The 56864-nt window shown below is 71.9% G+C and carries 52 protein-coding genes and 2 pseudogenes (2 of these 54 running past the window's edge); 34 read left to right on the top strand and 20 right to left on the bottom strand.

Features of this window, described 5'->3' with window-relative positions; translation table 11 throughout:
* The 4 genes and pseudogenes from Acy02nite_RS19175 to Acy02nite_RS19160 form a co-directional block, all read left to right on the top strand.
* Nucleotides 1-1165, top strand: partial view of a Na+/H+ antiporter gene (locus Acy02nite_RS19175; protein ID WP_203742379.1) — the 3' portion only. The gene continues 413 nt to the left of window position 1, outside the view; the window shows 1165 of its 1578 coding nt (coding positions 414-1578); its start codon lies off the left edge, out of view; the stop codon is at nt 1163-1165.
* Nucleotides 1162-1425 (top strand): UBP-type zinc finger domain-containing protein, encoded by a 264-nt coding sequence (locus Acy02nite_RS19170; protein ID WP_203742377.1) that lies wholly within the window; start codon nt 1162-1164, stop codon nt 1423-1425. Before Acy02nite_RS19175 ends, Acy02nite_RS19170 begins: the two co-directional genes overlap by 4 nt.
* Nucleotides 1422-2333, top strand: coding sequence for a ketopantoate reductase family protein (locus tag Acy02nite_RS19165; RefSeq protein WP_203742375.1), 912 nt, complete (start codon nt 1422-1424; stop codon nt 2331-2333). Before Acy02nite_RS19170 ends, Acy02nite_RS19165 begins: the two co-directional genes overlap by 4 nt.
* A 30-nt stretch (nt 2334-2363) precedes the next feature.
* A pseudogene (locus Acy02nite_RS19160) lies at nt 2364-3354 on the top strand (ADP-ribosylglycohydrolase family protein).
* Nucleotides 3355-3379: 25 nt separating this feature from the next.
* Here the strand turns inward: Acy02nite_RS19160 and Acy02nite_RS19155 are convergent.
* On the bottom strand, nt 3380-4600 hold the full coding sequence (locus Acy02nite_RS19155; RefSeq protein WP_425548146.1) for a glycosyltransferase family 4 protein: 1221 nt from the start codon (nt 4598-4600) through the stop codon (nt 3380-3382).
* A 58-nt stretch (nt 4601-4658) separates the two neighbouring features.
* Complete coding sequence (locus Acy02nite_RS19150; protein WP_203742373.1) at nt 4659-6497, bottom strand: glycogen debranching enzyme N-terminal domain-containing protein; 1839 nt, start codon at nt 6495-6497, stop codon at nt 4659-4661.
* 178 nt (nt 6498-6675) lie between these two features.
* Here Acy02nite_RS19150 and glgX point away from each other — a divergent pair, with 178 nt between their 5' ends.
* The 8 genes from glgX (at nt 6676) to Acy02nite_RS47210 (ending at nt 19454) form a co-directional block, all read left to right on the top strand.
* A complete protein-coding gene (glgX, locus tag Acy02nite_RS19145; RefSeq protein WP_203742371.1) occupies nt 6676-8787 on the top strand; it encodes a glycogen debranching protein GlgX in 2112 nt (703 codons plus the stop codon).
* The gene (gene treY / locus Acy02nite_RS19140; protein ID WP_203742369.1) at nt 8787-11054 is read left to right on the top strand and encodes a malto-oligosyltrehalose synthase; all 2268 of its coding nucleotides are present in this window, start codon (nt 8787-8789) and stop codon (nt 11052-11054) included. The genes glgX and treY overlap by 1 nt, the downstream gene beginning before the upstream one ends.
* Nucleotides 11051-12784, top strand: coding sequence for a malto-oligosyltrehalose trehalohydrolase (treZ, locus tag Acy02nite_RS19135; RefSeq protein ID WP_203742367.1), 1734 nt, complete (start codon nt 11051-11053; stop codon nt 12782-12784). The genes treY and treZ overlap by 4 nt, the downstream gene beginning before the upstream one ends.
* A 303-nt stretch (nt 12785-13087) precedes the next feature.
* Nucleotides 13088-13495 carry a membrane protein insertion efficiency factor YidD gene (gene yidD / locus Acy02nite_RS19130; protein ID WP_239174998.1) on the top strand — a complete coding sequence of 136 codons (408 nt, stop codon included), beginning with the start codon at nt 13088-13090 and terminating at the stop codon, nt 13493-13495.
* Nucleotides 13496-13827: 332 nt separating this feature from the next.
* On the top strand, nt 13828-14889 hold the full coding sequence (locus tag Acy02nite_RS19125; RefSeq protein WP_239174997.1) for a transporter substrate-binding domain-containing protein: 1062 nt from the start codon (nt 13828-13830) through the stop codon (nt 14887-14889).
* Between the two features lie 64 nt (nt 14890-14953).
* A complete protein-coding gene (locus tag Acy02nite_RS19120; protein WP_203742363.1) occupies nt 14954-15982 on the top strand; it encodes a hypothetical protein in 1029 nt (342 codons plus the stop codon).
* A gap of 81 nt (nt 15983-16063) precedes the next feature.
* Entirely contained in the window at nt 16064-16786 is a 723-nt protein-coding gene (locus Acy02nite_RS19115; RefSeq protein WP_203742361.1) for a PP2C family protein-serine/threonine phosphatase, read from the top strand.
* A 97-nt stretch (nt 16787-16883) separates the two neighbouring features.
* Nucleotides 16884-19454, top strand: a complete 2571-nt coding sequence (locus Acy02nite_RS47210; protein WP_275407298.1) for a putative bifunctional diguanylate cyclase/phosphodiesterase — start codon at nt 16884-16886, stop codon at nt 19452-19454.
* Between the two features lie 332 nt (nt 19455-19786).
* Here Acy02nite_RS47210 and hrpB read toward each other — a convergent pair whose 3' ends face one another.
* Nucleotides 19787-22369 (bottom strand): ATP-dependent helicase HrpB, encoded by a 2583-nt coding sequence (gene hrpB, locus Acy02nite_RS19105; RefSeq protein WP_203742566.1) that lies wholly within the window; start codon nt 22367-22369, stop codon nt 19787-19789.
* A 254-nt stretch (nt 22370-22623) separates the two neighbouring features.
* Here hrpB and uraD point away from each other — a divergent pair, with 254 nt between their 5' ends.
* From uraD to Acy02nite_RS19070, 7 genes and pseudogenes are all read left to right on the top strand, one after another.
* Nucleotides 22624-23130: a 2-oxo-4-hydroxy-4-carboxy-5-ureidoimidazoline decarboxylase gene (gene uraD, locus Acy02nite_RS19100; RefSeq protein WP_203742359.1), complete on the top strand. Its 507-nt coding sequence runs from the start codon at nt 22624-22626 to the stop codon at nt 23128-23130.
* Nucleotides 23120-23479 carry a hydroxyisourate hydrolase gene (gene uraH / locus Acy02nite_RS19095; RefSeq protein WP_203742357.1) on the top strand — a complete coding sequence of 120 codons (360 nt, stop codon included), beginning with the start codon at nt 23120-23122 and terminating at the stop codon, nt 23477-23479. The genes uraD and uraH overlap by 11 nt, the downstream gene beginning before the upstream one ends.
* Before the next feature lie 15 nt (nt 23480-23494).
* Nucleotides 23495-24346 carry a factor-independent urate hydroxylase gene (gene pucL, locus Acy02nite_RS19090; RefSeq protein WP_239175015.1) on the top strand — a complete coding sequence of 284 codons (852 nt, stop codon included), beginning with the start codon at nt 23495-23497 and terminating at the stop codon, nt 24344-24346.
* Nucleotides 24343-25695 carry an 8-oxoguanine deaminase gene (locus Acy02nite_RS19085; protein WP_203742352.1) on the top strand — a complete coding sequence of 451 codons (1353 nt, stop codon included), beginning with the start codon at nt 24343-24345 and terminating at the stop codon, nt 25693-25695. The genes pucL and Acy02nite_RS19085 overlap by 4 nt, the downstream gene beginning before the upstream one ends.
* Nucleotides 25696-25778: 83 nt before the next feature.
* Nucleotides 25779-27317: pseudogene (aceB, locus tag Acy02nite_RS19080) on the top strand (malate synthase A); the annotation flags it as partial.
* A gap of 9 nt (nt 27318-27326) precedes the next feature.
* Nucleotides 27327-28457, top strand: a complete 1131-nt coding sequence (locus Acy02nite_RS19075) for a DUF6986 family protein (RefSeq protein WP_203742348.1) — start codon at nt 27327-27329, stop codon at nt 28455-28457.
* Between the two features lie 281 nt (nt 28458-28738).
* Nucleotides 28739-29059, top strand: coding sequence for a hypothetical protein (locus tag Acy02nite_RS19070; protein WP_307872286.1), 321 nt, complete (start codon nt 28739-28741; stop codon nt 29057-29059).
* On the opposite strand, the gene Acy02nite_RS19065 is transcribed toward Acy02nite_RS19070, so the two are convergent.
* A complete protein-coding gene (locus Acy02nite_RS19065; RefSeq protein ID WP_203742346.1) occupies nt 29056-29478 on the bottom strand; it encodes a glutaredoxin family protein in 423 nt (140 codons plus the stop codon). The genes Acy02nite_RS19070 and Acy02nite_RS19065 overlap by 4 nt on opposite strands.
* Before the next feature lie 79 nt (nt 29479-29557).
* On the opposite strand from Acy02nite_RS19065, the gene allB reads away from it, so the two are divergent.
* The 4 genes from allB (at nt 29558) to Acy02nite_RS19045 (ending at nt 34157) form a co-directional block, all read left to right on the top strand.
* Nucleotides 29558-30868 (top strand): allantoinase AllB, encoded by a 1311-nt coding sequence (gene allB, locus Acy02nite_RS19060; RefSeq protein ID WP_203742344.1) that lies wholly within the window; start codon nt 29558-29560, stop codon nt 30866-30868.
* A complete protein-coding gene (gene alc, locus Acy02nite_RS19055) occupies nt 30868-31854 on the top strand; it encodes an allantoicase (protein WP_203742342.1) in 987 nt (328 codons plus the stop codon). Before allB ends, alc begins: the two co-directional genes overlap by 1 nt.
* Nucleotides 31839-32993: an aminoglycoside phosphotransferase family protein gene (locus Acy02nite_RS19050; RefSeq protein WP_203742340.1), complete on the top strand. Its 1155-nt coding sequence runs from the start codon at nt 31839-31841 to the stop codon at nt 32991-32993. Before alc ends, Acy02nite_RS19050 begins: the two co-directional genes overlap by 16 nt.
* A 63-nt stretch (nt 32994-33056) precedes the next feature.
* Nucleotides 33057-34157 carry a protein-L-isoaspartate O-methyltransferase family protein gene (locus tag Acy02nite_RS19045; protein ID WP_203742338.1) on the top strand — a complete coding sequence of 367 codons (1101 nt, stop codon included), beginning with the start codon at nt 33057-33059 and terminating at the stop codon, nt 34155-34157.
* A 117-nt stretch (nt 34158-34274) separates the two neighbouring features.
* Here the strand turns inward: Acy02nite_RS19045 and Acy02nite_RS19040 are convergent, their stop codons facing one another.
* The 3 genes from Acy02nite_RS19040 to Acy02nite_RS19030 all read right to left on the bottom strand — a co-directional run bounded on the left by Acy02nite_RS19040 (nt 34275) and on the right by Acy02nite_RS19030 (nt 37979).
* Nucleotides 34275-34937: a response regulator gene (locus tag Acy02nite_RS19040; RefSeq protein ID WP_203742337.1), complete on the bottom strand. Its 663-nt coding sequence runs from the start codon at nt 34935-34937 to the stop codon at nt 34275-34277.
* Nucleotides 34938-35047: 110 nt separating this feature from the next.
* A complete protein-coding gene (locus Acy02nite_RS19035) occupies nt 35048-36325 on the bottom strand; it encodes a sensor histidine kinase (protein WP_203742336.1) in 1278 nt (425 codons plus the stop codon).
* Nucleotides 36326-36401: 76 nt separating this feature from the next.
* Entirely contained in the window at nt 36402-37979 is a 1578-nt protein-coding gene (locus Acy02nite_RS19030; RefSeq protein ID WP_203742335.1) for a phospholipase D family protein, read from the bottom strand.
* A gap of 133 nt (nt 37980-38112) precedes the next feature.
* Between Acy02nite_RS19030 and Acy02nite_RS47205 the strand changes: the two genes are divergently transcribed.
* Nucleotides 38113-38238 (top strand): hypothetical protein, encoded by a 126-nt coding sequence (locus tag Acy02nite_RS47205; RefSeq protein WP_264653291.1) that lies wholly within the window; start codon nt 38113-38115, stop codon nt 38236-38238.
* Nucleotides 38239-38335: 97 nt separating this feature from the next.
* On the opposite strand, the gene Acy02nite_RS19025 is transcribed toward Acy02nite_RS47205, so the two are convergent.
* Nucleotides 38336-39535, bottom strand: coding sequence for an aminopeptidase (locus Acy02nite_RS19025; RefSeq protein ID WP_203742334.1), 1200 nt, complete (start codon nt 39533-39535; stop codon nt 38336-38338).
* A gap of 71 nt (nt 39536-39606) precedes the next feature.
* On the opposite strand from Acy02nite_RS19025, the gene Acy02nite_RS19020 reads away from it, so the two are divergent.
* The gene (locus Acy02nite_RS19020) at nt 39607-39843 is read left to right on the top strand and encodes a helix-turn-helix domain-containing protein (protein WP_203742333.1); all 237 of its coding nucleotides are present in this window, start codon (nt 39607-39609) and stop codon (nt 39841-39843) included.
* 1 nt (nt 39844) lies between these two features.
* The gene (locus tag Acy02nite_RS19015; RefSeq protein ID WP_203742332.1) at nt 39845-40459 is read left to right on the top strand and encodes a Clp protease N-terminal domain-containing protein; all 615 of its coding nucleotides are present in this window, start codon (nt 39845-39847) and stop codon (nt 40457-40459) included.
* On the opposite strand, the gene Acy02nite_RS19010 is transcribed toward Acy02nite_RS19015, so the two are convergent.
* The 4 genes from Acy02nite_RS19010 to Acy02nite_RS47610 all read right to left on the bottom strand — a co-directional run bounded on the left by Acy02nite_RS19010 (nt 40452) and on the right by Acy02nite_RS47610 (nt 43286).
* Nucleotides 40452-40916: a GNAT family N-acetyltransferase gene (locus Acy02nite_RS19010; RefSeq protein ID WP_203742562.1), complete on the bottom strand. Its 465-nt coding sequence runs from the start codon at nt 40914-40916 to the stop codon at nt 40452-40454. The genes Acy02nite_RS19015 and Acy02nite_RS19010 overlap by 8 nt on opposite strands.
* A 173-nt stretch (nt 40917-41089) precedes the next feature.
* Nucleotides 41090-42040: a pirin family protein gene (locus Acy02nite_RS19005; protein ID WP_203742330.1), complete on the bottom strand. Its 951-nt coding sequence runs from the start codon at nt 42038-42040 to the stop codon at nt 41090-41092.
* Nucleotides 42041-42159: 119 nt separating this feature from the next.
* Nucleotides 42160-42972, bottom strand: a complete 813-nt coding sequence (locus tag Acy02nite_RS19000) for an inositol monophosphatase family protein (protein WP_239174996.1) — start codon at nt 42970-42972, stop codon at nt 42160-42162.
* Complete coding sequence (locus Acy02nite_RS47610; protein ID WP_369009913.1) at nt 42948-43286, bottom strand: DUF5919 domain-containing protein; 339 nt, start codon at nt 43284-43286, stop codon at nt 42948-42950. Before Acy02nite_RS47610 ends, Acy02nite_RS19000 begins: the two co-directional genes overlap by 25 nt.
* 21 nt (nt 43287-43307) lie before the next feature.
* Here Acy02nite_RS47610 and Acy02nite_RS18995 point away from each other — a divergent pair, with 21 nt between their 5' ends.
* The 3 genes from Acy02nite_RS18995 to Acy02nite_RS18985 all read left to right on the top strand — a co-directional run bounded on the left by Acy02nite_RS18995 (nt 43308) and on the right by Acy02nite_RS18985 (nt 44964).
* Nucleotides 43308-43883, top strand: coding sequence for a hypothetical protein (locus tag Acy02nite_RS18995; protein WP_369009912.1), 576 nt, complete (start codon nt 43308-43310; stop codon nt 43881-43883).
* The gene (locus Acy02nite_RS18990; protein ID WP_203742326.1) at nt 43880-44050 is read left to right on the top strand and encodes a hypothetical protein; all 171 of its coding nucleotides are present in this window, start codon (nt 43880-43882) and stop codon (nt 44048-44050) included. Before Acy02nite_RS18995 ends, Acy02nite_RS18990 begins: the two co-directional genes overlap by 4 nt.
* A gap of 89 nt (nt 44051-44139) precedes the next feature.
* Nucleotides 44140-44964 carry a protein kinase family protein gene (locus Acy02nite_RS18985; RefSeq protein WP_203742324.1) on the top strand — a complete coding sequence of 275 codons (825 nt, stop codon included), beginning with the start codon at nt 44140-44142 and terminating at the stop codon, nt 44962-44964.
* Here the strand turns inward: Acy02nite_RS18985 and Acy02nite_RS18980 are convergent.
* The 3 genes from Acy02nite_RS18980 to Acy02nite_RS18970 form a co-directional block, all read right to left on the bottom strand.
* Nucleotides 44951-45391, bottom strand: a complete 441-nt coding sequence (locus tag Acy02nite_RS18980; protein WP_203742322.1) for a MarR family winged helix-turn-helix transcriptional regulator — start codon at nt 45389-45391, stop codon at nt 44951-44953. The genes Acy02nite_RS18985 and Acy02nite_RS18980 overlap by 14 nt on opposite strands.
* A 462-nt stretch (nt 45392-45853) precedes the next feature.
* Nucleotides 45854-46624, bottom strand: coding sequence for a VOC family protein (locus Acy02nite_RS18975; RefSeq protein WP_239174995.1), 771 nt, complete (start codon nt 46622-46624; stop codon nt 45854-45856).
* Nucleotides 46625-46843: 219 nt separating this feature from the next.
* A complete protein-coding gene (locus tag Acy02nite_RS18970) occupies nt 46844-48967 on the bottom strand; it encodes an ATP-binding SpoIIE family protein phosphatase (protein ID WP_203742318.1) in 2124 nt (707 codons plus the stop codon).
* Nucleotides 48968-49122: 155 nt separating this feature from the next.
* Here Acy02nite_RS18970 and Acy02nite_RS18965 point away from each other — a divergent pair, with 155 nt between their 5' ends.
* Together Acy02nite_RS18965 and Acy02nite_RS18960 are read left to right on the top strand one after the other, a co-directional pair.
* The gene (locus Acy02nite_RS18965; protein ID WP_203742316.1) at nt 49123-50061 is read left to right on the top strand and encodes a cellulose binding domain-containing protein; all 939 of its coding nucleotides are present in this window, start codon (nt 49123-49125) and stop codon (nt 50059-50061) included.
* 262 nt (nt 50062-50323) lie between these two features.
* On the top strand, nt 50324-51922 hold the full coding sequence (locus Acy02nite_RS18960; protein ID WP_239174993.1) for a mechanosensitive ion channel family protein: 1599 nt from the start codon (nt 50324-50326) through the stop codon (nt 51920-51922).
* 216 nt (nt 51923-52138) lie between these two features.
* Here the strand turns inward: Acy02nite_RS18960 and Acy02nite_RS18955 are convergent, their stop codons facing one another.
* Nucleotides 52139-52495 (bottom strand): DUF6401 family natural product biosynthesis protein, encoded by a 357-nt coding sequence (locus Acy02nite_RS18955; RefSeq protein WP_203742312.1) that lies wholly within the window; start codon nt 52493-52495, stop codon nt 52139-52141.
* A 273-nt stretch (nt 52496-52768) separates the two neighbouring features.
* Here Acy02nite_RS18955 and Acy02nite_RS18950 point away from each other — a divergent pair, with 273 nt between their 5' ends.
* Nucleotides 52769-53227: a hypothetical protein gene (locus Acy02nite_RS18950; RefSeq protein WP_203742558.1), complete on the top strand. Its 459-nt coding sequence runs from the start codon at nt 52769-52771 to the stop codon at nt 53225-53227.
* A 154-nt stretch (nt 53228-53381) separates the two neighbouring features.
* On the opposite strand, the gene Acy02nite_RS46555 is transcribed toward Acy02nite_RS18950, so the two are convergent.
* Entirely contained in the window at nt 53382-53729 is a 348-nt protein-coding gene (locus tag Acy02nite_RS46555; protein WP_239174992.1) for a hypothetical protein, read from the bottom strand.
* 52 nt (nt 53730-53781) lie between these two features.
* Between Acy02nite_RS46555 and Acy02nite_RS18940 the strand changes: the two genes are divergently transcribed.
* The gene (locus Acy02nite_RS18940) at nt 53782-54459 is read left to right on the top strand and encodes a hypothetical protein (RefSeq protein ID WP_239174991.1); all 678 of its coding nucleotides are present in this window, start codon (nt 53782-53784) and stop codon (nt 54457-54459) included.
* Here the strand turns inward: Acy02nite_RS18940 and Acy02nite_RS18935 are convergent, their stop codons facing one another.
* The 3 genes from Acy02nite_RS18935 to Acy02nite_RS18925 all read right to left on the bottom strand — a co-directional run bounded on the left by Acy02nite_RS18935 (nt 54460) and on the right by Acy02nite_RS18925 (nt 55650).
* Nucleotides 54460-54639, bottom strand: a complete 180-nt coding sequence (locus Acy02nite_RS18935; protein WP_203742310.1) for a hypothetical protein — start codon at nt 54637-54639, stop codon at nt 54460-54462. It abuts the gene before it with no gap.
* Between the two features lie 148 nt (nt 54640-54787).
* Nucleotides 54788-55252 carry an SRPBCC family protein gene (locus tag Acy02nite_RS18930; RefSeq protein ID WP_203742308.1) on the bottom strand — a complete coding sequence of 155 codons (465 nt, stop codon included), beginning with the start codon at nt 55250-55252 and terminating at the stop codon, nt 54788-54790.
* Complete coding sequence (locus tag Acy02nite_RS18925) at nt 55249-55650, bottom strand: DUF2795 domain-containing protein (protein ID WP_203742306.1); 402 nt, start codon at nt 55648-55650, stop codon at nt 55249-55251. The genes Acy02nite_RS18930 and Acy02nite_RS18925 overlap by 4 nt, the downstream gene beginning before the upstream one ends.
* A 51-nt stretch (nt 55651-55701) precedes the next feature.
* Here Acy02nite_RS18925 and Acy02nite_RS18920 point away from each other — a divergent pair, with 51 nt between their 5' ends.
* Nucleotides 55702-56864 carry the 5' portion of a phytoene desaturase family protein gene (locus Acy02nite_RS18920; RefSeq protein ID WP_203742304.1) on the top strand. Its footprint extends 427 nt past the window's final position, so the window shows 1163 of its 1590 coding nt (coding positions 1-1163); it begins with the start codon at nt 55702-55704; the stop codon falls past the right edge of the window.

The following is a 56864-nucleotide window of genomic DNA, read 5'->3' as shown; positions in this document are numbered from 1 at the left end:
CCTGCCGCGTCACGTGGTGACGATCCTGGAGGGCGAGAGCCTGCTCAACGACGCCACCGCGCTGGTGCTGGTGCGGGTGGCGACGGGGGCTCTGGCCGGGGCCGCGGTCGGCTTCTGGGAGATCACCGGCCAGGTCGCGCTGAAGGCGGGCGGCGGCATCGTGATCGGCATGATCGCCGCGGTGGTCGCCGCCAAACTGCACAAATGGGTCGATGATCCGCTGCTCGACGACGCTGTGTCGCTTCTCACCCCGTTCGTCGTGGTGATCATCGCCGAGGAGCTGGGCGCCTCCAGCGTGGTGGCCGTCGTGATCACCGGGCTGTACCTGGGGCACCGGATCCCGTACCTGCTCTCGGCCACCTCCCGCCTGCAGATGGACGCGGTGTGGAGGCTCACCACGTTCCTCCTGGAGGGTGTGGTGTTCCTGCTGGTCGGCCTGCAGTTGCGCACGGTCGTGGAGCACATCGAGACCAGCATGGCGACCACGATCAGCGTCACCTCACTGGTCTTCGGTCTGCTGATCGCGGTCCGTTTCGTCTGGATGTACCCCTCCACCTACCTGGGCCGGCTCTTCCCGCGCGTCCGTGCGAAGGGCCCGCGCGTGCCGATCAGCGTGCCGACAGTGGTCGCCTGGGCCGGGATGCGCGGCGTGGTCACGCTGGCCGCCGCGCAGACCCTGCCGGCCCCCGGCGAGAACGGCGTCCCGGACTACCCGCGGGACCTGTTCGTCTTCATCGCCTTCGCGATCATCGTGCTCACCCTCCTGCTGCAGGGCACGACGCTGCCCATGCTGGCGCGCCGGCTCGGGGTGCGCGAGGACACCAGCACCCAGGACGCGCTCGCCGAGGCCGGTATTCAGCACGCGGCGAGCCGGGCCGCCCTCGAAGCGCTGGAGAAGAGTGCCGACGGCGCGCCCGCCTCGGTGGTCGACCGGCTGCGCGGTCTGGTGGAGAGCCGCTCCAACAACGCGTGGGAACGTTTGGGCAGCCAGCAGCAGGAAACCCCCTCGGCGGCGTACGGACGTCTGCGACGCGAGATGATCAGAGCCGAGCGGCACGTCTTCAAGATCGCCCGGAACGAGGGGCGGATCCCCGAGGAGGTGCTCGTCCGCGCCCAACGCGAGCTCGACCTGGAAGAGTCCCAGCTGCACCGGAGTGAAGAGTGATCTGCCAGCATCTCAAGGAATCGGGCGACCCGGCGCCGCTGTCCGCCTACGAGGACGGCTGCCCGCAGTGCGTCGCGGGCGGCTTCGACGACTGGGTCCACCTGCGCACCTGCCTCACCTGCGGCCTGACCGCCTGCTGCGACTCGTCGCCACGCCGGCACATGTCGGCACACCACGCGGAGTCCGGCCACCCGGTCATGCGCTCGTTCGAGCCGGGTGAGACGTGGCGCTGGTGCTTCGACGACGAGCTGCTCGGGTGAGGGTTCTCGTCGCCGGCGCCGGGGCGACCGGGGGTTACTTCGGCGGCCGGCTCGCCCAGGCCGGGCGCGACGTGACGTTCCTGGTCCGCGAGCGCCGCGCCGCCCGACTCGCCTCGCGCGGCCTGCGGATCAGGACACCGGTCGGCGAGACCCGGCTGACGCCGCAGACGATCCAGAGCCCTGCCGGGGCGTACGACGTCGTGCTCGTCGCCGTGAAGAGCCACGCGCTCGACACCGTGACCGCCTCGCTCGGCCCGGCGATCGGCGGGCGGACGGTGATCATTCCGCTGCTCAACGGCATGCGTCACCTCGGCACGCTGACCAGCGCCTTCGGGCCGGAGCACGTCTGGGGCGGCCTCTGCATGATCCACGGAACGCTGGACGAGCACGGCGACGTGGTCCAGATGACCGGCCTGCACCGGCTGGTGTTCGGCCCGCTCGACGGCGGCCCCGACGACCGGCTGGACGCGGTCACCACGGCCCTGACCGGCGCCGGTTTCGACTCCCGCGCGTCCCGGCACATCGTCGCGGAGATGTGGGAGAAATGGGTCCTGCTCGCCACGCTGGGCGCGGCGACGACACTGATGCGCGGCGCGATCGGCGCGATCAACGCGGCCCCCGGCGGGCCGGAGTTCCTTCGCGCGCTGACCGCTGAGGTGATCGCGGTCGCCACCGCGGCGGGTCATCCGCCCCGTCCCCCGGCCCGCGAGCTGCTCGACGCGACGATCGCCAGCACCGAGCCGACCACGTCGTCGATGTACCGCGACCTGGTCGCGGGCCTGCCGGTCGAAGCCGACGCCATCGTCGGTGACCTGGTCACCGAGGCCGGTCGGCACGGGGTCCCGGTGCCGTTGCTGGCCGCCGCCCGCGCGAACCTGGCGGTCTACACCGACAGCCGGGCCACCTGAGGGTTGTCGATGCGTCTCTAGAGTGTCGGCATGCGTACCGCCTCGGGATCGTTGTTCGGGTTGGCCTACGGGGACGCCCTGGGCAGACCGACCGAGTTTCAGGACTACGGCTCGATCGTCGCCACCTACGGTGTGGCGGGCCCGCGGGAGCTGACCGGCCACCCGGCCCGGGTCACCGACGATACCCAGATGGCGCTGGCGGTCGGCGAGGCGCTGCTGGAGGTTCCGGCGTACACCCCGGAAAGCCTGGAACCGGTGCTGACCCGCCGGTTCGTCGAGTGGCTCAAGAGCCCCGACAACACCCGTTCCCCGGGGATGAGCTGCCTGCATGCCTGTGTGGGCCTGGCCGGCGGGCTGCCGTGGCGAGAGGCTACTCAGACCGGTTCCAAGGGATGCGGGGCGAACATGCGGGTCGCTCCGGTGGGCCTGGTGCCGGGCTTGAGCGACAACCAGCGGGCCGGGGTGGCGCAACTGCAGGCTGCGGTGACACATGGTCATCCCACGGCGCTCGCGGCGAGCGAGCTCACCGCGTACGCCGTCTTCTTCCTGCGCGGCGGCCTGGCGCCGGCCGACGTGCTCGCGGCCCTCCGTGAGCGTTGCGCGCTACAGCGCACCACCTACCACCGGCAGTGGCTCGGCGAGCTCTGGCGGCAGCCCGGCGTCTCCCGGCCGGAAACCTTCATGGCGCACGGATGGGACGAGTGCGCCGATGCCCTCGACCGGGTCGGCCGGGCACTCGCAACCGGGCGGCACGAGGGTGACCCGTGCCGGGCCACCGGCGCCGGGTGGGTTGCCGAGGAGGCGCTCGCCACCGCGCTCTACTGCTATCTGATCTCCCCCTGACGAACCGGTCGCCGTCGTCGGCCGCGCTGCCGCCACGTCCGGCGATTCCGACTCCATCGCCTGCCTGGCGGGTGCGTTCGCGGGGGCGTCTCTCGGGCTGGACGCCTGGCCCGCCGGATGGCAGACCCGGATCGAGTACGCGGAACGCCTGTCCCGCATCGGCCGGGCCTGGGACTGAACGACGGTTTGCCGTGGCCCGGCGGTCAGCCGACGGGGACCCGTGGGGACGCGATCACCAGGTCCGGCGGCGCTGCCGCGAGCCGCGCGCTGTCGTAGACCGCGACCGTCTGCTCCGCGATCGCCGGCCAGTTGTAGTCGTCGATCACCCGGGCCCGCGCCTCCAGGGCCAGCGCCCGGGCGTACCCGCGGTCGCCCAGCACCCCGGTCACCGCACCGGCCAGCGCGACCGGGTCGCCCGGCGGGAAGTGCACGCCGGTCACCCCGTGCTCGACGATCTCGGCCAGCCCGCCGGTCGCCGCGACCGCGACCGGGGTCCCGGCGGCGGCCGCTTCCAGGGCGACCATGCCGAACGGCTCGTAGATGCTCGGCACCACGTAGCAGTCGGAGGCCGCCATCAGCGCGGTCAGGTCGTGGCCGGTGAGGAATCCGGCGAAGGTCACCCACGGTTCGGCGAGAAGTTGCAGTTCCCGCCGGTACGGGCCGTCGCCCGCGATCACCACGCGCAGCCCGGGGAAGCGGTCACGCAGCGCGGGCGCGGCGGCGAGCAGATGTTGCACGCCTTTCTCGTAGACGAGCCGGCCCGCGAAGCTGACCAGTGGGCCGTCGTCGCCGGCGTAGGTGAGCCGGGCTGCCGCGACCGCCCGTGGCCGGGCCCGCCACCGCAGCCCGTCGACCCCGTTGCGGACCACCTCGGTACGGTCGGCGGGCACGTCGAAGTGCCGGGTCACCTCGCCGCGCATGTATTCCGAGCAGACGATCACCCGGTCCGCCTCGGCGCAGAGCCAGCGTTCGATGTCGTCGATCGTGCGGTTGTGCGCGGCCGGCAGCCAGCCCTGGTGACGGCCGGATTCGGTGGCGTGGACGGTGGCGACGAGCGGCACACCCAGGTGGTCGCGGAGCGTCATCGCGGCGTGCGCGGCGAGCCAGTCGTGCGCGTGGACGACATCGAACCGCTTTCCGCGTACGGCTCGGAGCGCGGCCCTGGTCAACGCGTGGTTGAACGCGGTCGCCCAGGCGAGCATGTCCCCGCCGGCGACCTCGTAACGCGGGGTGTCCTCGGGGGCGCGGATCACCCGTACGCCCTCGGACTGCTCTTCCAGCAGCGCGCCGGGGGCGTGCCGGGTCACCACTGTCACGTCGTGCCCGGCGCGGGCCAGGGCGCCGGCGAGCGCGTGCACGTGCCGGCCCAGCCCGCCGACCAGCAGCGGCGGATACTCCCAGGAGAGCATGAGAATCCTGCTCACAGCGTTGTGCCCTTCGTCGCCGGATCCCTGCGGTCCCCGTCCGTGAGGCCGTGCCCGGTCATGGCGCGTACCGCGTCTGCACGCGCAGCGTCTCGGCCACGGCCAGGGCGTCGAAGGGCCGGCCGATCGCGGGGTGCGGCGCGTCGCCGTGCGCGGCTTCACCGACCGAGCCGACCCCCCATTCGGCGAGGTGCGCCGCGAGTCCGTCGAGCAGGCCGTCGACCGGGTGCCCGGTGGCGGCGCAGGCGTCCGCGTACGCGCCGATCAGCCACGGCCGGACGAGCCCCTGATCGGGGTTCGCGCCGTCGTATCCGTATTCGTCGGGCGCGAGGGTCCGCAGCCCGAGCGGGGTGAGCAGGGCCTGGCCGCAGGCCCGGACCGCGGTTCCGGCGGCGCCGCGCATCGGCCCGTGCGGCAGTGACCAGGCGAGCAGCTGGCACGGCCGCAGGGTCGGGTCGTCGTGCTGCGTCCCCGCGCCCAGCGGGTACGGCGCGGCGGGCCCCTCGACGACGTCGTGCAGCCAGCCCTCGGGCGCCGGGAAGCGCCGCAGGAACGACTCCCGTGCCCGCGCGTGCCGCTCGCGGGCCTCGGCGTCGTCCTTCCCGCCCTCGGCCAGCAGGTCGCCGAGCGCGGCGAGCGCGTTCACCCAGAGCGCGTTGACCTCCACGAGCTTCCCGGTCCGTCCCGATCCAGGGCAGTCCGCGGCCGAGAGGGTGAGCAGGCCGTCGGCCGGGTCCATCGACAGCGGGCGACTGTCGTCGAGGGACCGGCGCAGGAGGCGGCTGAGCGGGACGGCGAGGTCGCGGGCGAGGTCGCTGTCGCCGGTGCGGGTGACGTGCCGGTCGACGGCGTGGACCAGCCAGAGCGGGCCGCCGGCGTCGGTGGCTGGGCGTTCGGCGAGGGCGCGCAGCAGCTCACGGCCCTCGTCGGCGCGGCCGGTGTCGAGCAGCAGACCCTCGTAGGCGGCGACCGGCGCGGCCCGGCCGGTCCACGGGTAGCCGTCGGCGAGCGCGGGGCCGTCCGGGCCCTGGATCACGAACGTGTCGGCGGCGAGCGCGAGCGTGGCGGCGTACCCCTCGGCCTTGGCGGCGGTGACCAGGCGATGAGCGCGTTCGCGCGCGGCGGCCAGGACCACCGGCGGCGCCGGCGGCCGTTGCGCGAGGTCGCCGGTCCAGGCCGAGATCTCGCAAGTGTCGCCCGGCCCGGCCTGGGTGCTGAAGCTTCCGGCGTGCCACAGGTCCTCGACCTGCTCGCCGGCGCGGGCGCCGAGGTGCCACTGCCCGGCGGGCTGCCAGCCGGGGCCGGTCAGCCGGTACGCGCCCTCGACGACCACCCCGTCGGCGACCCGCTCGATCCGCAGCCCGGGCCCGTCGGCGCGCCGTGTGCCGGTGGCCTCGCGCCAGGTGCACATCGCCGCGACGGTCAGCCCGACCGGGCCGGGAGCGCTGAGCACCCGGTGGACGACCGCGAGCGTGCTCGTCCCGGCGCCGAGGGCCAGCTCGCGCTCGATCACCACGTCGCCGATCCGCCAGCGCCAGCGCGGCAGGCCGCTGTCGAGCGTGAACGTCTCCAGGAGGCGGTGGCCCTGCGGGTCGAGGCTGCCGGACTCCCACGCGTGGGTGTAGAGCGGAACTTTGGTCCCTGTGTGAAGCGTCACGGTGAGATCGAGCGCGGCCAGGGCCACATGCGGGGTCCGGCCGGGCCCGGCGACGGCCAGCAGGGCATGTTCGCGGCGGGTCCGCAGACCGCTCACGGTGCCCGAAGCCCACCCACCCAGACCATCCGTGAGCAGCCATTCCCGGCCCGCGCCGGCGTCACGCGAGGGAACGCCGCAGATTTGCGGGCCGAGAATCAGAGGATCAATTCGCGGCACGTCCCCCCTATGCTCGGTTTTCATCGCGCTAAACCCCCGTATGGGGATAAATCAGCGCCTAATCGGACAGTCGGGCCGACCGTATCAGCCCCTCCCGGGAGAATGTTCGAAGACGCGGCCGAGCAGGATTAACCCACCCCGTGGGAGGGCATGAACCCGCGGGCCGGTCGTGATGACCGAAGGCCGAGGGGAGTGCAACACAATGCAGGTCTGGCCTGGTCACCGGTACCCGCTGGGAGCTACCTACGACGGGACGGGGACCAACTTCGCGATCTTCTCCGAGGTGGCCGAGGCTGTCGAGCTCTGCCTCTTCGACGCCTCCGGGAACGAGCGCAAGGTCCTGCTGCACGAGCAGGACGCATTCGTCTGGCACGCGTACCTGCCCGGCGTCGAGCCCGGCCAGCGGTACGGCTACCGGGTCTACGGGCCGTACGAGCCGCACCGCGGGTTGCGCTGCAACCCGCACAAGCTGCTGCTCGACCCGTACGCGCGGGCGGTCGACTCGGACATCGACTGGCACCCGTCGCTGTACGCCTACGACTTCGACAACCCGGATCAGATGTCGGATCTGGACTCGGCGGCGTACATGCCCAAGGGCGTGGTGGTCAACCCGTACTTCGACTGGGGCAACGACCGGCGGCCGGACATCCCGTACCACCACTCGGTGATCTACGAGACGCACGTCAAGGGCCTCACCCAGCGGCACCCCGAGATTCCCCGGGAGATGCGCGGGACGTACGCGGCGATCGGCCACCCCTCGATCATCGAGCACCTCAAGGGCCTCGGCGTGACCGCTGTCGAGCTGATGCCGGTGCACCAGTTCGTCCACGACAACCGGCTGGACGACCTGGGCCTGCGCAACTACTGGGGCTACAACACGCTGGGCTTCTTCGCGCCGTACCACGGCTATTCCGGCACCGGCACGCTCGGCCAGCAGACCCAGGAGTTCCGGGGCATGGTCAAGGCGCTGCACGCGGCCGGGATGGAGGTCATCCTCGACGTGGTCTACAACCACACCGCGGAGGGCAACCACCTGGGGCCGACGCTCTCGCTCAAGGGCATCGACAACCGGACGTACTACCGGCTGGTCGACGACCAGCCGCAGTTCTACATGGACTACACCGGCACCGGGAACAGCCTGAACGTGCGGTCCCCGCAGAGCCTGCAGCTGATCATGGACTCGCTGCGGTACTGGGTGACCGAGATGCACGTCGACGGCTTCCGCTTCGACCTGGCCTCGACGCTGGCCCGTGAGTTCTACGACGTCGACCGGCTCTCCACGTTCTTCGAGGTGGTCCAGCAGGACCCGGTCGTCGGCCAGGTCAAGCTGATCGCCGAGCCGTGGGACGTCGGCCCGGGCGGTTACCAGGTCGGCAACTTCCCGCCGAACTGGACCGAGTGGAACGGGAAGTACCGGGACACGGTCCGCGACTTCTGGCGCGGCGAGCCCGCCACGCTCGCCGAGTTCGCCTCCCGGATCACCGGGTCGGCCGACCTCTACCAGGACGACGGGCGCAAGCCGTTCCACTCGATCAACTTCGTGACCGCGCACGACGGGTTCACGCTCAACGACCTGGTCTCGTACAACGACAAGCACAACGAGGCCAACGGCGAGGAGAACCGGGACGGCGAGAGCCACAACCGCTCCTGGAACTGCGGCACCGAGGGCCCGACCGACGACCCGGCCGTGCTGGAGCTGCGGGCCAAGCAGCGCCGCAACTTCCTGGCCACGCTGATGCTCAGCCAGGGCGTGCCGATGATCTCGCACGGCGACGAGCTCGGCCGGACCCAGCAGGGCAACAACAACGCGTACTGCCAGGACGACGAGATCAGCTGGATCGACTGGGAGAACGCCGACGAGCAGCTGCTCGACTTCGCCCGCAAGCTGACCGCGTTCCGCCACCGCCACCAGGTGTTCCAGCGCCGCCGCTTCTTCACCGGGCTGCCGGTGACCGCGCGCGGCGGCGGCGACCCGCTGCCCGACCTGGAGTGGTTCACCCCGGACGGGCGGCAGATGGCCGGCGACGACTGGGGCAACGACTTCGGCCGGGCCGTGGCGCTCTTCGTCAACGGCGAGGGCATCCGGGAACGCGGGCAGTACGGCCAGCGCCACGTCGACAGCTCGTTCCTGCTCTGCTTCAACGCGCACGACGCGCCCATCGAGTTCGCCACGCCTCCCGCGGAGTACGGGGAGAAGTGGGAGAAGGTCATCGAAACCGCCGAGCCGTCCCCAGATAGCCCGTCGGTCGTCGAGGCCGGCCACAAGCTCTGGGTGCCGGACCGTTCCATCATCGTGCTCGACAGGACGGTGTAATGCGCCCGACCAGTACCTACCGAGTCCAGGTCCGCCCCGATTTCCCCTTGAAGGCCACCGCCGAGCTCGCCGACTACCTGGCCGACCTCGGCGTGAGCCACCTCTACTCGGCACCCCTGCTGACCGCGACGCCGGGCTCCGAGCACGGTTACGACGTGGTCGACCACAGCCAGGTCAGCCCGGAGCTGGGCGGGCCGGACGGCCTGCGCGCGCTGTCGGCGTCCCTCAAGAACGCCGGGCTCGGCCTGGTCGTCGACATCGTCCCGAACCACGCGGGCGTCGCCGTCGCGAAGGCGAACCCCACCTGGTGGGACGTGCTGAAGAACGGCGAGCAGTCGGCCTACGCGAAGTTCTACGACATCGACTGGTCGCGCGGGCGGCTGCTGATCCCGGTGCTGGCCGACGAGCCGGACGCGCTGGACCAGCTGACCGTCGACGGCGACGAGCTCGTCTACTACGACAAGCGGTACCCGATCGCGGACGGGACCGGCGGCGGCAGCGCCCGCGAGGTGCACGACCGGCAGCACTACGAGCTGGTCAACTGGACCCGCGGGGACAGTGAGGTCAACTACCGGCGGTTCTTCGCGATCGTCGACCTGGCCGCGCTGCGCGTCGAGGACCCGGAGGTCTTCGACGCCACCCACGCCGAGATCCTGCGCTGGGTGCGGGAGGGCATCGTCGACGGCATCCGGGTCGACCACCCGGACGGGCTGCGCGACCCGGGGGCGTACTTCGAGCGGCTGCGTGCCGCCGCCCCCGACTCCTGGCTCGTCGTCGAGAAGATCCTGGAGCCGGGGGAGCAGCTGCCGCGCTGGCCGGTCGCCGGCACCACCGGCTACGACGCGATGGCCGAGGTCGGCGGCGTCTTCGTGGACGGCAACACCGAGGCGTTCTTCGACACTCTCGAACGGCACCTGACCGGCCGCGAGATCTCCTGGCAGGACCTGGTCCACGAGACCAAGCACGACGTCGCCAGCCGGATGCTCGCCGCCGAGCTGGGGCGCCTGTCCCGGCTGGTCCCCGAGATCGAGGCCGCTCCGCAGGGGCTCGCCGAGCTCGCCGCGTGCTTCCCGGTCTACCGTTCCTACCTGCCGGCCGGGTCACGGCACCTCGCGCAGGCCCGTTCCGAGGCGGGCCGCCGGCGTCCGCAACTGATCAGCGTGCTGGACCAGCTGACGAACCGGCTGCGTCACCCGGACGACGAGCTGGCGATCCGCTTCCAGCAGTACACCGGCGCGGTGATGGCCAAGGGCGTCGAGGACACCGCGTTCTACCGCTGGACCAGGTTCGTCGCCCGCAACGAGGTCGGCAACGACCCGGCCCACTTCAGCGTCATCCCGGACTACTTCCACGACTGCGCGCAGACCCGGCAGCAGGACTGGCCGGACACGATGACGTCGCTGAGCACCCACGACACCAAGCGCGGCGAGGACGTCCGGGCCCGCCTGGCGGTGCTCTCCGAGGTGCCCGGGGACTGGACCGAGGTGGTGCGCCGCTGGGTCCGGGCCGCCCCGCTGCCGGACCCGTCACTGGCGCACCTGATCTGGCAGGTCGCCGTCGGCGCATGGCCCATTTCCAAGGAGCGATTGCTGGCGTACGCCGTGAAGGCGGCCCGCGAGTCCGGCGCCTCCACCACGTGGCAGCACCCGGACGAGTCCTTCGAGAACGCGTTGCGCGCGATGATCGACAAGATCTACGACGACCCCGCCCTGCATCGGGAGGTGTCCGATTTCGCCGCGTCGATCACGCCGCCCGGCTGGTCGAACTCGCTCGGGCAGAAACTGGTGCAGCTCGCCATGCCCGGCGTGCCCGACGTCTACCAGGGCACCGAGCTGTGGGACTGGTCGCTGGTCGACCCGGACAACCGGCGGCCGGTCGACTTCGCCACCCGCCGTGAGCTGCTGACCCGCCTCGACGACGGCTGGCTGCCCCCGGTCGACGACACCGGCGCGGCGAAGCTGCTGGTGGTCAGCCGGACGCTGCGGCTGCTCCGCCAGCGGCCCGAGCTGTTCACGTCGTACCGGCCGGTCTTCGCCGAAGGCCGCGTCGGCGAGCACGTCCTGGCGTTCGACCGGGGCGGTGTGGTGGTGGTCGTCACCCGGCTCCCGGTCGGATTGTCACGCCACGGCGGATGGCACGACACCACGCTGTCACTCGACGGACACAGTTGGACGGAAGTGTTCACGAATGCCAGCTACGGTGGCAATCGTCTGGCCGTCGCCGATCTCCTGCAGACCTATCCCGTCGCTCTCCTGGTGAAAGAATGACTACTTTCGATGTGTGGGCGCCGGAGAAGTCGCCCAAGCTGCGCCTGGGGGACTCCGAGCACGAGATGGAGCCCGGTGACGGCGGGTGGTGGCACCTCGACGTGCCCGACGCCGGCCCCGGCACCGACTACGCGTTCGTCCTGAAGGACGTCGAGAACCCGGTTCCCGACCCGCGCTCGGCCTGGCAGCCGCAGGGCGTGCACGGGCCCAGCCGGGTCTACGACCACGACGCGTTCACCTGGACCGACCAGTCGTGGACCGGCCGGCAGGTGCCCGGGTCGGTGCTCTACGAGATGCACATCGGCACGTTCACCCCGGCCGGGACGTTCGACGCCGCCATCGAGCGGCTCGACCACCTCGTCGAGCTCGGCGTCGACCTGGTCGAGCTGCTGCCGGTGAACGCGTTCAACGGCGTCTACAACTGGGGTTACGACGGGGTGTGCTGGTTCGCGCCCCACGAGGCGTACGGCGGGCCGGACGGGCTGAAACGCTTCGTCGACGCGGCGCACGACAAGGGCCTCGGTGTGGTGCTCGACGTGGTCTACAACCACTTCGGGCCGTCCGGGGCGTATGCGCCGATGTTCGCGCCCTACCTGAGCACCGGCTCGAACACCTGGGGCAGCTCGCTCAACCTGGACGGCCCCGGCTCCGGCGAGGTGCGGCGCTACATCGCCGACAGCGTGCTGATGTGGCTGCGCGACTACCACGTCGACGGGCTGCGGCTGGACGCCGTGCACGCGCTGCACGACGAGGGCGCCGTGCACCTGCTCGAGCAGCTCGCGGTCGAGGTGGAGTCGCTCTCCACGGCGCTGCGGCGGCCGCTGTCGCTGATCGCCGAGTCCGACCTCAACGATCCCAAGCTGATCACCCCGCGCGAGGCCGGGGGGTACGGGCTGCACGCCCAGTGGGACGACGACGTGCACCACGCCCTGCACACGCTGCTGACCGGGGAGCGCCAGGGCTACTACGAGGACTTCGGGTCGCTGGACGTGCTGCGGACGGTTCTGGAGGGCGCGTTCTTCCACGCCGGCACCTGGTCGTCGTTCCGCGGCCGCCGTCACGGCCGGCCCGTCGACCGGCAGCGCACGGCCGGTCACCGGTTCGTCGCCTTCCTGCAGAACCACGACCAGATCGGCAACCGGGCGATCGGTGACCGGCTCACCGCGACGCTCTCGCCGGGGCTGCTCCAGGTCGGCGCGACGCTGCTGCTCACGTCGCCGTTCACGCCGATGCTGTTCATGGGCGAGGAATGGGCGGCCACCAGCCCGTGGCAGTTCTTCACCAGCCACCCCGAGCCGGAGCTGGCCGCCGCGGTGCAGAACGGCCGCCGGCGGGAGTTCTCCCGGCACGGCTGGGCCGAGGCCGACGTGCCCGACCCGCAGGACCCGGCGACCTTCGAGCGCTCCAAGCTGGACTGGTCGGAGCTGGGCAAACCCGGCCACTCGGAGATGTTCGCGCTCTACAAGAAGCTGATCCGGCTGCGTCACGAGGTGCCCGACCTGACCGATCCGTGGCTGTCGGACGTGGAGGTCTGGCACGGGGACCAGTTCGTGGTGATCCGTCGTGGCCGGCACGCCGTCGCGGCCAATCTCGCCGGGACGCCGCAGACGGTGAGCCTGCGCGCGGTGCCGTCGGCCGTGCTGCTGGCGACCGCGGAAGGCGTGGTTCTGGAGCGCGACCGGGTCGTCCTGCCGCCGGAGAGCGCCGTGGTGGTCCGCACGTCTCGCTGACCGGGGTTCAGCACTCCGGCTTCAGTACCGCGGCTTCAGTACCCCGGCTTCACTACCGCGGCGAGGTCCACCGCACGGATCGTCCGGCTTCCGCCGAGCCGGCACGGGTTCTCGAAACCGTGCCCCGCCACGGAGGCCGCCCTTCCGGGCCGAGCGTTCTGGGCGCCCCGCGCCCTGCTCGGACCGGAAGGGTCCCCGCGGGAGCGGCGGACCTCGGCCACAGCGGAGATGGGACCTGAGGATCCTGATTTCGATCTATATGGGTGACGTCCCGGGTTGAACGTGTCCGGCACCATGTGCGGCGTGGAGAACGTGCCTGGGGACCTGCTGGGGCAGTCGGAGGAGCCGGAGCCGAAGAAGGGACGCTGGTACGACAACTGCGACTGCGATCCCGGATGTTGTGATCTGCCGTCCTGCGATGTTCCCGGGTGTGATCTCTTCCGGTTGAGCACGCTGCTGACGATTGTCGCGCTGCTCGGGCACCGATCCACGGCGCGGCCCGCGGAACGGGCGGTCCTGGCCGCCATCCGCGGCTATCGGAAGGTGTCCCCACGGCTTCCGACGCGCTGCCGATTCCGGCCCACGTGCAGTGCCTACGCGGTGGAGGCGATTCAGCGGTACGGCCTCGGCCGGGGCCTCCGGATGGCCGCCGCGCGACTCCGCAGGTGTGGTCCTCGCGTCCCGCTGGGCACCGGGGATCCCGTTCCGTGACGTGATGGTGCACGATGGCCCGATCGGAACAGTGGGGAGGGCCGATGGGGGAACCTGTGGACGGGACCTCGCGCGATCCGGCGCCGGCGCGGGGTGCTTCGCCGACTTCGGGCGAATCGCCGGTTTCGCCGTCGCAGCCGTCGCCTGGCGCTTCGCCGGCGCCGCAGCCGCGGTCGTCGCCTGGCTCTTCGTCAGCACCGCAATCGCGGTCGTCGGGCGCTTCGCCGTCGGCACAATCGCGGTCGGGCGGCGGGGCCACGCCGTTCTTCGGTGACCTCGCGGCCGGCCTTCCGCCGCAGTTGCGCCGGGTCTGGAAGCTGCGGAAACGCACGGTGGAGGACATCGCGGCGCGCGACATCGCCGTGCACGAGGCCGTCGACGAGGGGCGGCTGCCGCTGCCACCCGAGCCGGAGACCCTGGCCGAGCCGCAGGTGCTGCCGGAACGGCCGGAACGGTTCAACATGGCGGCGTTGCGGCTGGCCGGGCTCGGGCTGGCGCTGGTGCTGGCGGTCGGGCTGACGCTGGTGCGGCTCCTCGTGGGCGGCCCACCGTCGCTCGCGGACCTGCGAGCGCAGTCCGGAGTCGACTCCTGGCCGGTGCTGGACATCGGCGTGAAGGACGATCAGTACGGGACGGCCTACTACGACGAGGGCACGAAGATCTGGTCCGGATTCGACATCGACATCGCCTACATGATCGCGGAGGATCTCGGTTTCCGGCGGGACCAGGTGAGGTTCTACGGGATGGAGTCCGAGGACCGGGCGCGGATGCAGGCGGCCGAGGTGGACGGCAAGCGGGTGCCGGTGAAGATGGTGATCGCCAGTTACAGCATCACCGATGCCCGGAAATCGGCCGGAGTGAATTTCTCCCAGGAATACCTGGACACCGAGCAGTCCGTGATAACGCTGAAGAATCACCCCTCCGTCTCGGCCCTCCAAGACCTCAAGGGCCAGAGTGTCTGCACGCTGTCCACGGCCACCAGCGAGAGCGCCCTGGACCGGGCGGGTGCCACGATCTTCCGGAAGAACAGGGTCAAGGAATGCTTCGAGATGCTGGATCGTCGCCAGATCGACGCGGTCAGCACGGACGCCGCGATTCTTGCCGGCTGGAAAGCAAAATTCCCCGACAGGTACGACCATTGGGACCTCGGTCTCGACACGATCGAGCGATGGGGCGTCAACGTCGGGAACAATCCCGCGCTGAAAGAGCTGGTCGATATCACGCTTTACCGGTCCTATGCCGACCCGCATGACAATCGATGGGAAAAGGCGTTCGAAACCAACCTCCAGGTGGAGACCGAGGCGAACGGGGACACCCCGATCGCCGTCGCGGAGCAACCGCGGGTCACGCGGCCGGAGGTGCGTGAGCTTCCGTGGGAAAGCCTGCTGGAATGACCGGCCGCACCGCGCCGCGACCTGCCGCGCAAGCGCCGGGAGGGCATGACCGAGGAGGATCGGCGTGAGCAGCGACATCTTCCTGAAAGGACCGGTGATCGCGCCGCGGCGGCGGCGGTCGCAGCTGAACTGGCTGTTCACCGTGCTGCCGGCGTTCCCGCTGATGCTGCTCGTGCTGCGACTGTGGTACCTGAGCCGGCAGGACCTGCCGACCATGCTGCTGCTGGTGCAGTACATCAACCCGCTCGGCATGATCAGCGCGCTCTTCATCTCGCTGAGCTGGGCGATCCCGGCGGTGATCCTGACCCTGCGGGTGCTCGGCGGCATCCTGCTGGTGAGCAAGCCGGGCGACGCGGGGCGCTCGCCGATCGCGGTCGCCGCGCTGCGGATGCCGGACTGGGTGGTGCTGATCGCGATCCTGATCGCCGGCTTCACCTGGCAGTTGCGTCTGCTGCCGACGCTGCAGATGCTGGCCGTCGCGGTGCTCGGCCTGACCGCGGTGCAGCGGCTGCGCGCCGGGCCCTGGGTGATGCTCTGGATCACGCTCGGCGTGCCGATTCTCACCGGCGTGCTCACCTGGATCTTCGTGTGGCCGGGAGTGGTCGCGGCGGTGCGCGGCGGTGAGTACGGCACCGCGATCCTGCTCGGTGTGCCGCCGCTGCTCGGCCCGCTGCTCACCGGGCCCGTCCCGGCCGGCTGGGCGCGGCTGGTGACGCACTGGCCGGCGACCGCCGCCGCGATGGCGTTGCCGGTCGTGGTCGGCGTCGTGTTCCTGCGCGCGCCGGTGCTGCCCAGCAGCGCGATCGAGGTGGGCCCGGAGGGCGGGCCGGTCGAGAAGGTGATCGTCGGCCAGCTGATCGCGGTCGACGACACCTCGACGACGATGTTGCAGGCCACCGGCGAGGTGGAGTTCGTGCCGAACGGGGACGTGCGGTCGAAGACGCTCTGCCCGGAGCCGGTGCGGCCGCCGGAGAGCGCCGTGGCGGTCCGCGGCTGGCCGGTGGAGGAGACCGTGCTGGAGTGGATCGCGCCGACACGGAAGGTGACCGAAATCGACTCGAGGTGCCTCGGGAGGCCAGATGGCCCGGAGTGAGTGTATTTTCGACGACGACATGTGCGACATGCCGCCCACCACGTGCAGACAGCCAGCCATCGACCTGGCAGGCTGCACGCCATGACCTTGCACCTGCGGTGGGCGGCCGTCACCGACCAAGGACACGTCCGGACCAACAACGAGGACGGTCACTACGCCGGTGACCGGCTCCTCCTCGTTGCCGACGGCATGGGCGGCATGGCCGCCGGCGACCTGGCCAGTCGGATCACCGTCGAGTCCATGGTCTCGCTCGACACGCACATCGACACCGAGCACCAGATGGACGCGCTGCACCGGGGCCTGGAGCTGGCCAACCGGCGGATCGCCGAGACGGTCGCCGCCGACCCCTCGCTGCAGGGGATGGGCACCACACTGACGGCGGTGCTCTTCAACGGCGAGCGGGCGGCCATGGCGCACGTCGGTGACTCCCGGGCGTACCTGTTGCGCGACGGCCGCCTGAACCAGTTGACCAAGGACGACACGTACGTGCAGATGCTGGTCGACCAGGGACTGATCAAGCCCGAGGAGGCGGCCGGTCATCCGCGCCGCGCCGTGGTGACACGGGTGCTGCAGGGTGAGCCGGTCAGCCCGGCGTACGTGATCGTCGAGCCCCAGGCCGGTGACCGCTGGCTGCTCTGCAGCGACGGGCTGACGGGCGTCGTGAACGATGCGACCATCGAAGAAGAGATGCGGATCGTTCCCGACCCCAAGGCCTGCGCGGAGAGGCTCGTCGATCTCGCGCTGCGCGGCGGGGGCCCGGACAACGTCACAGTGGTCATCGCCGACGTGACCGCAGGGGACTGAGCCGGTATTTTCATCCGGCCGCGGATGATCACGCGGCTACGTCATCCGGCCGGAAGGTCCGCCGGCCCGGACACTGGTGGTGATCACGACGGCGCGCTTGATCGGGACCTTGGCGCTCGCCCTCGCGGTGGTCGCGGTCGGTGAGCTCGTGGGCGCGCCCCGGCTCTACGCCGACACCGCGCAACTCGCCGCGGGCGCGATCGCGGCCTGGGCCTGCCTGGTCGCGGCACGCCGCCGGGCCGGCATCCCGCGGAACTGGCGGCTGCTCGCCGCCGGTGGACTCGTCGCCTGGTCCGCGGTCCGCCTCTGGTGGGTCGTGCAGGACCTGGCCGGCCACGACCGGCTCGACCGGCCGTCGGTCTTCGACATCGGCTTCGTGGTGCTGCCGGCCTGCATGCTGATCGGCCTGCTCGGGGCGACCCGGACCAGGCCGCGGCCGGTGCCGACCTCCCCGCGGCGCGACCAGATCGCGCTGCTCATCGACAGCGTGCTGATCACCGGCTCGGTGCTGGCGCTGTGCTGGACGTCGTCGTGCCTGAACGCCGTCGCGGACTGGGAGTCGCTGTCCTGGTGGGTGGCCGCCTACCCGGTCGCCGACCTGATCCTGTTCACCATGGTGGTGCTCCTGCTCACCACCCGGCCCGACTCGCCGGCCGGGCGGCGGCCGCTGGTCCTGGTCGGGGCGGCGCTGCTGGCGTTCGGGACCGCGGACAGCGTCCGGCTCCTCGGGGTCGGACCCGCCTGGCTGCAGGTCACCGGGCACCTGCTCGGGCCGGCGCTGATCGCGCTCGCCGCGCTCAGCCCGGCACGGCCGGCGTCGCTGCCACCGGACCTGACGGCGTTGCCCCGGGACTGGTTCCACCTGCTTCTGCCGTATGTGCCGGTGCTGGTGACCGGGGTGGTGCTGCTCGCCCGCACGGTGGCCGGGGCCGCGCTGACCCCGTTCCAGGCCTACCTCGGGTGGCTCGGGCTCGGGCTCGTCGTGACCCGGCAGATGATCACGATCCTGGACAACACCGTGCTGCTGGACCGGGTCGCGGAAACCCAGCGGCGGCTGCACCACCAGGCCTACCACGACCCGCTGACCGGGCTGGCCAACCGCGCGCTCTTCCGCGAACGGCTCGTGCTGGCACTCGACGCCAACCATCATCGCGGTACGCCCGTGGCCGTGCTCTTCGCCGACCTGGACGACTTCAAACTGATCAACGACACGTACGGGCATGCGCTGGGCGACCGGGTGCTGCACGCCATCGGGGAACGGCTGCGGGCCTCCGTGCGACCGCAGGACCTGGTGGCGCGGCTCGGCGGGGACGAGTTCGCCGTGGTCCTGGACCAGAGCGACGTCGTGGCGCCGGAGCCCGCCCCGCCGGAGTCACGGCTGCGGCGGGCGATGGGACGGCAACGGCGGTACGTGCTGTCGGCGGCCGGGATCAGGGTGTCCGGCGGCTCCGGCGGAGGGCGGACCGCGGCGCCGGCCCGGCGCCGCACCGACGTGGTGACCCCGGCCCCTCCCGATGACGTGGTGACCCCGGCTCTTCCCGACGGCGTGCTGATCAACGGCCGCTCCGCGGGTCTCGTGCCGTCGCCCCGAACCGGATCCGCAGCCGCGTCCGCCCCGGTCGCGCCGGAGATCTCGGCGGACCGGCTCTGGGAGGCGGAGGCGGAAGGGATCGGGGAGCGGGTGCTGGCCGCGCTCCGCGAGCCGTACCTGATCGACGGCCGCGCGGTCAGCGTCGGCGCCAGCATCGGCCTCGTCGTCGCCGAACCGGCCGACCGGCTCTCCGCCGACCTGCTGCTGCGCCGCGCCGACGCCGCCATGTACGCCGTCAAGCGCCGCGGCAAGGGCGCGCTGATCCGTTACACCGGGCCGGTCCACGGCCCGAACGCCGACCTGCCGCAGCTGCTGGCCGGCGCGCTCAGCGGTGGCAGCCCCGCCGCGGCCGGCTTCGAGGTCTTCTACCAGCCGATCGTGCGCCTCAGCGACCGGGCGACGGTGGCCGTCGAGGCACTGGCCCGCTGGACCGACCCGGTCGCCGGCCCCGTCCACCCCGACGTCTTCGTCACCATGGCCGAACGCACCGGGCTGGTCTCCGCGATCGACGACTTCGTGCTGAACCAGGCGTGCGCCGACGCGCAGGCCCTCGCCGAACGGTTCGGCCGCCCGATCGCCGTGCACGTCAACGTCTCCGCCGGCCGCCTCGGGCAGCAGGGGCTGGAGGACGCCGTCGACGCCGCCCTGACCCGGCACGCGATGCCACCCGCCCGGCTGGTCGTCGAGATCACCGAGACCCTGCGCATTCCGGACCTGCCGCGCGCCGCCGCGATGGTCGAACGCCTCCGCGCCCGGGGGGTCCGCGTCGCGCTGGACGACTTCGGGAGCGGGTACAACGCGCTCGCCCAGCTGCACGGCATGCCGGTGGACACGGTGAAGCTCGACTCCACGCTGACCGACGTCGACACCGCGCCGGACCGGGCCGGGGCGCTCTGCCGCTCGGTGCTGGCGATCTGCGCGGAGCTGGGCATCACGGTCGTCGCCGAGGGCATCGAGACCGACGAGCGGGCGGCGGCGTTGTCCGGCCTGGGGTGCCCGCTCGGCCAGGGCTACCTCTTCGGGCCGCCGGCCCGGCTGGCCGACCTCGGCCAGACCGCTTCCCAGCCGGGCTCCTGACCGGATTCCGTCGGCGTCGCGGCGCGACCTGGCCCAACCCGGACCCGCACCCGGTAGGCCCGCACCCGGTCGGCCCGCACCCGGTCGGCCCGCACCGCACCGCACCGCACCGCAGTACACCGCACCGGCCGCACTGCACTGCACCGGCCGCACTGCACTGCACCGGCCGCACTGCACTGCACCGCACCCGGCCGCACCCGGCCGCACCCGGCCGCACCGGCCGCACCGCACCCGGCCCGGCCCGGCCGCGGCGGGCGGCGGATCGGGGATCCGACGGTCTCGGCGGTGACTTCGGGGGATTTGAGCGCGGGGAACCAGGAGCGGCTCGGACGTCAGCGGGAACGCGGGTTGAGCCGGCGGGTCGGCGGCGCGGTCAGCGGGTCCTCCGGCCAGGGATGACGGGGGTAGCGCCCCCGCATCTCGGCACGGACCTGCGGATAGCCCTGCGCCCAGAACGACGCCAGATCCCGGGTGACGGCGACCGGCCGCCCCGCGGGGGAGAGCAGGTGCAGCAGGACCGGGACCCGCCCACCGGCCAGCCGTGGCGCGTCCCGCCATCCGAAGGCCTCCTGCACCTTCACCGCGAGCACTGGCGCGGCGGGATCGGAGTAGTCGACCCGGATCTGCGAGCCGCTGGGCACCGGCAGCCGTTCCGGGGCGACCTCGTCGAGACGGCCGGCCACCGACCACGGCACGAGCCGTCGCAGCGCGGACGCCACGTCGATCCTGGCCAGGTCGGCTCGGCGGCGGGCGGCCCCGAGCTCCAGCCAGTCGCCGGCATGCTCCAGCAGGGCGGTGTCCGACACGTCCGGCCACGGCTCCCCGAGGGCGGCGTGCGCGAAGGCCAGCCGGGCGCGCAGCTCCTCGGCCGAGCGGCTCCAGGTCAACAGACTCAGGCCGGTGCTGCGCAGGCCGGTCAGCAGCGCCTCGCGCAGCGCCGCGGGAGCCGGATCGGTCAGCCGGACGCTGGTCAGCGTGATCGCGCCGAGCCGCTGGACCCGCCGGGCGACCACCTCCCCGTCGGCCCAGCCGATCTCGGTCTCCTCGCGGAACAGCGTGCTCGCGACCTCGCGCGCGGTCGTCTCGTCGAGCGGCGCGGCGCTGCGGATCCGTGCCGTGCGGGCGCCGGCTGTCCGGTCCGCGGCGGCGACGGCCAGCCATGGCGTGCCTGCCAGCGAACTCCCGGAGGGCAGATCGCCCGCGGTGCCGCCGGCCATCAGGTAGGCCCGGCCGCCGGTCTCGCGGGCCAGCGCCACCCGCTCGGGATAGGCCAGCCCGATCACCAGCCCGGTCGCCAGGTCATCAGGGATCCGGGCCGCTCCCGGCCGTCGGCCGGTGGTGGACCGGGGCGCCGTGCCGGAGGCCGGCGCGGACCGGGCGCCTGCCGTGGCGTCCGCGGGCGACCCGGCCGCGCCGGGCTCGGCGAGGGCGTCGCCCGGCGCGGACGGGGAAGCGGCCGCGGTCAGCCGACGGACCTCGGCATGGAAAGCGGAATCACCGGCGGCCCGAGCCCGCCGGACGGCCGCGACCAGGTCGTCGGTCGCGTTCCCGGAGTCGTCCAGAACCGCGATGATCTCCGCGGCCCGCCGGGCGCCGACCAGCTCCGCGCCGTCGAGCAGCGCACGGGCCAGGCGTGGGTGCAGACCGGCGCCCGCCAGGGCCCGGCCCCGCTCGGTCACCCGGCCCGAGTCGTCGACCGCGCCGAGGTCGTGCAGGGTGGAGGCGGCGGCGCGCAACGCGCCCGCCGGTGGCTGATCGGGCAGGGCCAAACCGCCGCCGGACGGGTCGCCCCAGAGCGCCAGGTCGAGGGCGAAACCGGTCAGGTCGGCCGCCGCGATCTCCGGCTCGGGCTGGGCCGGCAACCGGTCGTGCTGTGCCTGCGACCAGCACCGATAGACCCGCCCGGGGGCTTCACGGCCGGCCCGGCCGGCGCGCTGGACGGCCGACGACCGCGACACCGGAACGGTCACCAGGGCGCCCAGGCCACGCGAATGATCCATCCGCGGCACCCGGCTCAGACCGCAGTCGACCACCGCCCGGACCCCGGGCACGGTCAGGCTGCTCTCGGCGACCGCGGTGGCCAGCACGACCCGGCGGCGCGGGCCGGGGCGCAGCGCGGCATCCTGCGCCGTGCCGGACTGGCGGCCGTGCAGCGGCAGCACGTCGGCCTCCAGACCGCGCAGGTGGCCCGCGACCGTCTCGATCTCGCGGGCGCCGGGCAGAAAGACCAGCACGTCACCGTCGCCCTCGGCGAGCGCGCGACGGGTGGTCGCGGCGACGTGGCCGAGCAGTTTCGGATCGACGCGCAGGCCGAGCGGCGGGGCGATCGGCCCGGGCGGTGGCGACCAGATCACCTCGACCGGGTGCGTGCGGGCGTGCGCCGTGAGGATCGGCCCGCCGAGCACCTGGGCCAGCCGGTCGGCGTCGGCCGTCGCGGACGTCGCCAGCAGCCGCAACTCGGGCCGGAGCACGCTGCGCACGTCGACCAGGAAGGCGAGCGCCAGGTCGGAGTCGAGGTGCCGCTCGTGGCACTCGTCGAGGATCACCGCGGTGGTGCCGGCCAGCTCCGGATCGCGCTGCAGGCGGCGGACCAGCAGGCCGGTGGTGACCACCTCGATCACGGTGCGCCGGGAGACCCGGCGGTCGCCGCGCACCGCATAACCCACCCGCTCGCCGACCGTCTCGCCGAGCAGGGTGGCCATCCGCCGGGCGGCGGCCCGGGCGGCGACCCGGCGCGGCTCGGCGACCAGCACCCGGCCGTCCCCGGTGGAGGCGGCCAGGGCCAGCGGGACCAGCGTGGTCTTCCCGGTGCCGGGCGGCGCGACCAGGACCGCCGCGCCGGACTCGGACAGCGTGGCGGCGACCTCCGGCAGCAGGTCGCGGACCGGAAGATCGGGCAGGGCTTCGGCGGGGATCAGCACGCGCCAAGTCTTGCCCATCCCACCGACAACTTCTCCGGGCCTGTGGACAACCGCCGCGTTGTCCACAGGCCCGTGTTTCGGCTTGCGGATCGTGGCAGGGTGGCCGTGTTAATTCTTCGCTCCGGCGGTGCCCGCGGCGGAGCGGGCCTGCTTGACTGATCAACACGGAAGTGGGGTGAGGCGATGTGCGAGTCCATGGGGGCGGCTCCCGGCTCGTTGCGACGCCGCAACGCGAGGAGAGGGACGCGATGACCGCGGTCGAGACGTTCAACGCGTTGCCGGCCGAGCGCCTGAGGGAGCAGCTGCTGGCCTGCCTCGCCGCGCCGTCCTGGGGCGCCGGGATCCTCGCCGGGCGGCCGTTCGCCGACCGGGCCGCGATCGTCGCCGCGGCGGATGCCGCCGCACGTGCGCTGACCTGGGAAGAGATCGTCCAGGGCCTGTCCGCGCACCCGCGCATCGGCGAGCGCGCGGCGGGCGAGTCGCGCGAGGCCGCCTGGTCCCGTGCCGAGCAGTCGGCGGCGGCCCGCAGCGCTGACGACGGGACGAGGCAGGCGCTGGTCGCGGCGAACCGGGAGTACGAGGAGCGCTTCGGCCACGTCTTCCTGATCTTCGCGAGCGGCCGCAGCCAGGCCGAGATCCTGGATGCGGCCCGTGAGCGGCTGGGCAACGACGAGGCGGCCGAGCGGGCCGTCGTCGCCGAGGAGCTTCGCAAGATCGCCGGTTTGCGGCTGGAGCGGGTGCTCGATGCCCTCTGACGGGACCATCGCCGATTTCCACGCCCGGATCTCCACGCACATCCTGGACACCAGCACCGGTGATCCGGCAGCGGACGTCTACGTGCGGCTGGAGCGCCGCGACGCGAACGGCTGGCAGACCATCGACGAGGGCCGCACCGACAAGGACGGCCGGCTGCGCTATCGCGTGCCGGTGCGGGACTGGCAGGCCGGCGGCTACCGGTTGCTCTTCTACGTCGAGCCGTACCTGGGCAAGGAGTGCTTCTTCCCGGAGATCATGGTCGCCTTCCACATCCACGACCCGGAACGTCACTACCACGTGCCGTTGCTGCTCAGCCGGTACGGCTACACCACCTACCGAGGGAGCTGAAACGCGTTGGCGATCGTGCTCGGCCACAATCGTTACGGCAAGGCGGAGACCCGTCTGGTCCGCGTGCACCGCGACGGTGACACGCACGGCCTGGTGGACCTCAACGTCAGCATCGCGCTCGCCGGTGACCTGACCGCGACCCATCTGACGGGCGACAACTCCGGCGTGCTTCCCACCGACACGATGAAGAACACGGTGTACGCGTTCGCCAAGCAGCACGGCGTCGGTGAGCCGGAGGCGTTCGCGCTGCTCCTGGCCCGCCACTTCGTGAGGACGCAGGGCCAGGTCGAGTCCGCGCGGGTGAGTGTCGAGTCGTTCGCGTGGGATCGGCTCGGCCCGCACTCGTTCCGGCGGCGCGGCGACCACACGCGCACCGCCACGGTCACCGTGACCAGGGAGTCGACGCAGGTCGTCTCGGGCATCACCGGCCTGGTGCTGATGAACACGACAGCGTCGGAGTTCCACGGTTTCGTCAGGGATCGCTACACGACCCTGCCGGAGACCACCGATCGCATCCTGGCCACCGCCGTCGACGCGAAGTGGCGGCACCTGGGCGACGACGCCGACTGGGACAAGTCCTTCCACGGCGCGGTCGACGCGATGACCGGCGCGTTCGTCAACACGTACAGTCTGTCGCTGCAGCAGACGCTGATGTCGATGGGCACGATGGTCCTCACGAGCCGCCCGGAGCTCGCGGAGATCCGGCTCGCGCTGCCGAACAAGCATCACTACCTGGTCGATCTCTCGGCGTTCGCCCTGGAGAACGAGAACGAGGTGTTCATCGCGGGCGACCGGCCGTACGGATTGATCGAGGGCACCGTGACCCGCGACGACGTGCCGCCGGCGACGACGGAGTGGTACCTGTGATCGTCATCGAGAACGCCACGATCGCGACCGTCGACGCGAACGCGACCGAGTACACGAACGGTCACGTGGTGGTCGGCGACGACGGCCGGATCGCAGCTGTCGGGCCCGGCCGATCGGAGCTTCCCGGAACCAGGATCGACGCCACCGGCAACCTGGTCACCCCGGGACTGATCAACACCCACCACCACCTCTATCAGTGGGCGACCAGGGGACTCGCGCTCGACGAGACCCTGTTCGGCTGGCTCACCACGCTCTACCCGATCTGGGGCCGTCTCGACGCGGAGATCGTCGGCGCCGCGGCCGGCGCCGGGCTGGGCTGGCTCGCGCTCTCCGGCTGCACCACCACGATGGACCACCACTACGTCTTCCCCCGTGACGGCGGCGACGTGCTGGAGGCCGAGATCCTGGCGGCCCGGAAACTCGGTCTGCGCTTCCATCCGACCCGCGGTTCGATGGACCTGAGCCGGAAGGACGGCGGCCTCCCGCCGGACCACGTCGTCGAGGACACCGACGAGGCCCTGGCCGCGACCGAGGCGGCGATCGACCGCTGGCACGACCCGTCACCCGAGGCGATGCTGCAGATCGCGGTGGCGCCGTGCTCCCCGTTCTCGGTCACCACCCGGCTGATGGAGGAGGCCGCGACCCTGGCCCGGCGCCGCGGGGTCCGGCTGCACACGCATCTCGCCGAGACCGACGACGAGGAGGAGTTCTGCCGCAAGCAGTTCGGCTGCACCCCGGTGGAGTATGCGGAGCGCGTCGGCTGGCTCGGCGACGACGTGTGGCTCGCGCACGGCGTGCACCTGGACGACCCGGCGATCGCCCGGCTGGGCGCGACCGGCACGGGCGTGGCCCACTGCCCGAGCTCCAACGCACGCCTAGGTGCGGGCATGGCCCGGGTGCGCGAGCTGGTGGACAGCGGCGTGCCGGTCGGGCTGGGGGTCGACGGCGCGGCGTCGCAGGAGGTCTCGCACCTCGGCGCGGAGCTGCGGCAGGCGCTCTACACCGCGCGGATGCGTGGCGGGCCGGGGGCGATGGATGCCCGCGAGGCGCTGCGGCTGGGCACCATGGGCGGCGCGCGCTGCCTGGGCCGGCAGGAGCATCTCGGGTCGATCGAGGTCGGCAAGCTGGGTGACCTGGTGATGTGGAAGCTCGACGGGCTGGGCCACGACGGCATCGACGACAAGGTGGCGGCGCTGGTCTTCGGCCCGCCGGCCCGGGTCGAGCTGGCGCTGGTCGGGGGGAAGCCGGTGGTCGAGCGGGGCGAGCTGGTCAACGCCGACGAGGAGACATTGACGCTCGAGGCCCGGCGAGCACATCGCCGGCTGATGAACGGGGAAACCTCACTGTGATGTTCTTGGCTGTCTCGACCGCTTGCGTGCGGCGGCGTCACCACTACGCTACGCGGGAGTAACCACACCGAGAGGAGCCGTCAACGATGACTGAGATCCTGTCCGACGAGGCCGTGGCGTTCGTCGCCGAGCTCAACCGTCGGTTCCGTCCGCGCCGCAACGAGCTCCTCCAGGCGCGTGCCGCGCGGCGGGCCGAGATCGCCGCGGGCGCCAGCCTCGGCTTCCTCGCCGAGACCGCCGACATCCGTGCCGCCGAGTGGTCCGCCCCGCCGGCGCCGGCCGATCTTCAGGACCGGCGCGTCGAGATCACCGGGCCGACCGAGCGGAAGATGACCATCAACGCGCTGAACTCGGGCGCCAAGGTGTGGCTGGCGGACCTCGAGGACGCGAACACGCCGCACTGGTCCAACGTGGTCGACGGCCAGCAGAACCTCCACGACGCGATCCGGCGCACGATCACGCTCACGACCGAGAAGAAGACGTACGAGCTGAACGGCGGTCCCTACCCGACCATCGTGATGCGCCCCCGTGGCTGGCACCTCGACGAGCGTCACCTGCCGGTCGACGGCGAGCCGGCCGTCGGTGCCCTGGTCGACTTCGGGCTCTACTTCTTCCACAACGCCAAGGAACTGCTCGCCCGCGGCTCCGGCCCGTACTTCTACCTGCCGAAGTTGGAGTCCCACAAAGAGGCCGCTCTGTGGAACGACGTCTTCACGTACGCGCAGGAGGCTCTCGACATCCCGGTCGGCACCATCCGCGCCACCGTGCTGATCGAGACGATCCCGGCCGCGTTCGAGATGGAGGAGATCCTCTACGCGCTGCGCCCGCACATCTCGGGCCTGAACGCCGGCCGCTGGGACTACCTGTTCAGCATCATCAAGTACTTCCGGGACAACCCGCGGATGATCCTGCCCGACCGTGCCTCGGTGACGATGACCGCGCCGTTCATGCGCGCTTACACCGAGCTGCTCGTCTCGACCTGCCACAAGCGTGGCGCGTTCGCGATGGGCGGGATGGCCGCGTTCATCCCGAGCCGCCGCGACCCGCAGGTCAACGAGGTGGCCCTGGCCAAGGTCAACGAGGACAAGGAGCGCGAGGCCGGGGACGGTTTCGACGGCTCCTGGGTGGCCCACCCCGACCTGGTCCCGGTCTGTCAGGCGATCTTCGACCGGGTGCTCGGCGACAAGCCGAACCAGCTCGACAAGCAGCGTCCGGATGTCGCCGTCGACGCGCGTGACCTGCTCGACGTCGCGAGCCTGGACGCCCGGGTCACCGAGGCCGGCCTGCGCAACAACGTCAACGTCGCCCTGCAGTACCTGGAGGCGTGGCTGCGCGGCAACGGCGCGGTCGCGATCCACAACCTGATGGAGGACGCCGCCACCGCGGAGATCTCCCGCTCGCAGATCTGGCAGTGGATCCACAACGGCGTGAAGCTGCCGGACGGCACCCCGATCACCGCCGAGCTGGTCGCCCGGATCGAGGACGAGGAGCTCGCCAAGATCAAGGAGACCGCGGGGGAGGGCGGCCGCTTCGAGGACGCGCGCAAGCTCTTCGAGCGGGTCGCGCTCGCCGACGACTTCGCCGACTTCCTGACCAGCGCGGCCTACGACTCGATCGACTGAGAGGTACCCATGCGCCTGTCCGATCATGATCACGCCGAGATCGACGGGCGCCTGGCCGCTCACGACGCGTTCCTCCGGGCCCGCTATCCGGGGGAACGCGCCGGCCGGCAGCCGGTGCACACGGTGTACGTCCCGGCCGACCGGCTGGCCGGGTTCCGCGACTGGGGCACCATCGCGCTGTCCACGATGGATCAGCACGACTTCCCGTGGCCCGACCCCGCGGTCCGCGACAAACTGGCCCGGGAGCCGATCGAGGACCTGCGCGTCGACTTCGAGGACGGTTACGGCGTCCGCGACGACGACCAGGAGGACGCCGCGGTCCGTACCGCCGCCGCGATCCTGCGCGACGGCCCCCGCCCGCCCTTCCTCGGCCTGCGGATCAAGTCTCTCGAAGCGCCGACCAGGCGCCGCGCGCTGCGGACCCTCGACCTGTTCCTCGACGCCTGGGCGGACGAGGTCACCGTCACGCTGCCCAAGGTCAGTGGCCCGGCCCAGGTCGAGGCGATGGTCGCCGTCTGCGAGAAACTCGAGCGCACCCCCGGCGCCCTCACGTTCGAGATCCAGGTCGAGCTGCCGTCGGCGGTGCTCGCCGCGGACGGGACGGCCACCGTCGCCGCGCTGATCACCGCTGCTCAGGGACGGTGCACCGGCCTGCACTACGGCACCTACGACTACAGTGCCGCGGCGGGCGTGGCCGCGGCGTACCAGTCGATGGAGCACCCGGTCGCCGACTACGCCAAAGCGGTGATGCAGGCCGCCGCCGCGCAGACCGGCGTGCGTCTCTCCGACGGCTCGACGAACATCCTGCCGATCGGCGGCCGCGACGACGTGCACGCCGCCTGGCAGCTGCATCACCGGCTGGTCCGGCGTTCCCTGGAGCGCGGCTTCTACCAGGGCTGGGACCTGCATCCCGCCCAGTTGCCCAGCCGGTACGCGGCCACGTACTCGTTCTTCCGTGACGGTCGCGCCGCCGCCGTCACCCGCCTGGAGCGTTACCTGGACCGGCAGGGCAGCGGCATCCTGGACGAGCCGGCCACCGCCCGTGCGCTCGCCGGTTACCTGCTGCGCGGCCTCGACTGCGGTGCCCTGACCGACGCGGGCTTCCCCCGCGAGCGGCTGGCGGCGCTGGCGGCATCATGAGACGCGTGTGTGCGCGGCCGGCCCGGCCGGCAACGCCGCGACGAACGGCACCCGAGCCGGGCCGCTCCTGGGCGCTTCATAAGGTGCCAACTCTGCCTGCGCCGCATCGCCGTTGACCTCGAACCACGCCGCGCCGGATACGTACAACACCGCATAGCCGGGAGGCGATGACGGTGCGACACGAACCGGTACGAATCTGGTATCAACCCTGGAGACAACGATGCTCGTGCGGGTGCCCCTGGTACCCGTGCCCGGACGCGGCGACGATCCCGCCGCCGTCGGTGACCCGCAGCCTGCACCTCGGTGACGACGAGCCCGGCCGCGAGACGCCGGACGGCGCGCCGGAGCATCTGTGGGAACGCCCGTCCTGGGAGTGCCGCTCCTGCGGACGTCCGTGGCCCTGCGAACCCGCCCGGGCCGTCCTGGCCGCCGAGTCGGATCGGGTGTCGCTGGCACTCTACATGTCCGGCCACCTCGAACGGGCCGTCGCCGACCTGCCGAGACGGTCGCCGCCCGAGATGTTCGACAGATTCCTGCGGTGGATCCATGCGCGCCCGGTGAGCCGCGACCGATCGCGCGCGCTGACCGTGACGGGAGCCTAAACCGTCTGCAGTCGGTCCTTGAGCCACTGCGGATCGGGGTTGACGAATCCCTCGCCGCCGATGACCACGGTCGGCACGGTCTCGTTGCCGTCGGCGAAACCGCGGACGATCGCCGCGGCCTCGGGGTCCTTCCAGATGTCGACCCACTGCACGCGGTCGGACTCCGGGCCGAGCCGGGCGCGCAGCCGCACGCAATAGGGACAACCGGGGCGCCAGTAGACGATCGGGAGGCTCCCGGCGACGGCCTCGGCGGCACGCACCCCGCGCGGGAAGACCAGCGGCGACGTCACCACGCCCAGGGCCAGGAAGAGCGCCAGCAGAACCGCCGCGCTCACCGTCGCACCCTGGGCGGCCTTGAGGGCGGCGACGAGCACGCCACACGCCGCACTGAGGAGAGCGAGTCCCCACCGTCGCATCATGGCGGGAAGGCTACGCCTGCGACATCGGGTGCGGCAGGGAAGGGCATCCGCGGAAACAAATCGCGGTTAGGGTCGGCCCATGTTCGATCTTGTGGTGCGATCACGGCGGGCGATCATGCCGGAGGGCGAGGCTCCGGCCGCCGTCGCGGTCGAGGCCGGGACGATCAAGGGCATCTTCCCGTACGGCGTGGAGCTGCCGGCGGCCACCGACGTCGATCTCGCTGACACCTGCTTGACACCGGGTCTCGTGGACACTCATGTGCATGTCAACGAACCAGGACGCACCGCTTGGGAAGGGTTCGCCAGCGCCACGAGAGCGGCCGCTGCCGGCGGAGTCACCACGATCATCGACATGCCGCTCAACAGTCTCCCGCCCACGGTCGACAGGTCCGCCCTCGCCGCCAAGCAGGCGGCCGCCACCGGCCAGTGCCACGTCGACGTCGGGTTCTGGGGCGGTGCGATCCCCGGCAACGCGCCCGACCTGCCCGGCCTGCACGCCGCGGGTGTCTTCGGCTTCAAGGCGTTCCTCGCCGACTCCGGCGTCCCGGAGTTCCCACCGGTCGACCGGGCCCAGCTCACCGCGGCGATGGCTGCCGCCGACGCGCTCTTCGTGGTCCACGCCGAGGATCCGGAGCACCTGCGGGACGCCGCGAGCTCGGCCGCCTACGCGGATTTCCTCTCCTCCCGGCCGGCCGACGCGGAACACGCCGCGGTCGCCACCGCGATCGACGTCGCCCGTGCGACCGGGCGGCGGGTCCACATCCTGCACCTGTCGGCCGCCTCCGCCCTGCCATTGATCGCCGAGGCGAGGGCCGTCGGCGTGCGGGTCAGCGCCGAGACCTGCCCGCACTACCTCACCCTCGACGCGGCGCAGATCCCGGACGGCGCGACCGAGTTCAAGTGCTGCCCGCCGATCCGCGACGGGGCGAACGCCGACCGGCTCTGGGCCGCGCTGGCCGACGGTCTGATCACGTGCGTGGTCAGCGACCACTCGCCGTGCACGCCGGAGCTGAAACGGCAGGACACCGGGGACTTCGCCGCGGCGTGGGGTGGCATCGCGTCGGTGCAGCTCGGGCTGCCGGTGATCTGGACGTCCGCCCGGGAGCGGGGTCACTCGCTCGCCGACGTGGTGAGCTGGATGGCGACCCGCCCGGCCGAGCTGGTCGGGCTGCCGCGGAAGGGCCGGATCGCGGTCGGGGCGGATGCCGACCTGGTCGCGTTCGACCCGGACGCCGAGTTCGTGGTCGACGCGCACGCGTTGCATCACAAGAACCCCGTCACGCCGTACGCGGGAAAGACTCTGAAGGGTGTCGTGCGCACCACCTGGCTGCGCGGATCGCAGGTCACCGGCGCGCGACCGGCCGGCCGTTTTCTGACGAGGGAGAGCTGATGGAGGACTTCACCGCACTGCCCGACCTCGCGTCGCGGGCCTTCGGGGGTGGCGTGGTGCACGCCAACGACGAGTTCTTCGCGGCGGCCGGCCATCTCGTGCTGCCGTCCGCGCCCGGGCACGCGCCGAAGACCTTCGACCACAAGGGCCAGGTGTACGACGGCTGGGAGACCCGCCGTCGCCGCAGCCCCGGGCACGACTTCGCGGTCGTCCGGCTCGGCGCGCCCGGCGTGATCCACGGCGTCGACATCGACACCGCGTTCTTCACCGGCAACTTCCCGCCGTTCGCCTCGCTCGACGCCGTGGCGCTGCCCGGTTACCCGGGGCCGGAGGAGCTCGCCGAAGCGGCGTGGTCCGAGGTTTTGCCACGCGCGGAGCTCAAGGGTGACAGCAGCAACGTGTTCCCGATCGGGGACACGCGGCGCTTCACCCACGTGCGGCTCAACATCTTCCCGGACGGTGGGGTCGCCCGGCTGCGCGTGCACGGCGAGGTCGTGCCCGACCCGGACCTGCTGCCCAAGGTGTTCGACGTGGCCGCGGCCGAGCACGGCGGTCGCGTCGTCGACTGCAGCAACATGTTCTACGGCCACCCGCAACGGATGCTGATGCCCGGTCTCGCGCTGAACATGGGCGACGGCTGGGAGACGTCCCGCCGCCGCGACGACGCCAACGACTGGGTGCTGGTGCAGCTCGCCGCCCCGGCCAGGCTGCGCTTCGCCGACCTGGACACCAGCCACTTCAAGGGCAACGCGCCCGGCTGGGCCGGTCTGACCGGCATCACGGCCGAGGGCGACCAGGTCGAGCTGCTGCCGAGGACCGCCCTGCGACCCGACACCCCGCACCGGTTCCCGCTGCTCAAGGGGCCGGAGGTGACCCACGCACGGCTCGACATCTACCCCGACGGCGGGATGGCCCGGCTGCGTCTGCACGGGCGGGCCGATCGCGCGCACCTATGGGCCAGAATGAGGCAGTGTCTCGAACCGTGACCCTGGTGCTGGTCGATCCGGCCGGTGAGCTGCTCGGCGCGCTGCCGCCGTTCACCGTCGACAGCCCCTGGTGGCAGGAGACGGCGGAGGTGGTCGCCGCGGCCGGGGCCGACGTCACCGTGCTGCGGCTGCTGCACGCGGACCGGCCTGCCCCGCCCGGCGGGCACGTCACCTACCTGGCCGAGACCCGCGAACGGCCCGCGGGGCTGACCCCGCTCGGCGCCGACCTCGTGCCGCACGCCCAGCGCGCGCCGTGGGCCGAGCCGGGCGGGCCGGGCGCCACGCTGGCCTGGGCCGCCGGGGTGCTCGACCGGCTCGGCCTGCCCAGGGTGACCGCCTCCCAGCAGCGGACCTGGAACCTCTCCGCGATCTGGCGGATGGACGGCCCCGGCGGCCCGGTCGCCTGGCTCAAGCAGGTGCCCGGCTTCTTCGCGCACGAGCCCGTCGTCTTGGGGCTGGTCGCCTCGGTCGCGCCCGGCCTGGTGCCCTACGTGATGGCCTCCGGCGCATCCGGCCGGATGCTGCTCGCCCATGTCCCCGGCGAGGATCGGTACGGTGCCGGCGCCGACCTGTGCGCGGCCGTGTCCGAGGCGTTCCACCCGGTGCAGGCGCACTTCGCCGGCCGTCTCGACGAGCTGGGCGGGGTGCCCGACAAACGGCTCGACGTCGGGCGGTTCGTCAACGTGGCCGCGCCGTACGTCGGCGGCATCCCCGGTCTCGCCGAGCTCATCGACGGCCTGCCGGAGCGGCTGGCCGCGGCCGCCGCGTGCGGGCTGCCGGACACGCTGCTCCACGGCGATCTGCACCCCGGCAACGTGCGGACCAGCGGCGGGGCCGGCCCGGTCATCGTCGACTGGGGTGACTCAGCGATCGGCAATCCCGCCTTCGACCTGCTGCGGCTCGCCGAGGGCCTGGAATCGCCGGAGCCGCTGGTCACGGCCTGGGCGCGGCGGTGGCGGGAAGCGGTGCCGGGCTGCGACCCGGAACGGGCCGTCGAGCTGTTGCGGCCGGTCGCGGCGTTGCAGGCGGCCGCGACGTATGCGGGCTTCCTGGCGAACATCGAACAGGCGGAATGGCCGTACCACGCGAGCGACGTGCCGGAGTGCCTGGCCGCGGCCGCTTCGGCGGCTCGCGGCTGAGTGCAGGGCCTGGCGGCGCGCTCGGCTGAGCGAGACGGCCATGGAGGTGCGTACCGTGTGGACATGGCGGATGCCCGGCGGCACTATCTCGATCTGATCCGGCAGGACGGCGTGCGGCTGACGCCCGAGCTGGCCGAGGCCTTCGGATCCGTGCCACGCGAGCTGTTCGTGCCGGAGGGCTTCCACCGCCGCAACGGCGGATGGGTGACGCCCGGCGACCCGGACTTCCTGGCCACGGTGTACCGCAACGACGTGCTGATCACCAAGCTGAACGGCGACGTGCCGATCAGCTCGTCCAGCCAGCCGTCACTGATGGCGATCATGCTGAGCGCGCTGGAGCTGCGGCCCGGGATGCGGGTGCTCGAGGTCGGCGCCGGGACCGGCTACAACGCGGCGCTGATGGCGGCCCTCGGCGCGACAGTGACCAGTGTGGACGTTCAAGAGGACGTCGCCGCCCGGGCGCGGGCGGCGCTCGCTCGCGCCGGTGCCGCTGGGGTGCGGGTCGTCGCCGGGGACGGGTATCTCGGCGATCCGGGGGCGACGTACGACCGCATCGTCGTGACCGTCGGGATCGCCGGGCTCTCGCCGCACTGGTTCGAGCAGCTGGCCCCGGACGGCCTGGTGATCGCCCCGGTCGAGCACGCCGGTCACCACCCGGTCCTCGCCGTGCGCCCGGGTGATCCGGTGACCGCGGCCGTGGTCTGCTCCTCCGGGTTCATGTCGGCGGCGGGGCCGCTCGGTGCCCGCCACGCCGGCAGTCATCCGCGGTCGGCCGGCACGCTCCCCGAGCTGACTCCGGCCGCGCCGGCCCGCTGGTCGCCGCCGCTCGACACGAGCGCGTATCGCGACCTCTGGTACGCGGCCGGCGCCTGGGACCGGCAGGCGACCCTCGCCACCCCGGCCGACTGGGACCAGGCCCACCTGATCCTGCTGGACGATGCCGGTGGCAGCGGCGCCGCCGTGCTCCCGGACGGTTCAGTGGCCGCGGGCGGCCCGGAGGCGGACCGCTGCGCCGCCGCGGCCATCGCAATGATCGACCGCTGGCTGGAGCTGGACCGCCCGTCGATGCGCGACTGGCGGGTCGGCCTGGCCCTGGACGGCGACCCGTCCGCCCCGATCTGGACCCCGCACACCTGGCAGCTCCTCCCCGGCTCCTCGAGCTGACCCGCCGGGGCACGAGGCGCGCCTGTGCCCTCTCCTGCGGACCCCCTTTGACGAACAACCACGGTGCGAACCAGCCAGAAAGCGCAACGCGCGGCTGGGGGGATGGCCGCCCGGGCCTCAAGGGCGGGCGCCGAGGTAGGTCAGGACGGCCATGACGCGGCGGTTCGTGTCGTCGGTCGGGGGCAGGCCCAGCTTGGCCAGGATGTTGCCGACGTGCTTGCCGACCGCGGTCTCGCTGACGAACAGCGCGCCCGCGATCGACGAGTTCGACCGGCCCTCCGCGATCAGCCCGAGCACCTCGCGCTCCCGCGGCGACAGGCCGGCGAGCGGATCCCGCGGCCGGTGCAGCAGCCGCCGCACCACCTCCGGGTCAACGACGGTCCCGCCGGCCAGGACGGTCCGCAGCGCCGCCATGAAGTCCTCGATGTCGGCCACCCGGTCCTTGAGCAGGTAGCCCACGCCGTCGCCGGTGCCGATCAGGTCCGCTGCGTACTCCTCCTGCACGTACTGACTCAGCACCACGACCGGCAGCCCGGGCCGTTCCCGGCGCAGGTGCACCGCCGCTCGCAGCCCCTCGTCGCGGAAGTCGGGCGGCATCTTGATGTCGGTGATCACCAGGTCCGGCTCGTGCACACCGACCGCCGTGATCAGGTGCTCGGCGTCGCCCACCGCGTCCACCACGGTCAGCCCGAACCGCTCCAGAAGCCCGGTCAGCCCCTCCCGGAGCAGCACGCCGTCTTCCGCGAGAACGACACGGGGTGACGCGGTGGGAGGTGACATGGCGGGAGATGGCGCGGCGGCAGGTGACGTGGCGGGGGGTGACGTGGCGGGGGGTGACGTGGCGGGAGGTGACGTGGCGGGACGCGGGGCTGGGGAAGGCGTGGAAGGGCTCACCGGGGACACGGCAGCTCCACCCGCAGCAACGTGGGCCCACCGGCCGGGCTGGCCAGCAGCAACCGCCCGCCCGCGGCCGCCACCCGATCCGCCAGACCGGTCAGCCCGCTGCCCAGCTGCGGATCAGCGCCGCCACCCCCGTTGTCCTCGATCTCCAGCTCGACGTGGGTGCCGTCGCCCTTGACCCGGACCCGGGCCTCGGTGGCGCGGGCGTGCTTGGCGACGTTCGTCAGGGCTTCGGCGGCCACGAAATACGCCGTGGTCTCGACGCTCTCCGGCGGCCGGGCGTCGATCGCGGCCTCGACCGCCACCGGGACCGGCGAGCCTGCCGCCAGCTCGCGCAGCGCGGCCGGCAGCCCGAGATCGGTCAGCACCTGCGGGCGGATCCCGTGCACGAGGTCGCGCAGGACCACCATCAACTCCTTCGCCTGGGAGTGGGCCAGCCCGAGCGGCTCGGCGGCCGGCGAGCTCTCCGGGAGGTCGAGCCGGGCCATGCCCAGGTGCAGGGTCAGGCTGGTGAGCCGGTGCTGGGCGCCGTCGTGCAGGTCGCGCTCGATCCGGCGGCGCTCGGCGTCGAACGCGTCGGCCAGCCGGGCCCGTGACTGCGACACCTCGCTGAGCTGGTCACGCAGCGGATCGCCGGCGCCGAGGAGTCGCCGCGCGAGCATCGCCTGCCCGGCGGCGAGGGCCCCGGCCAGGTAGAGCCAGAGCGGGATCAGCACCAGGCCGGCCAGCGCGAGCGGGAGACTGCGCGGGCCGCCGTCGATCGTGTACGACCCGAACTGCCAGGCGCCGACGCCGAACGGGCTGCCGATCACGAGCACCTGCGCGAGCAGCCCGATGAACGCGGCGAAGACGACCGGTGGGGCCAGCACCGCCAGCAGCACGGTGTAGAGCACCGCCCGCCAGGTCGCCTCGTCCCGGTACAGCCCCGCCAGGTCGCCCGGCCGGCGGACGGGACGCAGCGGGCGCGGGTCGACCAGACGCAGGCGACGGCGTTCCACAGCGGCCACCGGGATCGCGACCAGTGGGGCGCCGGCGAACAGCAGCGCGGTGGCGACCACGACGAGGACCACGACGGCGAGGCCGGGCAGGTCACCGTGGAGGACCCGGCGGGCGGCCACCAGCAGCGGCAGCAACAGCAGGGTGAGACCGAAGGAGAGGGGCGCGGCGACGACCGCGGTGGTGGCGAGGAACGCCGCCGAGCGCCAGGGCCAGGTGGTGACGACGTATCGACGGTCCCGCAGGGCCGCGGTCAGGCTTGTGGTGGACACGTCATCACCGTATGCAGCGGGGCGGTCGCGACCCACCCGGCTGGCCCCCGAATCCAGGTATACCCAGGTATACCTTTCACCACCGCCCGGCCCGGCGGTCACGCCAGGGGCGCCCGTCCGGGTCGTAGATCAGCCGGTACGCCGGAGTCGCCCAGAGCCGTTGGAACCAGGGGAGCCGGGTCGTCTCGTGCGGGATCAGGCGCCCTGGTGGACGCGGGCCCCGCCGGCCGCCGTCACGCCAGTCGCGGAGGGCTTCGGCGGCGGCGGTCATCGTCCGTACGGCGGAGATCGGGTCTGCAAGATCTTGATCGTCGTCGCGATCGAGGTGCTCACGGGTCAGCGCCAGCCGCAGCTCGCGCGGGAATCGCCGAGCACCGTCGCCGAGCCCGGCCGGATCCACCGGCTCCCGGTCGTCGGGCGTCTCGTCGAGGATCGCGCAGGACAGCTCGCTGTCGTGGGTCCACGATCGACGGTTGAAGTTGTCGCTGCCGACGCTGCACCACACGTCGTCGACGACGCAGACCTTGGCGTGCACGTAGATCGGCGTGCCCTCGTCGTTCTCCAGGTCGAAGATGTGCACGCGGTCCGAGGCGGCGTGCCGGCACAGCTCGATGGCCTGTTCCCGGCCGACCTGGTTGGGCGGCAGCGCGAATCTGCCGTCGACGTCCGGGTGGCGCGGTACGACAGCGATCAGGTGCAGCTCGGGGTTCTCCCGCAGCGCCTCGGCGAACAGCTGCGCGACCTCCTTCGACCAGAGGTACTGGTCCTCCACGTAGATCAGCCGGCGGGCGCGCTTGATCGCCTTGGTGTAGCCGCGGGCCACACTCTGCTCGCCGAGCGGCGCGAACGAGTACTTCGGGCGCATCGCCGGGTACGTCCGCAGCACCTGCACGGTCAGCGGGCCGCACTCGGGCGGGTCCGGCGGCTTCTCCGGCAGGCGGTCGGCGTGCAGGTCGGCGTGCTTGAGCTGGTCGGCGATCGTGGAGATCGGGCCGTGCTGGTCCAGCGGCGCCGGGTCGCACCAGCGCTCGCGGAAGGTGTGGTCGAGCGCGCCGACGACCGGACCGCGCAGCTCCAGCTGGACGTCGTGCCAGGGCGGGGTCGGACCGTACGCCTTCGCCATGCGCACCGCCTGCGGATCACCGCGATGGTCCGCGTCGTCGCGCCGGCTGTGGCACAGGTCGATGCCACCGGCGAACGCGACATCCTGCTCGGGGCGCCCGGGGTGCCGCAGCACGACCAGCTTCTGGTGGTGCGAGCCGCCGCGCCGGACGCGCTGGTCGAGCAGCACCTCGCCGCCGGCCTCGCGGATCTGGTCGCCGAGGTTGCGGTTCTCCTCCTCGCTGTACGCCAGCCTGTCCACGTGGGAGCGCCACAGCAGCCCCTTGACGATCACCCCGCGCCGGGCCGCCGCCGCGAACAACTCGGCGATCGTCGGGCCGCCGTCGACGGCCAGCTCGTCCGGGTCACCACGCCAGTCCGTGAAGAACAGGTGGTCACCCGCTTCGAGCTTCTCCACTTCCGTGGTAAGTCGGGAGAAGTACGTTTTCCCGTGAATTAGCGGTTCAGCTGTGTTTCCACCGCACCAGTTGGGTAAATCAGTGTGTGGGTTGCCGCGTTCAGCGGCGGACAGCAGCCAGTCCTCCGATGGCACCAGACAACCCCTCCGAGGTCGACGACGCCCTCACCGTAAGCCCCTGGACCGCCTCGCGCACTTCCTAAGCGATCATCCCCCGATCGTTGTCCCCTTTCCCGGCCCGGAGTTCCACCCGCGGAGGAGCATCGTCATGAGCAGCGAGCCGCTGACCACCACCCCTGTCCCGGAAACCACCGAGTCCGCCGAGACGGGCCTGCTCGTCACCATGCTCCTGCTGGTGCTGCTCGGCACGGCCGCGATCCTGTTCATGTCCTGACGGCCGCGAGCATCGCCGGCGTGGGCCCCGCCGCCCGGGCGCGACACCCGGGCGGCACCGCCGGACAGCCGTGGACCTGCCCCGGGACCAGGCAGTCTCAGCCCAGCACCCACTCGTCGTCGCGGATGATGTCGACCGTCCCCTTCGGACCGCTGCCGGTCACGGTGATGCCGGCGCCGCCGACCACCACGTCGGTGTGCACGCCCGACGAGTTCAGCCCCAGCGCGCCGCGCTGCTCCTGACTCATCGCCACCCCGCCCGGGACCGCGAACGGGAAGCTCTGCCCCCACGCCACGTGACACCCCGCGTTCTCGTCGAAGAGCGTGTTGTGGAAGACGATCCCGGCCTGTGCGATCCGGCTGTCCCGGTCGACCAGCGAGACCTCGCCCAGGTAGCGCGCACCCTCGTCGGTGGCGAGCTGCGCCTCGACGATGTCGGCGCCCTCGTCGGCTGCCACCGCGGTGATCCGCCCGCCCTCGAAGGTCAGCCGCAGGCCGGTGACCAGGCGACCGCTGAGCACCAGCGGCTTGGTGACCAGCAGCACGCCGTCGGCCCGGCTGCGGTCGGGGCTGGTGAACACCTCCTCGGTCGGGATGTTCGGCATGTACGCGATCCCGGCGTCGTCGACCATCCCGCCGCCGGTCCAGTGGCAGCCCGGGATCAGCCCGACGGTCAGGTCGGTGCCCTCGCCCCGATAGCGGACCTCGGTCAGCTCCAGCGCGTCGAGGGCCGCGCCGCGCTCGGCGAGCGTGGCGGCCCGGTGCTGCCAGGCGGTCACCGGATCGTCCTCGTCCAGCCGCATCGCGGTGCCGACCGCCTGCCAGAGCCGCTCCAGGTCGGGCTCACCGAAGATCTGACCGGCCCATCCCGGATTCGGCGCGCCGACCGCCGTCCAGCGCAGCTTGCCCAGCACCGCCTCCCGCCGGGCGTGTGACTCCTCGACCCGTCGCGCGGCCGCCTTCACCGGGTCGGCGCCGTCGAGCACGTGCGCGTCGGCGTCACCGACCAGGGTGATCCAGGCGGCGCCCTGCTCGCCCCACTCGCGGGTGCGCTGCAGCACCCAGGGCCGGCTGGCGCGGAGCTGGTCCAGGCTCGCGTGGTCGACCTCCGAGCGGCGCATCGGACCGTCCGACCAGATCGGCTCGACCCAGGCGGCGCCGGCCGCGTAGGCCGCCTCGACCACCGCGCGGGCGATCTCCAGGTGGGCGGTGTCGGTGTTCAGGACGACGCCCTGCCCGGGTTGCACGTTGACCCCGGCCCTGACGACGACGTCGGCGAAGCGTTCGATCCAATCCATACAGGTGAGCCTAGAACCCTGCTCCGTCAACTGGGGTTGACATGTGGATAGTGTCAACGTAGGTTGACGTCATGACCGAGGCAACCGACCTTGCCGCCGCCGCGAGCAGCGCCGACCCCCGGGTCGGTCTGCGCGCGGTGGTCGCACTGCGCCGCCTCCTGGAGGGCCTCGAGCACCTCCAGGTGGCGAATGCCCGTACCAAGGGCTGGTCCTGGCAGGAGATCGCCGATGCGCTCGAGGTGACCCGTCAGGGCGTACACAAGAAACATGCCCGGCTGATGCCGATGACCGACCCGCGGGAGGGTTGAGATGTTCGAGAGGTTCACCCAGAGTGCCCGCGCCGTCGTGACCGGCGCCAAGGATCAGGCCCGTGAGCTGGGTCATCCGGTGATCGGCACCGAGCACGTGCTGCTCTCGCTGCTCACCGTCGACAGCGGTGCCGGGGCCGTGCTGCGCCAGGCGGGCGTGGACCGTGACGCGGTACGCGCCGCGGTCGTCCAGCACGTCGGCGACCAGGGCGACGAGACGGTCGTGGCCGACCGGGACGCCGAGGACGCGGCGGCCCTCAAAGCGATCGGCATCGACCTGGACGCGGTTCGTGCCGCGATCGAGGAGAACTTCGGCGCCGGCGCGCTCCACCTGCCGCGACCCGCCCCGAAGAAGCGGGGGATCTTCGGGAAGCTCTACTCGGGCGGCGGTGGCGGCCACACGCCGTTCTCCAGCCGGAACAAGAAGGTGCTGGAGCTGTCCCTGCGCGAGGCTCTGCGGCTGAAGCACAAGTTCATCGCGCCGGAGCACATCATGCTCGGCGTGATCCGCGAGGGCCGGGGGCTGGCCATGCAGATCCTCGCCGAGCAGGAGATCGACGTCGAGCGCCTGCGCACCGACCTGGCGCGCTCGCTGGAGGCCGGCGCGGTCACCTGAGACTGAGCCGCATCCCCGGTTCCGCGCTGCGCCGGAACCCCAGCGACCGGTAGAGCGGCTCGCCCTCGGCCGACGCCTTCAGGTCGACGGCGAGCACGCCGCGCTCGCGGAACCACGCGATCAGCGCGGTCATGCACCCTCGCGAATACCCTCGCCGCCGCATGTCAGGATCGGTCACGACGTTGTAGACGTAGCCGACCCGCCCGGCCGCGTTGAACGGATTCCCGAGCCGCTGCTCGATGCTCCCGAGCGCGCACGCCGCGAGCCCCTCGCGCTCCGGCCGATCCACCACGAATGCGGCCAGCGTCGAATCGGCCCGCCCCAGTCGCTCGATCAGTGTCCGGCGGGCCGGTTCATGCCAGTCGTCGTTCCAGTTCTCCGCTTCGAAAGTGCGCAGCATGACGCCACGAAGACGCACCAGTTCCGCGGCATCCGCCGGCGACGCGAGACGAATCATCACTCCCGGAAGTTAATCAACCGAGAGGCGTAGAACCACTTCTTTGTACGGCCCGGGCCCCGTCTACGTGGCCCGGGCAGCCCGTTCACGGCCGAGCGCCGCCGTCGTCACCGGCCCGGGAAGGCCGCTGAGCCCGGCCGCTGGGCCGGGCTCACGACGTACCCCTTGGGGGATCAATCGGTGTGCGGCAGTCGCGTCGCCGGAACCGTGCCGAGGCGACCCTTCTGGAAGTCCTCGAAGGCCTGCTGCAGTTCCGCCTTGGTGTTCATGACGAAGGGCCCGTAGTGGACGACCGGCTCCCGGATCGGCTGGCCGCCCATGATGAACAGATCGAGCTCGGTCTTAGCCTCCACGCGAATCGCGTCACCAGCGCCGAACGTCGCCAGCTGACCGAGTTTGATCGGCCGCAGGTCGGTGCCGGCCCAGCCCTCGCCGGAGAGCGCGTAGACCAGCGCGTTGTACGACGGCTGCCACGGCAGGTCGAGCCGCGCACCCGGCTGCATCGTCACATGAGCCAGGTTGATCGGCGTGAACGTCGAGCCCGGCCCCTCGTGACCGGCCACCGAGCCGGCGATGATGCGGATCAGCGCACCGCCGTCCGGCGTCGTGAGCAGCGCGGACGCCTTGCCACGAATGTCCTGGTACTTCGGGTCGATCATCTTGGCGGCGCGCGGCAGGTTCACCCAGAGCTGCAGGCCGTGGAAGAGGCCGCCGCTCGTCACCAGGTGCTCCGGCGGCGCCTCGATGTGCAGGATGCCGGAGCCGGCGGTCATCCACTGGGTGTCGCTGTTGGTGATCGAGCCGCCACCACCCAGCGAGTCCTGGTGGTCCATGATGCCGTCGATCATGTAGGTGACCGTTTCGAATCCCCGGTGCGGGTGCCACGGGGTGCCCTTCGGCTCACCCGGCGCGTAGTCGACCTCACCCATCTGGTCCAGGTGGATGAAGGGATCAAGTTCGGACAGTGGCACGCCGGCGAAAGCGCGGCGGACCGGGAAGCCCTCACCCTCGTAACCACTCGGCGCGGTCGTCAGGCGGCGAACCGGACGGTATTCCGTCGCGACCGGGTCCAGCTTCGGCAGACGCGGCAGAACAAGGACGTCATCGACGGTGATTGCAGGCATCTCAAGCCCTCCTGACTTCGAGGGCTTCAGCGTATCTCTTTCAAATCTGAAAGACCAGGGTTTAGCTTCAAAACTGAAGAAACGGTGACCGGCGTCATCCAGCGCGCGTCAGTGACGGCTTACCGGTGGCCGCCGCCGACGAGATCCAGGAGGGCGCTGAGAAGGCTCGGATTGGCAGCGATCGTCGCGGACGACTCGAAGCTGTGAGGCGACCCGTCGCGGTCGGTCGTCAGTGCGCCGGCTTCGCGGGCGATGACGACGCCGGCTGCGGTGTCCCATGGTTTGTTGGCCAGCATGACGACGGCGTCGACCTGGCCGGTGGCCAGCCACGCCAGGTCGATAGCGGCTGAACCATGCATACGGAGGCGCTGCACGTTCGCGGCAAGCTGCTGCGTGACGGCGAACCTGGCCCAGTTCTTCTCGGCGGCCCCTTGCCCGACGGCGTAGTCGCCGAGCACCACCACGGCGTCGCTGATCTGCCTCGTTGTGCTGACTGAGATGGGCCGGCCGTCGGCGTGGGCGCCACTGCCCTCGGCCGCGGAGTAGCGATTGCCGAGGAAGGGCAGGTCAATGACGCCGAGGACCGAGCAGTTCTCGGTGATCAGACCGAGCGAGACGGCACAGAGCGGGGAGCCGTGGACGAAGTTGACGGTGCCGTCGACCGGGTCGAGCGCCCACACCAGCCCGTCCGTCATGCCGCTGAGCCCGTGCTCCTCGCGCAAGAAGCCGATCTCCGGGGTGTGCTGGGCGAGGAATGTGCGGACCTGGTCCTCGATGGCGTAGTCGACCTCGCTCGCCATCTCCCGATCACCCTTGGCGGTCAGTACGCCCGGTTGCATGGTGCGCATGGTCTTTCGCGCCAGGTCGATCGCCTGATGTGCAACCGGCAGGAGGTCTGTGTAGTCCGTCATCGAAGCTGGCCGCCGGTCCAAAGCTCCTCGAAGGTGCGCTCGAAGACCGGATACAGCCCGGCAGTGGGCCATCGTCTCTTGATCACCATCGTGGGAGCCTCGACGCCTCGGGAATGTGGAAGGTAGGGCTGCGCGACACAGACGGCATCATCGATCAGCACGATGTTTACACGGATGGTCTGGTCATAGGTGGCCACCTCGATGCGATCCCGAGTCTCGGCCGGGAGACGGTCACGCACTCGCAGGATGCCTTGGAGATTGAGCGTCGTCAGGGAGCCGAGGTGCCCGGGGGTCATGCCCTCCTCGGTCTCGCGCTGGCGGATGGCGGTGCCCACGCCCGACCGCACAAGATCACGGTGTCGATGTACGGCGCGAGTCCTGAAACCGCGTACGCGCTGACCAAGACGAAGAGTGCGTTCAAGAACACCTACGCGGGCCTCGTGGCCGCCGCGGAGGCGGAGCTACCGGTCGAGGTCACGATCATCATCACGAAGCACAACATCGAGGAGCTGGACGAGATGCGCGCCTTGGTGCGCGACCTCGGCTTCCCTTTCAAGGAGTTCGGGTCGATCTCGCCGACCTACACCGGCAGCGGCTCGACCCTCGACTCGCAGACGCCCGGCTATCTGGACAAGTCCGCGATCTTCCAGGGCTGCCTGGCCGGGCACACCAGCTTCCACGTCGACCCGCACGGCAACGCGACCATGTGCAAGGTCGGCCGGGAGAACCCGCTCCATCTCATCACCGAGGGGCCTGAAGCCCTCTTGCGTCTGCCGGAGATCGCAGACGCCCAAATGCTTCGCACGGGTGGATGTTCCGGCTGCAAGCTGTCGTCCACCTGCCGGGTATGCCGACCTATGGCGAAGGTGTACCAGGCGGCGAAGGCACCACTGAGTTACTACTGCCAGCACGGGAACAAGGAGGAATCATGAGCCCGACCCCGGTTCAGATCACGCGCCGTCCCGAGGCGACCGCTGCCACGACCTCAGCGCTGCCGCAGCACCGCCAGCCGGAGCCGACCGGCATCGTCATCACCACGGTCGAGCAGGTCTCCGCGGGCAACCAGCGCGGCTGCGGCGACGACAACCCGTACAACTGACCATCCGCCAATCCTGATTGAGCGTCCCGGCCGTCGTCGTGCCATAGGCGAGGCGGTCCGGGACGCCGCCAGCCGCCGAGGACCGAACCTTGTCGCCCACACGAATCGCCTACTGGCAACTGCCACCCTCTGTCCGATACCGCATCGGCGCAGTCATCGGCCTCGTCACCGCCGCTGACCCGGCGACCGAGGGATTCAACAGCTCGGTTGCCGCACGCCTGCAAACCCCCGACGGGCGGTACTTCCTCAAGGCCCTACCGGTCGAGCACCGCTGGGCTTGGACTCAGGAACGGGAGGAGCAGGTCGCGCCGCACGTTGAAACCGTGGGCGCCAGTCTGATCGCCCGCATCGTCGAGGATGCCTGGGACGTTCTGATCTTCGACGCGCTCGACGGGCACCACGCGGACTATTCGCCTCACTCGAAAGACCTCGGGCACGTGGCCCGGCTCATCGAACGCATCGGCGAGCTGCCTTGCCCGAACACTTCGCTCCGGCTGGCTGAGCAGCGGCTCGCCGCGTACACCAGCGAGGATCAGCTCCATCACTTCGTGGGCGCGAGCCTGCTGCACACCGACCTGAATCCCGCCAATGTGATCGTCGGCGGCGACGAGGCCCGGATCGTCGATTGGGGCTGGGCGACCCGTGGCGCGGCGTGGCTCGATGCCGCCTACTGGGTGAGCTGGCTGATCGCCGCCGGTCACGACCCGGAGCAGGCCGAATGGTGGGCCGAGCAGGTGCCGGCCTGGCAGACCGCAACTATCGAGGGCGTGACGGCCTTTGCCGAGGCCAACGCGACGATGTGGGCGGAGATTGGCGCCGGCAGCACCGATCCGTGGACGCGCGGGATCATGACCGCGTCGGAGGCCTGGCGTCAGTACCGGCGAGGAGCGGCGCCGGCACTCACATCTTCCTGATCTTGGCGAAGGCCCGGCCGATCACGGCCAGCTCCTCGTCGTCGAGGTGATCGATGAAACTTCTGCGGACGGTTTCCAGGTGGGCCGGGGCGGCCTCGCGCAGCGCGGTCAGCCCCTGGTCGGTCAGCACGGCCTCGAAGCCGCGCTTGTCGTCGGGGCAGCTGACCTTCTCCACCAGGCCTCGCTTGATCATGGAGTTGATCTGGTAGGTGACCCGGCTCGGCGAGAACACCATGCGGTTGGCCAGCTCGCCCATCCGGATCCGGCGGCCCGGCGCCTCGGCGAGCGCGACGAGGACGTGATAGTCGTTCATGCTCAGCCCGGTCGCGGCGCGCAGCTCGTCCTCGAGGGTCGTGTGCAGTGCCCACGAGCTCTCGATGAACGCGCGCCAGTGCTGCAACTGGGTGTCGCTGAGCGGTTCGGCCATGGTCAGCACCGTACTCCTTCAAATCTGAAACTTCAAATCTGAAAGACAAACTATCTAGTACGTCTCAGCGGAGTCCCGTGCGCGGGCGCGAGCGAGCCCCCGATCGACAGCGCTCCGCGCCCACCGGTCGGCGGGGTGAGCGCCGGCCGACAGCACTCCCGCTCGCCGGTCGGCTGGGTCAGCGCCGGCCGACAGCGCTCCCGCTCACCGGTCGGCGGGGCGAGCCGCGGTCGTCCGCCGACTCCGGCCGTTGCCGTGACCTCCGCGAAGCCGAGCGCCGACGTTCCGCCGCCCGCAGGCGCGCTACGACGACGTACCGGCAAGTCGGTGAACCCTGACCACAGCGGACCGGAAACCGGAAAGCGAAAAGCCGGCCCCGGAGGGCCGGCCTTTCCGCAATGCTCGCCTTCGTCCGAAGGCCGGCCGCCGTGCGCTCGGCGGCCGTTGCTCCTGAAGGGGTCTCTAGAAGGACCCGAACCGCTCGAAGGCGGGCAGCGCCCCGAGCGAAACCGTCAGCTCGACCGGGTGGTGCACCGGCGCGGCAACCGTGAAGCGGGCGCCGAACGGGTCGCGGAGCTCGGCGAACTCGGTCAGCCCCGCCTCGGCCGGCTCGGAGATCAGCGCGCCGCCGAGCCGCTCGCAGCGGTCCGCCGCCTCGGCGATGTCCTCGACCTGGAAGGCCGTGCGCCACCAGGCGCCGCGGAAGCCCGGGGTCAGGCCGGCGATGGCGTCGTGGGCCTGGTTGAGCCACTCGCCCACACCGAAGTCGTGGCGCAGCAACCAGCCGAACGCGGACCCGTAGAACAGCGCCGCGGCGTTCGGGTCGTCAGTGATCAGTTCCGGCCAGGACATGGTGCCCGGCTCGCCGCCCGCCTGCGCCCCCGCGAAGTCGGCGGGCTCCCACAGGCCCAGCACCGCGCCGGCCGGGTCGGTGACGATCGCGCGGCGGCCGCCGTGCGCCTCGGCCGGGTGGCTCAGGCAGGAACCGCCGGCCAGCGCGACCTGCTCCAGCGTCTCGTCGAGAGACGGCGTGCTCAGGTGGGTCAGCCACCCGTCCGGCCGCTCCGCCTGGCTGCGGGTGAGGCCCGCGACGGCACGTCCGCCCAGCTTGAAACGATCACCGGCTGACTCCCAGCCGAACAACTCTCCGTAGAACTGTGCCGCTCGCGCAGGGTCCGCGCTCGCCAGCTCCACCCAGTTGGGTGTCAGTGGTGCATAGCCTCTGATCCGCATGTGCCGCTCCAGTATGGACGTCCCCAGTTGCTTGAGCACTCTACGGCACTGATAACGCTTCGTCACCACCGGACGGTTCATTGTCCGGTTTAGAGCAGAATTAAACTACTGAACGTAGTTAGTCGAGTGGTGAAGGTGATCCTCGCCGACCAATATGCGCATATGTGAATTTCCGTTGGCTCCGGGCACGCTCCCGGCTCGCATCGAGAGCACGCGCGGTCACTCTCTGTTGAGCAACATCTCGAACCAGACCGTGGAGCCACGGACCGTGGGATCGGTGCCCCACGAGTCGCTGAGCTCCTCGATCAGGCCGAGGCCGCGGCCGCGGCTCGCGAGCGCGTCGGTCCGCGCCCGGATCACGCTGCCCCGGGTGCCGGTGTCGGCCACCGAGACGAGCAGCCGCTCCGCGTTCAGGTCGATGTGCACCTGCGCCGGGGTGCCCGCGTGCAGCAGCGCGTTCGTCGTCAGCTCACTGGTGCAGAGGATCGCCGCGCCGATGACCGGCTCGGGCACCTGCCACTCGCGCAGGCGCGTGCTCATCCACTGCCGGACCCGGCTCGGGCCGGTCGGCTCGGCCGCCACGTGCATCGTCGCGGCACGGCTCATCGCCAGCGCGTGCTCGACCGCGAGCACCGCCACGTCGTCGTCGGTGGTGCCCTCGACCGCGGCGGTGGCCAGCGAGCACATGTTGCGCGGGTCGCCGCTCGCCGACCCGGCAGCGGCCGCGACCAGAGCGTCCAGCCCCGTGTTCAGCGGATGACCGCGGCGCTCGACGACCCCGTCGCTGTACATCAGGATCGTGTCGCCCGGCTCCAGCACCAGCGAGCCGGTCTGCCAGCGGCCGCCCAGCCCGAGCGGGGCGCCCGGCGGCACCTTCACCAGCTCGGCGGTGGCGGGCTCGCCGCCCAGCCCGGCGCGGCGCAGCACCGGCGGCGGATGCCCGGCGCTGGCCAGGGTGACCGTGCCGTCCGACGGGTCGAGCACGCCGTAGACGACGGTCACGAAGATCTCCTCGTTCCGCGACTCGGCGCCCAGCGAACCGACCAGCCTGTCCAGCCCGGCGAGCACGCTCGGCGGGGCCGGATCGGTCAGCGCGAGCGCCCGCAGCGCGGCCCGGACCTGACCCATCACCGCCGCCGCGCGCACGTCGTGCCCGGCCACGTCGCCCAGCACCATCGCCAGCCGGCCGTCGGTCAGCCGGAACGCGTCGTAGAAGTCGCCGCCCGCCGCGTTGCCGTCGACACCCACGTCGTAGCGCGCGGCGATGCGGAACGTGTCCAGCTCGGGCAGATGCTCCGGCAGCATGCTGCGCTGCAGCAACTGGGCGGTGCCGTGCTGCGCCTCGAACCGCCGGGCCCGCTCGGCGGCCTGGGCGACCAGCTCGGCGGCAGCGCGCAGCAGCGCCCGCTCGGCGGGCAGCCAGACGTGCGCCCGGCGGAAACCCATGGTCAGGGCGCCCCGCACGGACGCGGTGCGCAGGGGGAGAGCAGCCAGGGACCGCACCCGGCGCTCGTGCCTGTCCTGAGCGACAGCGGCCAGCGGCTCACCGTCCGCCACGAACGTCGCCCGGCCCGTCTCCGCCGCCGCGACCAGGGGCGCTGACGGATCCGGGCCGACCCGTCGCCAGACCGGGGGCAGGCGCTCGTCGGCCTCGTCGAGCATCTCGCCGCGGATCCGCCGCACGAAACGGTAGGAGTTGCCGTCGTCGACGGCGAGCACACAGTGATCGAGGTCGAAGGAGGCCATCGCATACGTCAGGACGACGCGCGTGACGTCGTCGATCGTCAGGGCTCCGGCCAGCCGCGCGGTCAGCTCGCCGAGACTCTGCAACCGGTGCACCACCTGGGTGGTCTCGGCCGCCACGGTCAGCACCCCGGCGATCGCGCCGCGCGAGTCGCGCACCACCGAGTGCCCGCGGGTGTAGAAGGCCGGATCCGCCCCGCCGGGCCGCAACGTCACCTGGCTCTCCGGCTCCAGCACCGGCTGACCGGTGCGGAACACCCGGCCGATCACGTCGCTCATCCCGGGCTGATCCCAGGCCTCGCCGAACGCCTCCGTCGCGGGCCGGCCGAACGCGATCGGGTGCCGGCCGCCCAGCACCTTCGCGTAGGCGTCGTTGTAGAGCACCACGCACGCGGGGCCGGTGAGCAGCATCATCGGGACCGGCGACTCCAGCAGGAGATCGACGGCGGCGCGCACCGAGGTGTCCCAGCGATCGATCGGGCCCAGCGACGTCTGCGACCAGTCGAAGGCATGCACCAGAGCAGCGCATCCCTTCGCGCCCGCGGGCTGAACGGGCAGCGTGGAGACCGCTGGCGGGGGTGCCGCTGCCGAGCCGACCATGCGGAAAGCCTATCCCGTGTGGGCCGTTTGTACGATGCCGCACCGGCCGTCCGTCCGAATCTTGACGGTGTGCGACGAACCGTCCCCGCGTGGCGTGACGGTATGTGATCATCAAAGGCTGCCTGCGTGTTCCTTGATCATTTATAGTCCTGGCCGTGAGTGAACGGCCGCGTGGCACAGGGCAATCCCTTCCGATCCGGGTGCCCGGGCAGGGGACAGAGACGCCGGTCGAGGACGTGCTCGCCGAACGACGCTACGCCGAGCTCGACGGCTGGTCGCAGTCGGCCGAGACGGTCACGATGCCGGCGGTCGCACCCGATCCGTACCCGGCCGCCCCGAGACGGCGGCTGGTGGTGGCGGCATCGGAGATCGTCACTGAGCCGCCGTCCTCCGCTCTTCACGAACATTCCGACCTTTCGCGTACGCCGCCGGCACGCCCCGCACGGCGCCGCGTCGCCGTCCTCGCGGGCGCCGGCCTCGCCGTGCTGCTGCTCGGCGGCGGCGTGTTCGCGCTGGCGGGCGGAGACGGCGAGCCGCCGGTCGCCGGCGCTCCCGTGACGACCGGCGTCGTGACCACCGCCGCCGAGGAGCACCCGGTGCGGACCGTCGAGCCCGTGACCACGGAATCGGTCCGGTCCACCGGCCCGTCGGCCTCGCCGGCGCCGAGCCGGTCCGCAGAGCCCTCCGCCTCGCCGTCCGGGTCACCGGCGCCGGTGGTGAAGGTCGGGCACGGCACGCGGCCGATCATGAGGACGCCCACCGCCGGCCCGACCAGGACGACCGCGCCGCCGGAGCCGTCGCTGTCGGCCGTCTACCACTACGACGACGCCGGACACTCGGGATCGGTGCAGGTCGTGAACAGCGGGAACGGCGCTGCGACCGGATGGACCGTGACGCTGACCGTGGCCGGCGCGGAGACCGTCTCGGTCGGCTCGGGAGCGGTCTCGGTGTCGCAGTCCGGGTCGGTGGTGACGTTCCGGCCAGCCGGCGGGACGGTGCCGGCCGGCGGATCGGTGAGCTTCGGGTTCTCGCTGGACGAGGAGCCGGCGAGCGCGCCGGGCGGATGCGCGATCGACGGGGTCGCCTGCTCCTGACGGCCCGCCCCGCACTTCTCGCCGTCTGACTGGGATCGCCGTTGGGCGGGGATCGCTGTCCGGCGGGGATCGTGCTTTCCGGTCACCGCGTCGTCGATCTTCGAATGTCGCCGGGCGTTCGCCGGCACGATGTCTCGTCGGAAGCGGGTCGTGCATCGGAGTCCTAAGGTTCGGTGGGAACGACGAGACCGGAGGGCAGCGGATGACCGGCGACGGGCTGAGCCGTGGACTCAGCGACATGTGGCGATCCCTGGTGCTCAATGTGCCAGTCGCACTGGCGTTCCTCGCCGTGCTGCTGATCGGCTGGCTGCTGGCCCGCCTGGTCCGCACGATCACGGCGAAGGCGCTGCGCCGCGTCGGGCTGGACCGGGCCGTCGAGCGCGGCACGGCCGGCCGCCTCCTGCGCGGCACCGACCCGATCGCGCTGCTGGCCCGGCTCGCCTACTGGGCCGTGCTGCTGATCGCCTTGCAGCTCGCCTTCGGCCTGTGGGGTCCGAACCAGGTGAGCACCCTGCTCAACGCCCTCATCGCGTGGCTGCCGCAGGCCTTCGTCGCGATCGTGATCGTGGTGGTCGCGGTGGCCGTGGCCGGCGCGGCGCACGACCTGATCCGCAACGCGCTCGGTGATCTCGGCTACGCACGGGTGATCGCCAAGGTGGTCGCGGCCGTGATCGTGACCCTCGGCGTGATCGCTGGGCTGGACCAGGTCGGCATCGCCACCTCGGTCACCCGCCCGCTCCTGATCACGGTCCTGGTCACCGTCGCCGGGGTGATCATCGTGGGGGTCGGCGGCGGGCTGGTCCGGCCCATGCAGCAGCGCTGGGAGGGCTGGCTGGACCGCGCGGCCGTGGAGTCCGCCGCGATCCGCGAGCAGGCCCGCGCCTTCGCCGAGGAGCGTGCCCGCCAGGCCGCCGCCCGCGCCGAGGAGGAGCGCCGCGCGGAAGAGGCTCGCAGGGCTGAGGAAGCGCGTCGCGCCGAGGAGGCCCGCAAGGCGGAGGAAGCGCGTCGCGCCGAGGAGGCCCGCAAGGCTGAGGAGGCCCGTCGCGCCGAGGAGGCCCGCAAGGCTGAGGAGGCTCGCCAGGCGGAAGAAGCCCGCCGGGCGGAGGAGGCGCGGCAGGCCGAGGAGCGGCGCCGGGCGGAGGAGGCCCGCAAGGCCGAGGAGGAGCGCCGCCAGGCCGAGGAGGAGCGCCGCGCGGCCGAGGCCCGCAGGCTGGAGGAGCAGCGACTCGCCGAGGCCCGCCGCCGCGACGAGCAGCGTCGTGCCGAGGAGGTTCGCCGGGCCGAGGCCGAGCGCCGGGCGGAGGAGACCCGCCGGGCCGAGGAGGGGCGCCGCACCGAGGAGGCGCGTCGCGCCGAGATCGAGCGCAGCGCCCGGGCCGCCGGGGAACGCAGGCCCGCAGCCGGGCGCCGATCCGCCGATCCGGGAGAGCCCGAGGACGAGGCGACACAGGTCATCGCCACGCCGGAGGAGGACGCGCTGCACTTCATCCCCGGCTTCGGTCACGACGACACCGGGCGCGGTGGATCTTCCGGGCCGGTCCCGGGCTCGGGGGAGACCACCGTGCTCACCCCGGGCAGGCGGCCGTCGGCGGGATCCTCCGAGGAGTTCCCGGGCGACGATTCGGTGACCGTTCACGGGGCGGCCGCGAGCTCCGGCGACAGCGGGACGACCCGGCCCGGCGGGCCGGCGGAGGACGAGACCACGGTGATCACGCAAGGGCCGGGGGACGAGACGACGACCGTCCTGCCGTCACCGGGGCCGGATCGGGCAGTGGTGATCGACACCGACGACGAGGAGCAGACCCAGGTGGTGCCACTTCCCGACTCGACCGGCAAGGACGGCGGGCCGGCGAAAGGCTAGGGCCGGCGCCGCGATGCGGCGCCGGCCCTGTTCGGCGGGTGACAACTTGCTGCCCCGGCCGCGGACGACGGATGGGCTGTTCCGGCCCATCGGTCCGCTGCCGGGCCGATGAACGGTCTGGTGGATCGGACGACGAGTCCGGACCGAGGAACGGTCCGGTGGATCGGCGAGGGCCGGGCCGCGATCTGCCGGCGGCCCGACCGGCTCACCGGTGGGTCAGCGGCCGGCGGGGAGCGTGCGGGCCAGCTCGCAGACGGCGAGGAGACGCCGGAGGACCCAGTCGTTCTCGGACCAGTCGATCTCGCCCTCGGGGGCGACCCAGCCGTGCTGGAAGGCGGCGTCGCGGACACCCTCGGCGTACGCGGCGAGCAGGATCGCGGTCAGCGGACGCGTGTCGGCGCCGAGGCTGTCCCGGACGCCGGCGGCGTGCTGGTCGATCACGGACATCAGGCCCGGCGACGACTGGACGGCGGCGAGACCGCTGACACCGACAGCGGCGGTGAGGTCCGCGAGCGAGGCGTGCGCGGAACGGAGGGCGGCGCGGGCAGCGGAGTTGTTGAACAGGCCATTCATGAGAAGAAAGTTACGGACGCCAGGGTGACGAAAGGTTTCCCGAACCGGTGCAGCTCGGTTGACACCTCTGGGGCCGCGGCGCGCGCTCCCGGCCTCGAGGATCGAACCCGTGGCGTTCGGGAGCGGGGCGACCGGGGTAGGAGAGGCGAGGGTTCCGACGAGGGAGAAGGTGTCATGACGGGGGCGGAGAACGGTGCGTCCGGCGGAGCGGTGCAGCCGGAGAGCAACGGGACGGGCGGCGCGACGCGGACGGAGAACGGCGGGCCCGGCCCGGTGTCGCGGGTCGGTGACGGTGGGCCGGACGAGGCGCATCGGCGTCCGGCGGGATTGGACGACGTGACGGTGCAGGCGCTCGGGAAGCTCAGCGAGGCGCTGGAGACGGTGGAGCGCGTGCGTGGTCACCTGTACTCGCTGCATCAGCTCACCGGGACCGCGGACTTCATGCTGGACGAGGCCGTGTCGCTGTTCAGGGAGGGCGGGCACAGCGCGATCGCCGAGCGGATCGAGCGGGAGCTGATCGGGCGCAACGTGATTCCGGGGCGCTGGACCTTCCAGATCGTCGAGGAGTTCGACGACGGGTACTACAGCGAGTTCCGGCAGGTGGAGCGGGATGCCCGGGACGAGTTCGCCGAGGGACGCCGGCACCTCTACGAGGCCGAGCTCAAGGAACGCCGCCGCACGCACGGCCGCCACGGACACGAGGCGCTGCCGGACGGAACCGGCACGGCGTGAAGGCCCTGCGGGGTGGATCCGGCACAGCGTGAAGGCCCGGCCCGCGCAACCGGCCGGAGGAGCTGGGGCGGCAGGCGCGGGCGTGGATGAGGGCGGGTAGCACCGCGGCCACCACCTGCGAGCAGGGGTGGCCGGGAGCACGACCGCCGGAGTCTTACTCCGCGTAGTCGGCGGCCTCGGGCCGGCGACGCTGGGCGTCGTCGGCCACGATGACCGTCGCGACCACGAGAGCGACGACGACGGCGAAGAACCACGAAGCGTCTTCGATGAGCTTGGCGGCCAGCGGGGCCTGGAAAGCGGCTAGGAAGAAGCCCACCCAGGCGAGGCGGCGCTGACGTTCAGAGAGAAATCCGGCAGATCGCACCCGGAAATTCTGGCGCGATAAGTCCGCTTCGCCGTCACCCGTTCGGCCGATTCTCCGTTGTCCGATCGTGCCCTCAGCATTGCGTCCCATCCGCTCAACCGCTGTCGTGATCGGCGCATCCGCGCTGGTGGGAGCCATTATGATGGGTCCGTGGCGCCGAACCCCCCAGGTGACCGCTCCGACACCTTCCGTGACCGAGCGGGTCCAGTCCGGTCCGCTGCTGGACCGGACCGGCGCCTGGCTCACGGTGACCGACGCGGCGAGCCGGGTCCAGGTGCGCACGGCGTCCCTGCCGGGCCTGCTCTACCGGGTGAGCTCCGCGCCGGATGCGGGGGTCGCACCGGTCGTGACCCGGCGCGGTGGCCGCGTTGCCGTGAGCTTGCGCGCTACGGGGAGTGACGGTTTGGACGAGGTGCGCATCGTGCTGAACCGCGAGGTCCGCTGGGACATCCGGCTGCCGGCCGGAGCGGGGGAGCAGCAGCTGAACCTGCGGGACGGCCGGGTGAGCCGGGTCGAGCTGGGGGCGTCCGGGCTGGCCGAGATCGGGCTGCCGGAGCCGGAGGGCACGATGCCCGTGACGTTCACCGGCGGGGTGGGCACCGCGATCCTGACCGCGGGGGCGGGCCGGGCGTGCGCGATCCCGTGCCGGCGCCGGGTGCGACCGGCAGCGCCGTTCCGGATCCGGCTGGACCGCGGCGCCGGGTCGGTCGTCACGCCGTGGGTCATGAGCAACGGGACGCCTGCGGGCGAGGTCCTCCAGGAGGACGGCTGGCGCCGGGCCGCCGATCGGTACGAGGTCCGCGCGGCGGCCGGGATGGGCGGTGTGATCCTTCGCCGGAACGGGCCGGCCCGGGACCGAACGCCCTGATCACTGCGGTCCGCTGGGTCCCACGGTGCTGGGCCGCACGTCGTCGCCGGGCTGGTTGCCGGTGTCGTTGTCGTTCGGCTCGTTCTGCCCGTCGGTGTCCCAGGTGGCCATGGCCTGCTTGAGGTCGCTCAGCGGCAGCTTCTCTTCGTCGCGCCAAACGCCTTCGGGTCGATCAGTCATGACTTCGGCGTACCCGCGCGATGGCCCGCGAAACGGCAGCCCGGCGGCGGATTGAGGAGCGCGGGCTCACGGCGTACGCGCAAAGGGGGTTGATCGCAAAGCGACGGCCGCCCCGCGGGACGGCCGTCTCGACGAGAGGACGGGGTGATCAGGCACCGGGACGGTCGACCTGGCCGCGCCACGCGCCGGTCGTAATGCCGCCGCGGCTCTCGATGAACTCCTTGAAGCGGTGCAGATCGCCCTTGACCCGGCGGTCGACGACGCCGAGCTTGTCGCCGGCGGTCTCCACGAAGCCCTGCGGGTCGAAGTCGATCTGGACCGTGACCCGGGTGTGCGTGTCGTCCAGGCGGTGGAACGTGACGACGCCGGCCTGCTTCTCGCCCTCGGTGGCGGTCCAGGCGACGCGCTCGTCCGGGAGCTGCTCGGTGATCGTCGCGTCGAATTCGCGCTCGATCCCGGCGATCTTGGTCTTCCAGTGCGTGTGGGTGTCGTCGAGCTGCTTGATCTCCTCCACGCCCTCCATGAAGCGCGGGAACTCCTCGAACTGGGTCCACTGGTCGTAGCAGGTGCGGACCGGGACGTTGACGTCGACGAACTCGGTGACCGTGCTCACGTGGTTCCTCCTTCTCCGCTCGCGTGCCATGCCTCGGCGGTGTTCACGAACGTCCTGCCCTCGGGCAGCGACGCGATGCGCCGCAGGACATCGTCGGGAGCGCTCATACTGCGCGCTGACGCCTCCAGCGCCTCGCGGTCGCCCGGGAAGGCGTTCCTGCCGAGGAAGCTCCCGAACCGGCTCATCGCCTCGCCCTGGGCGCTGCCCACACCGTTCGGGATGCCCCGGCCGAAGTCGCCGTTGGGCGCGATGGTGACCCGCGGCTGGTCTTCACCGGCCGGTTCGGGCGTATGCCATTCTTCTGCGCGGCCACCGGCGACGCCTTGCAGGCTGCCCCGCACCTCCTGGGCCATCTGCTCGTCGAGCACCGTGCCGTGCTTGCTGTTTCCCCGTTCCATGATTGCGGGGTGCCCTCGCCGTTGGGGGCTAAACGTGGCTAACGTGCGAATGTGGACACGGTTGATGCGGTGATCGTCGGTGCTGGGCACAACGGATTGGTGGCAGCGAATCTGCTGGCCGACGCGGGGTGGTCGGTCCGGGTGCTGGAGGCGACGGGTGATCCCGGTGGGGCGGTGCGATCCGGCGAGATCACCGCGCCCGGTTACCTGTCGGACCTGTTCAGCGCGTTCTACCCACTCGGTTACGCCTCGCCGGTGCTGCGCGAGCTGGAGCTGGAGCGGTTCGGGCTGAGCTGGGCGCACGCGCCGAACGTTTTCAGTCACCTGCTGCCCGACGGGCGGGCCGCCACGGTGAGCCGTGACCTGCGGGCGACGATGGCGTCGATGGAGGCGTTCGCGCCCGGCGACGGCGAGAAATGGCTTTCCGCGTACGACGACTGGGCCGCCGTCTCCCCTCGCATGCTGGAGGCGATCCTTCGCCCGTTCCCGCCGGTCCGGACCGGCCTGGGCCTGGTGCGGCAGCTGGGCACCGGCGAGACGCTGCGGCTGGCGCGCCGGCTCGTGCTCTCCGCGCGGGAGCTGGGCTCCGAGCTGTTCGCCGGTGAGGGGGCGCGGGTGCTGCTCGCCGGCTGCGCGCTGCACACCGACCTGTCGCCGGAGGAGGCCGGCGGCGGGGTCTACGGCTGGCTGCTGTCCATGCTCGGGCAGGAGGTGGGCTGGCCGGTGCCGGTCGGTGGGGCGGGGAAGCTGACGTCCGCGCTGGTCGACAGGCTGCGCTCGCGGGGCGGTGAGATCGTCTACCAGGCACCGGTGAGCCGGGTGCTGGTGGCGCGCGGGCAGGCGATGGGCGTCCGGACCGCGGACGGGCGGGACTGGCGGGCCCGCCGCGCGGTGATCGCGGACGTGCCGGCGCCGGCGCTCTTCCTCGACCTGGTCGACGAGCGGTGGCTGCCCGGGCGGATGCTGGAGGACCTCGCGCACTTCCGCTGGGACGGGGCGACCGTGAAGGTCGACTGGGCCCTCTCCGGCCGGATCCCGTGGAAGAACCCGGAGGTCGCCGGCTCCGGCACGGTGCACCTCGGCGCGGATCTCGACGGCCTGACGCGGTACGCCGCGAAGATCGCCACCGGGGAGGTTCCCGACCACCCGTTCCTGCTCTTCGGGCAGATGACGACGTCTGATCCCTCGCGGTCACCGGAGGGGACGGAGAGCGC

The organism is Actinoplanes cyaneus (genome assembly GCF_016862095.1).
Lineage (GTDB): Bacteria > Actinomycetota > Actinomycetes > Mycobacteriales > Micromonosporaceae > Actinoplanes > Actinoplanes cyaneus.
Note: the sequence above shows the minus strand (reverse complement) of the source record. Positions and strands in the feature narration are given on the sequence as shown.

What these genes read in the sequence shown, in the direction of transcription:
- Acy02nite_RS19150 (WP_203742373.1), bottom strand. Translation starts at nt 6,497, where the DNA reads ATGAAAACCGAGCATAGGGGGGACGTGCCGCGAATTGATCCTCTGATT.
- glgX (WP_203742371.1), top strand. Translation starts at nt 6,676, where the DNA reads ATGCAGGTCTGGCCTGGTCACCGGTACCCGCTGGGAGCTACCTACGAC.
- treY (WP_203742369.1), top strand. Translation starts at nt 8,787, where the DNA reads ATGCGCCCGACCAGTACCTACCGAGTCCAGGTCCGCCCCGATTTCCCC.
- treZ (WP_203742367.1), top strand. Translation starts at nt 11,051, where the DNA reads ATGACTACTTTCGATGTGTGGGCGCCGGAGAAGTCGCCCAAGCTGCGC.
- Acy02nite_RS19115 (WP_203742361.1), top strand. Translation starts at nt 16,064, where the DNA reads ATGACCTTGCACCTGCGGTGGGCGGCCGTCACCGACCAAGGACACGTC.
- uraD (WP_203742359.1), top strand. Translation starts at nt 22,624, where the DNA reads ATGACCGCGGTCGAGACGTTCAACGCGTTGCCGGCCGAGCGCCTGAGG.
- uraH (WP_203742357.1), top strand. Translation starts at nt 23,120, where the DNA reads ATGCCCTCTGACGGGACCATCGCCGATTTCCACGCCCGGATCTCCACG.
- Acy02nite_RS19075 (WP_203742348.1), top strand. Translation starts at nt 27,327, where the DNA reads ATGCGCCTGTCCGATCATGATCACGCCGAGATCGACGGGCGCCTGGCC.
- Acy02nite_RS19065 (WP_203742346.1), bottom strand. Translation starts at nt 29,478, where the DNA reads ATGATGCGACGGTGGGGACTCGCTCTCCTCAGTGCGGCGTGTGGCGTG.
- allB (WP_203742344.1), top strand. Translation starts at nt 29,558, where the DNA reads ATGTTCGATCTTGTGGTGCGATCACGGCGGGCGATCATGCCGGAGGGC.
- alc (WP_203742342.1), top strand. Translation starts at nt 30,868, where the DNA reads ATGGAGGACTTCACCGCACTGCCCGACCTCGCGTCGCGGGCCTTCGGG.
- Acy02nite_RS19045 (WP_203742338.1), top strand. Translation starts at nt 33,057, where the DNA reads ATGGCGGATGCCCGGCGGCACTATCTCGATCTGATCCGGCAGGACGGC.
- Acy02nite_RS19040 (WP_203742337.1), bottom strand. Translation starts at nt 34,937, where the DNA reads ATGTCACCTCCCACCGCGTCACCCCGTGTCGTTCTCGCGGAAGACGGC.
- Acy02nite_RS47205 (WP_264653291.1), top strand. Translation starts at nt 38,113, where the DNA reads ATGAGCAGCGAGCCGCTGACCACCACCCCTGTCCCGGAAACCACCGAG.
- Acy02nite_RS19025 (WP_203742334.1), bottom strand. Translation starts at nt 39,535, where the DNA reads ATGGATTGGATCGAACGCTTCGCCGACGTCGTCGTCAGGGCCGGGGTC.
- Acy02nite_RS19020 (WP_203742333.1), top strand. Translation starts at nt 39,607, where the DNA reads ATGACCGAGGCAACCGACCTTGCCGCCGCCGCGAGCAGCGCCGACCCC.
- Acy02nite_RS19015 (WP_203742332.1), top strand. Translation starts at nt 39,845, where the DNA reads ATGTTCGAGAGGTTCACCCAGAGTGCCCGCGCCGTCGTGACCGGCGCC.
- Acy02nite_RS19010 (WP_203742562.1), bottom strand. Translation starts at nt 40,916, where the DNA reads ATGATTCGTCTCGCGTCGCCGGCGGATGCCGCGGAACTGGTGCGTCTT.
- Acy02nite_RS19005 (WP_203742330.1), bottom strand. Translation starts at nt 42,040, where the DNA reads ATGCCTGCAATCACCGTCGATGACGTCCTTGTTCTGCCGCGTCTGCCG.
- Acy02nite_RS18990 (WP_203742326.1), top strand. Translation starts at nt 43,880, where the DNA reads ATGAGCCCGACCCCGGTTCAGATCACGCGCCGTCCCGAGGCGACCGCT.
- Acy02nite_RS18980 (WP_203742322.1), bottom strand. Translation starts at nt 45,391, where the DNA reads ATGGCCGAACCGCTCAGCGACACCCAGTTGCAGCACTGGCGCGCGTTC.
- Acy02nite_RS18975 (WP_239174995.1), bottom strand. Translation starts at nt 46,624, where the DNA reads ATGCGGATCAGAGGCTATGCACCACTGACACCCAACTGGGTGGAGCTG.
- Acy02nite_RS18970 (WP_203742318.1), bottom strand. Translation starts at nt 48,967, where the DNA reads ATGGTCGGCTCGGCAGCGGCACCCCCGCCAGCGGTCTCCACGCTGCCC.
- Acy02nite_RS18955 (WP_203742312.1), bottom strand. Translation starts at nt 52,495, where the DNA reads ATGAATGGCCTGTTCAACAACTCCGCTGCCCGCGCCGCCCTCCGTTCC.
- Acy02nite_RS46555 (WP_239174992.1), bottom strand. Translation starts at nt 53,729, where the DNA reads ATGGCTCCCACCAGCGCGGATGCGCCGATCACGACAGCGGTTGAGCGG.
- Acy02nite_RS18935 (WP_203742310.1), bottom strand. Translation starts at nt 54,639, where the DNA reads ATGACTGATCGACCCGAAGGCGTTTGGCGCGACGAAGAGAAGCTGCCG.
- Acy02nite_RS18925 (WP_203742306.1), bottom strand. Translation starts at nt 55,650, where the DNA reads ATGGAACGGGGAAACAGCAAGCACGGCACGGTGCTCGACGAGCAGATG.